Here is a 49,738-nt window from a genome sequence, read left to right as displayed (position 1 = left end):
TGGAAGCGCAGTGATGTGTTAAGCTAACTCATACTAATTGCCCGAGAGGCTTAACCATACAACGCCCAAGGTGTTTGTGTGTGGTGTGAAAAGAATTCGATTTATCAGTTTGCTTGTTAAAGACCTAAAAACAGTTTTTGCCTGGTGGCAATAGCGCTGTGGAACCACCTGACTCCATTCCGAACTCAGAAGTGAAACGCAGCCGCGACGATGGTAGTGTGGCAGATGCCATGCGAGAGTAGTTCACCGCCAGGCTCCCAAATACAGAACCCCGCTCAGTGAGCGGGGTTTTTTATTTTCGGCCCTAAACCACCTACTTCAGTAGGTGGTTATCATCCAAAAGGCTTTGCCTGAAACTCTGTTTGTATTTTTCTTATGAGCTATACCAAGCTGGGATTAGGCATCAAGTTCTTTGGCACAGACTAAATAAAAAAGTAACGGACGCTGCAGTTGCTCAGTTACTCGACAAAGGGCCCCTTTTAGGGGCTTAACACAAAGCCACCTTCTTCAGAAGGTGGATTCTTTACTTTCGGCCCTAAACCACCTACTTCAGTAGGTGGTTATCATCCAAAAGGCTTTGCCTGAAACTCTGTTTGTATTTTTCTTATGAGCTATACCAAGCTGGGATTAGGCATCAAGTTCTTTGGCACAGACTAAATAAAAAAGTAACGGACGCTGCAGTTGCTCAGTTACTCGACAAAGGGCCCCTTTTAGGGGCTTAACACAAAGCCACCTTCTTCAGAAGGTGGATTCTTTACTTGCGCTGCACAGGCGGTCGCCAGGGTGAAACAGGAAAAACGGGACGCAAACAGTTTTGCGTCACGCCTGTTTCACGCCTTGAGCTCTGCGAAAGGCCGGACAAGACGGCCTGCTGTCGCCTCACCGCCCGGAATAAGCACCCGAATTCAGAGCTAATCCGCTGTTAAAGTAGTTCACCGCCTCCGAATTCAGAGCTAATCTGCTTGAATTGCAAACAATACCCGCTCAACTCTCAGCCAAAACCCAAAGACGGCCGCCCATAAGGGACGGCCCCTACAGGCGATTGTGCCAATCTCCATCCCCAAAACACCCCCATTAGCCGCATCCCTCTGGCAATAGTCATCAAACCCAACTTAGTATCTGCTCAACCCATAATCAGAATAACGAGGTCCAGGTGCATTTATTTATTAAAACTGCGGTTTTTGCAGCGATTTCAGGTATCAGTCTGAGCGCAATAGCAGCACAGCAACCGCTGCAATATGAAGATGTATTTCAGTTAGAGTTTGTGTCAGACCCTCAGATCAGCAGCGATGGTGATCAGGTCGTATTTGTGCGTAACCGTTTCGATCAGGTGCTTGATAAACGTCTTGGATCGTTATGGCTCAGTGATACGAAAACCGGTCAGTTGCGGCCTTTAGTGTCAGAACAAGCAGATATCAGCTCGCCTTTATGGTCAGAAGATGGCAAAAAACTGGCTTTTATTTCATCGGCTTCGGGTAAACAACAGATCCATATCCGCTGGATGGACAATGGCCAAAGCGGCCAAATCAGCCATTTACCTGCAACTCCTTCAGGTTTGAGCTGGTCACCAGACGGTAAGTGGCTGGCTTTTTCGATGTTTACGCCGAAAAAAGCAGCGAATCCGGTCACTTTACCGGGTAAGCCTGAACAAAACGACTGGGCTAAAGCGCCTGTTTATATAGACACCATGCAATACAGAGCTGATGGCCGGGGTTATTTACCTGCAGGCTATCGACATATTTATCTGATGGCTGCTGATGGTGGTACTCCCATACAGCTAACCAGCGGTGATTTTGATCATGGCGGCGACATCAGCTGGCAAAAAGACAGTAAAGCGTTTTACTTTTCTGCCAATCGTCAATCGGACAAAAGAGCTCAGGCTCAAAATAGTGAAGTGTACAAGTTAACTATCGCTGATAAAAACCTGACTCAAGTCACTGACCGTTTTGGCCCCGATCACTCGCCGGCTTTATCTTCTGACGGCAAATGGCTGGCTTATCTGGGCTATGATGATAAAAAGCTGGCTCATCAGGCCAATCAGCTTTATGTCAAAAACCTGCAATCTGGCGAGATTAAAGCTCTTACTGCAGATTTAGACCGGGCCATTGATGGCTTTAGTTGGGGCGGCGACAGTGATGCGCTTTATATTCAATACGACGATCAGGCGCAGGGAAAAATTGCCTTACAACCTCTGAGCGGCAAACGTAAAGTACTGGTGGAGCAGGTTGGTGGTGGCTCCTATAGCCGTCCTTATACTGGTGGCAGTTTTAGCGTGTCTGATGATGGCGACATTGCCTATACCCAAATGTCGACTCAGGCGCCAGCTGAACTTGGCTTATGGCAGAGTGGCAAAAAGAAACAGCTGACCGAACTGAACAAAGATTTGCAGCTATCCCGTGATATAGGTGAAGTAGAAGAGTTTTGGGTGACTTCTTCTGTCGATCAGCGCAAGTTGCACAGCTGGCTGATTTTGCCGCCGAACTTCGATAAAACCAAAAAGTACCCGCTCATACTGGAAATCCACGGTGGCCCACATACCGCTTATGGTCCTGTATTTGCGATGGAATTGCAGTTGATGGCTGCTCAGGGTTATGTAGTGTTGTATACCAACCCCCGTGGCAGCACTAGCTATGGTATGGAATTCGCCAATCTGATCCACCATAAGTTCCCGAGTGAAGATTACAACGATCTGATGGATGTGGTGGACGCTACAGTGGCGAAAGGTTTTATCAATCCTGAACAACTCTTTGTGACTGGCGGCAGTGGAGGTGGTTTATTAACCAGCTGGATAGTAGGTCATACCGACAGATTTAAAGCTGCGGTAGCTGTAAACCCTGTGATTAATTGGTTTAGTTTTGTACTGAATGCCGATATGTACAACTACTTCAGCCAGTACTGGTTCCCTGGCATGCCATGGGAGAAACCAGAGCATTACCTGAAGCACTCACCCATCAGTTATGTGGGCAATGTCAAAACCCCAACCATGCTGATGACGGGCGAAGCAGATCACCGCACCCCTATTTCTGAAACTGAACAGTTTTATCAGGCGCTGCAATTAAGGGGTATAGAAACCGCTATGGTAAGGATCCCAGGTGCTTCACATGGCATTCATATCAGACCAAGCAATATGATGGCCAAGCCTGCTTATATCACCTACTGGTTTAACAAACATAAAAAGTAGAGTTTTGTAGCTGTAATTAAAAAGGGCCGTCTTTAATAAAGCGGCCCTTGGTTTTTTAGGGGGTTACTCAGATATAAGCAAAAGCGTCTGCAAACATTTGTTCGCGTTTGGCACCTTGCTCTAGGAAAGCATCCCGCACAACACCCACCATAGGGAAAGGACCTGCAATATAAATATCGTAAGCATCCAGAGATACAAAATCGTCCAGCACCGCCTGATGCACTAAACCAGAACGGCCTTGCCAATTATCTGTTGGGCTTTGGACTACTGGCATCAACTTATAATCATGGTAAGTGGCTGCCCATTGCTGCAATTCTGGCATATGGTACAAAGCTTCCTCGTGACGTACCCCCCAATATAAAAACACTGGTCTTTTCACACCTGCAGCCGCTATCGCCTGCGCAATACTGTAGATATAAGAAAAGCCTGTGCCGCCAGCCAGCAACAAAATAGGGTTATGACTGTCTTCACGCCAGAATGCCTGACCTAAACCCACTTCTACAGTCACGTCATCGTTGCTTTGCAGATGAGCTAATGCCTGACCGGAATATTGGTCGGCTACTGCGCCGCCAATATGTAGTTCCAGTTGATCCTGTGCAGGGATAGAAGCAACAGAAAAAGGCCTTTTGTCTTGATCTGTTAAGCACAGCTGCAAATATTGGCCTGGTTTAAATTCAACTTTCTGTTGTGGTGTCAGCAGTATCTGGTGCACTCCTGAAGTTAAGGGCTGAATTTTATCGACGGTACAAATCACTTTGGTCATGAATAATCCTGCGGCTTAGCCACGAATAAAAGGGTGGTGTAAGGTCAGATCTGACTCGGCATAAGCCAGACAACAATAGGTAAAGTTCTGCGCTTTATCCAGATCGGACAAAGGTTCAGGTGGCAGATAAGACACAGAGCCAGAGCGCAGGCGGCAGACGCAGGAGGTACAAACCCCTTGTTTGCAACGAAACGGAAAGTCGATGCCATGGCGCAAAGCCGCTTCGAGAATAGTTTCGTTGCTGTCTACCTGAAAACTCAGACCGCTGGGTTGTATTGTCACCTGATGGCTCATTTTTGGCCTGGCACTTTTAGCGCAGGAACTGCTTGTTCTGCAGGCATTATGTCCAGTTCAGCCCAGATATCATCTACTTTGGCTTTAACTGCCGGATCCATCACTATAGGTTCTCCCCATTCACGGGTTGTTTCGCCTGGCCATTTATTGGTGGCGTCTAAGCCCATCTTTGAGCCTAAACCCGATACTGGCGAGGCAAAATCCAGATAATCGATGGGCGTGTTTTCTATCAAGGTCGTATCACGCGCTGGATCCATCCGGGTCGTAATAGCCCAAATCACATCCTGCCAGTCGCGGGCATTGATATCGTCATCACAGACAATCACAAATTTGGTGTACATAAACTGTCGCAGGAAAGACCAGACGCCCATCATCACGCGTTTAGCATGGCCAGGGTATTGTTTCTTCATGGTCACTACAGCCATACGGTAGGAACAACCTTCAGGCGGCAGGTAAAAGTCGACAATTTCCGGAAATTGTTTTTGCAAAATAGGCACAAAAACTTCGTTCAGCGCCACACCTAAAATCGCCGGCTCATCTGGTGGACGGCCTGTGTAAGTGCTGTGGTAAATCGGATTTTCTCTGTGCGTGATATGAGTCACAGTAAATACGGGAAAGGAATCTACTTCGTTGTAATAGCCGGTGTGATCGCCATAAGGACCTTCAAGCGCCATTTCGCCCGGCTCGATATAGCCTTCCAGTACATATTCAGCAGTGGCTGGTACTTGTAAATCATTACTGATACAGCGGGTGACTTCGGTATTATCACCGCGTAATAAGCCAGCAAAGGCGTATTCAGATAAGGTATCAGGCACCGGAGTCACAGCGCCTAAAATGGTGGCAGGGTCGGCTCCTAAAGCAACAGCGACCGGAAAACGCTGACCCGGATTGGCTTTTTGCCATTCTAAAAAGTCCAAAGCGCCACCACGATGCGATAACCAGCGCATAATGACTTTGTTTTTCCCCAGCACTTGCTGGCGGTAAATACCTAAATTCTGCCGCTCTTTATGCGGGCCTTTAGTGACGGTTAAACCCCAGGTGATTAAAGGTGCAGCATCTCCTGGCCAGCAGGTCATCACTGGAATTTTGGTTAAATCAACCTGATCGCCAGAAAGCACTACTTGCTGACAAGGAGCTCGTTTCACTTCTTTGGCTGGCATATTCAACACTTGTTTGAATACAGGGAGTTTGTTCCAGGCGTCTTTTAAACCTTTTGGCGGCTCAGGCTCTTTCAAGAAGGCCAGTAATTTACCAACTTCACGTAAAGCGGCGACATCAGTCTGGCCCATACCTAAAGCAACACGCTCTGGTGTACCAAATAAATTAGCCAGCACCGGAACATCAAAACCTTTTGGGTTTTCAAATAACAAAGCAGGGCCACCGGCACGTAAAGTCCGGTCAGCTATTTCGGTCATTTCCAGATAGGGGTCGATTTCCATCGAAATTCGTTTGAGCAATCCACGTTGCTCCAGCTGACTGATAAAGTCACGCAGGTCTTTATATTTCATAAGGCTCTGGCTCTGCTTAGTGTGGGGGCTATTATACATGGCTGGTATAGGCAAACCAGCCTGTGCTGCTTTGTGGTTCTGACCAATACGAAGCAAAGGACAGATAAGACCAATCTACTGTCGTCACATGTCATCTTCATCTGGACGCAGTTAACTTGCGTTTCGACGGCTTCGTCATCTAATGTGGGACATAACGCTCATGATGGAGTCAGTTTTATGAATTTTCCTGAACAAATTAAACAACAAAGCTGCATGGACTGTTTAAGTGGCCAGTCACTTGGTTTTGAAATTCGTATGGCATTTCAACCTATTATCGACTGGTCAGTGCAAGACATTATAGGCTATGAAGCTTTGGTTCGAGGCCCTGAAGGTCAGGGCGCTGGCTGGGTATTTGAGCAAATTAACGACAGCAATAAATACTATTTTGATCAGGCCTGCCGGGTAAAAGCCATTGAAACAGCCTCTAAGTTAGGTTTGAAAAAGCTGTTAAGTATTAATTTCTTACCTAATGCCGTTTATAACCCCGAAACCTGCATCCGCGCCACTATTGAAGCGGGCGATCTGTTTGGCTTTGATATCACTCAAATTATGTTTGAAGTGACAGAAGGTGAGCAGATTATCGATCAGGGCAAGCTGAAACGTATTTTCGAAAGTTATGCCAAGCGGGGTTTTATCACAGCAATAGATGATTTTGGCTCAGGCTATGCCGGCTTAGCCTGGTTAACCTCGCTACGGCCAGCGGTATTAAAGCTGGATATGGGCTTAATACGGGATATTGATCAGGACACAGTCAAACAAGCTGTGCTGAAAGGCATTTTAACCGTCTGCTGTGAGCTCGGTACCAAAGTGCTGGCCGAGGGCGTTGAGAGTAAAGCCGAACTGGATTATCTGGTCGACGCTGGTATCAATTGGTATCAGGGCTATTACTTTGCTAAACCTCAACTGGAAAAGCTGTTAACTCATTCAGAAATCAACGGCTGGCGCTAAGCTGAAAAAAACTGTAGATTATCAGACATCTGGATGTCTAAGGTGTTCTTCATGAAAAAAGCGACTCAATTGATCCATGCTGGTCGTGGCAAAGAATGGACAGGCTCGGCAGTAAACCCGCCTGTAGTGCGAGCCTCGACTATTGTTTTTGATACGATGGCTGAACTGAAACATGCCACAGCACATCGCGGTGACAGAGTGCCTTATTATGGCCGTCGTGGCACCGCCACTCATTTCGCACTGCAGGATGCTATTTGCGATCTGGAAGGGTCAGCTGGTTGTGCTTTATACCCTTGTGGTGCAGCTGCTATTAACGCCGCTTTATTGTGTTTTTTAAAGCAGGGTGATCATCTCTTAATGGTCGACACCGCCTATGAACCGACCCGCGCTATTTGCGACAAGTTACTGGCAGGTTTAGGCATAGAAACTACCTATTACGACCCTTTGATTGGTGCTGGTATCAGCGCCTTAGTAAAACCCAATACCAAAGTTATTTTTCTTGAATCTCCAGGTTCTCTGACCATGGAGCTACAGGACATTCCTGCCATAAGCACTATAGCGAAAGCGCATAACTTAGTATTGATGCTGGACAATACCTGGGGCACCCCTCTGTTGTTGGATGCCTATGGTCTGGGTGTAGATGTCTGTATTCAATCAGCGACCAAATACATAGTGGGGCACTCAGATGCGATGATAGGTATTGCCACTGCCAATGAACAGTATTGGCCACAGCTGCGGGAGCATAGCTACCTGATGGGCTATTGTGCCTCAGCCGATGATGCCTATTTAGCCAGCCGTGGTCTGCGAACTTTAAAAGTGCGTTTAGCTCAGCACGAAGCTAATGCGTTAAAAGTGGCGAAGTGGTTGCAGCAACGACCTGAAGTTGAAACTGTGCGTCATCCTGCTTTACCTGAAAACCCTGGGTACGCTATTTTCCAACGTGATTTTTCCGGTAGCAATGGTTTGTTTTCTTTTGTGCTAAAACAAGGGGATGCCAAAGCTGTAGCGGCTTTTATTGAAGGTATGGAACATTTTAAAATGGGTTTTTCCTGGGGCGGGTACGAGAGCCTGATTATTCCAAACTTAAATATTCAGAAACTCAGAACAGCCAGCAGTTGGCCTTACAGCGGGCCTTTAATTCGTTTGCATATTGGCTTGGAAGATACGGAAGATTTAATTGCCGACTTAGCCGCGGCCTTTGAGCGTTTTCATCAGGCGCTGTAACTACAGCACCTGATGTTACTTGGGTATATCCGTTACTGCCGTAAAAAAGACTCGATGCTTTCGCCTGTTACTTTGCCAATTTGGCTGAACAGATAAAAGATTGCCACCATTAGCACCACAGTAACAGGCAGCACAATGACCGGATAACTCATTGCCGTCATTTGTGCCAGCTCCTCATTGAACGATGGCGTGCCTGGTGCGCTGACCAGCAAATATTTAGCCAAAGCATAATTAAGTACTGACGACAAAGTAAAAGCTCCTGCCACCAGGTAAGCACAGTTCTGTAATTTAGCGGCGAAAAGTTGTTCCGCATTGTTCGCTTTTAAACTAGCGTCCAGCTTGGTTAAATCCATCAGTTCGTCATTTAACAGAATCTTTTTCACCAGCGGGTATTTACTACGTTGACTGATTAAGACGGCCAAAGCAATTAAGCCTGGTACAGCCGCTTCTTTAATGGCGATATAAGCCGGATCCAGCTGTAACAAGCTGATGCCACCTGTCAGTAATACACTGACTACACCCAACACGGATAAGAAGTTTACCTTTTTGCTTTGCTGTAATTCCCACAAACCAAAACCCAAGGGGAAAGCCAAAGCCACCACTAAAGCCCAAACAGGCCCGAGCTGATGTTCTTCACTGAGTTTACTTAAAATCAGCGTAGGGATAACGATGTTAAAAAGTAGGTTTACTAAAAACCCGGATGACTTTTTCTTTTCTGTCTGACTCATAAATGCTACCGATGCTGCCTGTTTTACTATAACCGCTGCTTACTGTGGCCCGAGTATATCTGATTTAACCGCTGTTACGCAGTATCACGCTGAACTGCGCTACAGGCTCGATAGAAAGGCTGGCGCAGCAGACTAAATTAGCAAAAGCTCTAAACTACTGATTTGCTGAACATTGTAAAAACTTAGCAAGAACTCTGGCACTAAAACGAACCATTCTCAATGGCATCTTATTGATTTTGTTGGTTTTTTATTGAGTTTGTTCGTTTTTAGACTACAATAAGCACAGTTTTTGAATTTGCAGGTATCAGCTATGAAAGGCCAACCACTAGTGCTCGCTAAGCTTAATGAGGTGCTGACCTCTGAGTTAACGTCCATTAACCAGTATTTTTTACATGCCCGTATTTATAAAAATTGGGGTTTGGCTCAGTTAAATTCGGTTTGTTATAAAAAATCGATCAAAGATATGAAACAGGCTGACGAGCTGATTGAGCGTATTTTATTCCTCGAAGGCCTGCCTAACCTGCAAGCTTTAGGCAAATTACGTATTGGTGAAGACACTGAAGAGATGCTGCAGTGTGATCTGGATTTCCAGTACGACCAGCTGCCTTTATTACGTGACGCTATCAAACTATGCGAACAGCATCAGGATTACGTCAGCCGTGAATTGCTGCAGGAGATTCTGGAACATGAAGAAGAGCATGTCGACTGGATTGACACGCAACAGCAACAAATTACGCTTGTGGGTCTGGAAAATTATCTGCAAAGCCAAATGGGTTCAGGAGACTAAGAATGAAAGGTAATACACAGGTTATTGCAGCCTTAAACGAGCTGCTGTCGAATGAACTCAGCGCCATGGATCAGTATTTTATTCATTCCCGCATGTATCACGACTGGGGATTACACAAATTATTTGAGCGCATCGATCACGAAGTGACAGATGAAAAAGCTCATGCTGCAGCGCTGATTGAACGTATTTTGTTTTTAGAAGGTACGCCGGATTTATCCAAACGTGATCCTTTGCAGGTAGGTACTGATGTACCTTCTATGTTGCAGAATGACTTAAATGTTGAGTATTCGGTAGGTGCTTTGCTGAAGAAAACCATAGCCCTGTGTGAATCGGCGCAGGACTACGTCACCCGCGATTTGCTGATGACTTTGCTGGACGACACCGAAAACGATCACGCCCATTGGCTGGAACAACAGCTGCGTCTGATCAAGCTGATTAGTTTACCCAACTATATTCAGTCGCAAATCTAAGGCTGTTGTCTGTCTGCCAAAAAGCACCTTCGGGTGCTTTTTCTATTTGAAGTCGTCAGAAATTGGAGCGGGTGGCGGGAATCGAACCCGTGTCTAAAGCTTGGGAAGCTTTCATTCTGCCATTGAACTACACCCGCATGCGGCTTAAAGTACAAAACCCTGTAGAGACAAGTCAATCAATACCTTAAGGATTATTAGCGTGACTCCAGAACAAATTCAGCAGGCTGCGGCCTGGCTGGCGGATTATCGCCGCCGTGGTGAGGCCGCGCCTTTATTGCCAGTAGAGCAGCGCCCTACGTCATTGGCTGAAGCTTTTGCTATTCAGCAATGGCTCTTTATTGAATTGGACTTGCCTGTTGTGGGGTGGAAAGTCGGACTACCAGGTCCGGATAAATGGGTATTGGCACCTATAGCTAACTTGCAGCAAGGTGAACTTTGCCTGTTTGAGCAACAATCAGAGCAGTACAGTATTGAGCCTGAACTGGCATTTTTGCTGTCGACCGATTTACCTGCCCGTCATGAAGCTTATAGTGAAGCTGAGATCAAAGCTGCCATTGCTGCCACTCATCTGGCGTTGGAGCTGATTATCCGGCCTTACCGGGCCGATGCTGGCGCAGAATTTTTAGATCAGTTAGCGGCAGGTTTATTTAATCAGGGTTTGTATATTGGCCCTGCTTTAGCTGACAATGGTTTCCCGGAAAAAGTTGAACTGGTACTGGACTATTCGGGCCAGCAACAGAAGTTTGATGCTCAGCACCCCAATCAGGATCCATTATTGCCTTTGTATTGGCTGGTGAACCATTTAAGTCAGCAGGGTATTGGTTTACAAAAAGGTCAATGGGTGATCACTGGCTCTTATGCAGGTGTACTGACTATTCCTGCAGAGCAACCTATTACTTTAACCTTTATGGGTTATCCTGCTTTATCCTTCAGAACCTGATTGCAGGTTTGTTAGCACAAAGAGAATGTATTGATGTTTCCTATTAAAGATCCCGTGCTGGTTTTTGCTTTGGTGGCGGCGCTGATGCTGCTGGCGCCTATTGTGATGGCGCGTTACCGTTTACCCGGCATGATAGGTTTATTATTTGCTGGTGCTGTGCTTGGCCCTAACGCACTGAATGTGCTGGCCCGTGATCAGTCTTTTGTGCTTTTTGGCACCGTGGGTTTGTTGTACATCATGTTTACCGCCGCTCTTGAAATTGATATGGCGAAGTTAAAAAAGTACAAAACCCATAGCATAGTCTTTGGTTTGTTAACTTTTGCTATTCCGCAAAGTGTAGGGGCAGGAGTCGGACTGTTGTTTGGCTTCGACTGGCCAGCCGCCATTTTGCTCGGCAGTATGTTTGCTTCTCATACTTTGTTGGCTTATCCCATTGCCAGCCGGCTTGGCGTATCAAGAAATCAGGCGGTAACAGCTGCAGTCGGCGGTACTATTTTAACAGACACTTTAGCTTTGCTGGTGCTGGCCGTAATAGCCGGCATGACCAGAGGCGAAATGAACGACATTTTTTGGTACAAACTAGGGGCGTCGTTGTCTCTGTATGTCGCGCTAATACTCTTTGGTTTGCCATGGCTCGCTCGTTGGTTTTTCCGCAATGTGGGCGGCGATGGGGTCGCTGAATTTGTGTTTGTACTGGCGATGGTGTTCTTGTGTGCCAGCTTGTCTCATCTTGCCGGCGCTGAGCCTATAGTAGGTGCCTTTTTAGCAGGCCTGGCCTTAAACCGTTTAATTCCTCACAACGGCACCCTGATGAACCGTATTCAGTTCACTGGTGAAGCTATTTTTATTCCTTTTTTCCTGCTTTCTGTGGGGATGTTGCTGGATTTAAGTGTGTTTTTTGGCGGCGTCAGGGCCTGGCTTATTGCCTTTGCCATGGTCATCACTGTTATTTCAACTAAATGGCTGGCGGCACAGGCCACCCGATTATTTTTAGGTTACAGCAACGATCAAGCAAAAGTCGTGTTTGGTTTAAGCGTCGCTCAGGCGGCTGCTACTCTGGCTGCAACTATAGTGGGCCACGAAATCGGCTTGTTTGATGAGACTGTTGTGAATGGCGCTATTCTGATGATTCTGGTGACTTGTTTCCTGGCTCCACTGATGGTGGACCGTTACGGCAGAAAAATGGCGATAGCCAATCAGCAAGACGATGGGGATGCAGACATACGGCAACAACGTATCATAGTTGCGTTAGCGGATCAGGCTCAGAGCGGAGAGCTGTTGGAACTGGCTCGTCTGTTGCGTGATCCACAGCATACACAACCTGTTTACCCTCTGACGGTAGTACCTGATACGGACAGTTCCAAAGAGCGGGTGAAGCGGGCAACTGCGATAGTGGATCAGGCGGTTAAGTCTCTTGCTGAATCCGAGGTACCGGCTGTACCTGTCACTCGTCTGGATTTAAATATCACGGATGGCATTCTGCGGTCCCGCAAGGAACTGAATGGCTCAGAGTTGATTGTTGGCTGGAGTGAACACACAACTGCTCCTGAGTATTTGTTTGGTTCTATGCTGGAAAAATTACTGGCTGACCGTCACTACACTTTATTAGTCAGTCGTACCCGGCATCCATGGCAAACCTGTAACCGTTTATTCTGGTGTTTACCCAATCATGCAGAATCTGAGCATGGATTTATTGAAGCAGTGGCTTTGGTGCGCCGTCTTTGTCAGCAATTGGGTGTTAGCCTTAGTCTGGTGATACAGGATGTGCAACGGGAAAAAATAGCGAAAAAACTGAAACAGCTCAAAGTGACAGATGAAATCGGGTATTTGGTGGTGCCTGCAGAGCAAAGCTTGCTTTTGGTGCTACAGGAGCATGGTGCATCTGATCAACTGATTGTCAGCTATGGCGTCAGGCAAGGTGGTCTGGCATGGCATTCGTCATTGCAGGAGCTGCCAACCAGCATAGCGACTGAGTTCCCTAACGCAAATTTACTGGTGATTTATCCGGCTGAACCTGAAGAGGATCACGAATAAAAAAGTGCTGGCGCTGGGGATCACCAGTGCCAGCGGCCGCTTTGTATCAAGCCATAAATCAAACCAAATAAACCTGCGCTATAACCAGCTGTCATGCCCAGTACACACCAGAGTGCATTTTTCCGCTTTACTCTGGCATGTTCTGCGGCATCCGGGTATTGCCGTTGCAGACGTGGGCCGATGATTTGCTGCAATTGCAGCTGGCTATAGATCAGTCCGGCTATCATCAGCACAAAAGCAGAGACTGGAGCCCAGGCGCCGCTGGTCAGTTCGTAAGCCGCTGTTAATAGCAGTCCTGATAACAGCACCCAAACAATGGTTTTGTTACGTAACGCTTTTAATGCAGCTTTTTCATCCTCACTATCGGCTTTTTTTAGGACGGCTCGCATGCCGAAGACCACTCCAGCCACAGCAGCCAAAGCGCCAATCATAGCTCCTCCCAGCAGCACTGCAATTTTGGCCAGCCAGCCACTTTGTTGTGCAGCAACAGAGACTGAAGTCGCTGCTGCTACAGGAGGTGCAACGCTGGTCAGTGCTGCGGCTATCACTGCACTGAATCCCAAACCTGGTGCTGTGCTTAGTACCAGTTGACCGTAACGTGCCAGTAAGCTGTCTTTTAATTGTTCACGCACTCTGGATAGTTTTTTCCGTACATTGGCATCGCTTAACCCCAATAAATCCGCCACTTGCTGACTGGATTGCTCCTCCCGGTAATAGAGTAAAACGATTTCGCGGCTGTCTTCCGGTAACTGACTGATAAAGTCCTGCATAATAATTTGCTGCTGCTCACGCTCAAGCAGCTCTTGCATTGAAGCCGTCGGGTCGGCGAAGTTTTCCAACAGGCTTTCCGCTTCGTCACCCACCACTTTTTGTTTTACTTTGTTATCCCGCAGGTAGTTATAACTGCGGTGCCTGGTCATTTGGCGGACCCAGGGTAAAAAGCTGGCGGGTTCGCGCAGCGTTGCTAACTGGTGCCAGATATAAATAAATACCTCTTGTGCTACTTCTTCGCTGGCATCTAAATCTTTCACTATCGCCAAAGCTATGCCGGTGACAGTATGGCGACACTGGCTGATCAGGCGTTCAAAGGCGCTGTGATCGCCCGCTGTGGCTGCAATCACGTCAGGTAATAATTTCTGTTCCACTGTAGTTAACATTTTTTATTATTCCTTTATAAAATCAGTGATGTGCGCCAACAGCCACTCCGGCTGATCCCACATAATAAAATGCCGCGCCTGCCAATTAAAGTCCAGCTTCGCTTGTGGAATAGTGTTAATTTGTTGTTGATACAAAGCCTGAACCGCAGGGCGCAGAGCGTCCGAAGGTAAAGCACCACCAGCCCCTAACAGCAACACTGGTTGTTGAATTTTATGCACTTCGCTGCGCAAGTCTGTAGTGAGTAGTTCAGCTATGACCGCACCTACTGTGGTTGGATCGGACTGCCCCGCCATTTCTGTGATTATTGTGGCATGTTCTGCACTGCTGACCTGAACTGCTATGCCTTGTTTGGTGCTTTCTGCCAACTGCTCCGCCGTCATTTGCTGATAATACTGCTGCATCATCTTAGCCTGCGGCAGCATTTGCGCCACGGTGGTGTTGCTGTCGCGGCTAAAAACCGGAGCCAGATAAGGCAAGCCATCCACGGCTATGATTTTGCCTGGCAGCCCTGGATAAGAGCTTGCAAGCTGAAAGGCCAAAAAAGCTCCCATGCTATGGCCAATCAATACTGGTTTCTGTAACTGATGCTGCTGAATATAAGCGGCCAGTTCCTGAGTGACTTGTGTTAGTTTCAGTGGGCTGGTCAAAGCCTTGGTTCCGGCAAAACCTGCGAGGTTGATTTGATGTAACTGGTGATCCGCTTTTAGCTCTGTAACCAGTTGCTGCCACACCCGCTGATCAGACATCAGACCCGGGATCAGAATAATGGCTTTGCCCTGGCCTGCTACCTGCACCTGAAAGCTTGGGGTTTGGGTTTCATCAGCTTTAAGGCTTTGACTTGTGGCTATAAATGCTGTGGAACACAGCAAAATAAGCAGGTACTTTTTAAACATAAAGGTCACTCCTGAAGTTTAGTGAAGCTGCGCATTTATGCAGCACTTCTACCAAGTACCTTGGGCTTTGTAGTTTGTGACAGATTTCTGCATAAATATTTCAGACTTCTAAACTTCTGGCTTTCTATTTTGTTGGTCGTTTTGTAATCTGTCAGGCTTGAGCACCAAACAAATACCCGTTAGGGTGGATAAGAACGCTGTAAAGAGAACGATAGCTACAAAGATAACGATAGAAAAAGTGCAGAACAAACTGCAGGCAGTGCAACGAGGAGAGTGGGTGATGTCGCAATATGCTGCCTTGAGGGCAAATGTCGGATTGTTGGGCACCCAACTGGGTGACACCATACGCAATCAATTAGGTGATGCAGTTTTAGAACGTATTGAACAAATTCGCGCTTTAGCCAAAGAAGCAAGGCAGGGCACAGAGCTGCAGGATCAGCAATTAAAACAAGTGCTGGCCAGTTTAACCGATCAGGAAATTCTGCCAGTGGCCCGTGCTTTTGCTCAGTTTTTAAATCTGGCCAACTTAGCAGAGCAGCACCATACCATTAGTAAAGCAGGCCGTGCTTCTATTGAAAAACCAGAACCAGTGGCTGAATTACTGCAACTGTTGCAGGATAAAGAGATCGGTAAAAACCGGATTGAACAGGCCGTTGCTGATCTGTCGATTGAGCTGGTGCTGACTGCACACCCAACAGAAGTCACCCGTCGCACTCTTATTCATAAACTAACGGAAATTGCTGCCTGTTTAGCGGAGCTGGAGCAGGATTTATTGCCTTTACAGCAGCAAAAAACAGAAAACCGGCTGTATCAGCTGATCACGCAGGCCTGGCATACCAACGAAATTCGAGAACAGCGACCGACACCAGTGGATGAAGCCAAGTCTGGTTTTGCTGTGATTGAAACTTCACTTTGGGACGCGGTGCCAGAATTTATCCGTGAACTTGATACGGCACTGATCCCTGTATTGGGGCATGGCTTGGCTTTAGATGCCATACCTATTCGTTTTTCATCCTGGATGGGTGGCGACAGAGACGGTAATCCTTTTGTTACGGCCAAAGTCACGCGTCAGGTTTTGCTGTTAAGTCGTTGGAAAGCGGCAGATTTATTCAGTCGTGATCTGGATGTATTGGCCAACGAACTGTCGATGGTTCAGGTCAATGATGCTTTGCGTGCTGTAGTTGGGGACGCATCAGAGCCTTACCGTAAGTTACTGAAAGACTTCCGCCATAAGTTGTTGCACACCAGAGACTGGCTGACCGAAGCCTTAAAGCACGACAGGTTACAACGGCCTGACGATCTGATTTGGCACAATGAGCAACTGCTGGAACCTCTGCTGCTTTGTTATCAGTCCTTGCTCGACTGCAAAATGCAGGTGGTGGCAGAAGGTTTACTAAAAGACACCATCCGCCGTGCTTATGCTTTTGGTTTAACCTTGCTGAAGCTGGATGTGCGGCAGGAATCGGGCCGTCACACTGCGGTGTTCAGCGAGTTTACCCGTTATCTGGGTATTGGTGATTATGCCGATTGGGATGAACCAGCCCGGCAGGCCTTTTTACTGAACGAGCTGAGCAGCAAAAGGCCTTTATTCCCGCGTAACTGGCAGCCCAGCGCTGAGGTCAAAGAAGTGCTGGATACCTGCGACATAGTGGCCCGGCATGGCGCTGAAGCTTTATCCACTTATGTGATTTCAATGGCGGGCAAACCCTCAGATGTGTTGGCCGTGCAGTTATTGCTAAAAGACGCTGGTATTAGCTTCCCTATGCCTGTCGCGCCTTTGTTTGAAACCCTGGCCGATTTAACCAACGCCCCAGAATGTATCAGCAAGCTGTTGGCCATTGATTGGTACAGAGGTTATATCAATGGCCGGCAGGAAGTCATGATCGGTTATTCGGACTCAGCCAAAGATGCCGGCGCTTTTGCAGCCGCTTGGGCACAGTACAGTGCCCAGGAAGCGTTAGTTGCTATTTGCCAGCAAGCCAAAGTGCAACTGACGCTATTCCATGGTCGTGGCGGTACTATAGGCCGTGGTGGTGGTCCTGCTCATGCCGCTATTTTATCTCAGCCGCCAGGGTCGCTTGCTGGTGGTTTGCGGGTGACAGAGCAAGGCGAGATGATCCGCTTTAAATTTGGTTTAACTGGCTTAGCAAAGCGTAGTCTTGCTTTGTATGCCAGTGCTGTACTGGAAGGGGTGTTATTGCCACCACCAGTGCCGGAGCAAAGTTGGCGTGAGCTGATGCAACAACTGGCAACCGTCTCCTGTGAAGCTTACCGTGCCGTCGTGCGGCATCACCCGGATTTTGTGCCTTATTTCCGCGCTGCTACGCCAGAGCTGGAGTTAGGGCAGCTACCGCTGGGCAGTCGTCCGCCAAAACGTAATCCAAATGGTGGTGTCGAGAGTTTACGTGCTATTCCATGGATTTTTGCCTGGTCGCAAAACCGTTTGATGTTACCGGCCTGGTTAGGCGCTGGCAGCGCTTTGGCCGTTGTCGTCGATCAAGGCAAAACAGAATTGCTCACGCAAATGCGGGCGAAATGGCCGTTTTTCGCCACGCGGTTGTCAATGCTGGAAATGGTGTATTTAAAAGCCGATGCAGAAATAGCTGCCTACTATGATGAAAAACTGGTGCCAGAAGCTTTGTTGCCTTTAGGTCAGCAATTACGTGATCAACTGGCCGCAGATACAGCCTTGCTGTTGAAGTTGATTCAAAGCGATACGCTGATGGCGAAAGAGGCCTGGATCCGTGAATCCATTATGCTACGAAATACCTATGTCGACCCGCTGCATATTTTGCAGGTGGAGTTGTTAAATCGGGTCAGGCATGAGCCTGAAACGGTTAACGACAGCATTAAACGGGCTTTGATGGTGACTATTGCCGGTATTGCAGCCGGGATGCGTAACTCGGGTTAAGATGCTGTTTTCAAATGCGTCGCAACAACGTTCCTGACAGTTGCGACATACCGTACATCCTGTACATAAAAAAGGGCATACAGTGTATGCCCTTTTTTTGTCTAAGACTAAAACTTAGAAAAAGCTTTTCTTAAACTCAACACCAATAATACGAGGTTCGTTAACAAAGCCTGTCAGGTTGTTGAAGTCGATAGCACCTTTTAAGTTGTCTTCGTCCGTGATATTACGGCCAAATAAAGCCACTTCGTAGTCGTTATCAAAGTTCAGATAACCAATACGTAAACCAGCTTCAAAATTACCGTTGGTACGATATTCCATAGATTCATACAGGAACAGGTTTGTTTCACCCTGACGAGCTACATCACCATAAAAATAAATCTCACCCGTGCTGACCGGAATATCATAACGGGCATTGACCGTTAAAATAGTTTCAGGAGCTTGTGGGAATGGATTGCCGTCAATAAAGACTAAACCAGCACCGTTAGACGGGTCTGTTGGTGTACAGGCACCTGAACCACATGGAGCAACCAGTAAGTTTTGATCCTTCAGTTCAGTGTTGTTGTAGCTGAAACCACCGCCAAAGACCAGGCTTTTGGTTGCACGCCACTCAGCGTCTACTTCAAAACCATAACCTACACCTTTATCGGCATTGATCAACTGGTTACCCTGAGTTTCGCCACCAATAGCGGATAACTGAATATCGTCAATGGTGTAATAAAACAGAGCGCCGTTCAGACGCAATGAGTCATCCAGTAAATCAGACTTAGCACCTACTTCAAATGACGTAATAGTTTCTGAGTCGGCCACTGAAGGTGCTTTTTCAAAGGCAACATCACGCCCTTGAATAGACTGGGCGCGGAAACCGCTGGCAACACGACCAAAAACGCTGGTGGAGTCTGTCAGGCGATAGTTGCTGCTTAATTCCCAACTGACCTGACCATCATCCACTTTGATTGGATCGTAATCCTGGATGGCGGCTTCGCCTATGGTTAAAGCGAAGCTATCCACATTTTGTTGGCCTACCCAGAAGGTTTTTTCGTCGTGAGTGTAACGAATACCACCTGTGATATCCCAACGGTCATTGAGGTTATAAGTCGTTTGACCAAATACGGCCCAGCTTTTGTTGCCGTGGTATACAGTGGTCGCGCCAAAGAAGCCGTCAACGCTGGTGACGCCAAAAGAGGAGTCAAAGTAAAACGCGCCAACCTGCCATTCTAAAGCTTCATTGGTATCGCTGGCTAAACGGATTTCCTGAGTAAACTGTTCTAAGTCATTTAACTGATCTTCAGTCACAGCATCAAAAGGAATAAAACCTGGGCCAGTTTCTTCAGCGACACCATCAAAATTGGTATCAATGAAATAACCACCATCGATATCGCCTTTACCTTTGCCATCCGCTTTTTCCATCGCTGAAATCATGGTTAAGGTCATGTCTTTTAAAGCAAATTCAAAAGTTAACGAGGTACCGAAGTTATCGTATTCCTGATAGTTGCCATCGCCTTTATCATAATAAACGGTGTCACGATCATAATTTTCGTTCAGCTCGTTGCTACCCGGAGTCAGGACGTTGGCTCTAAATAAAGAGGAGGTGCCATCCAGTTTGCGGCCATGTACGTTTAATAAAGCTGAGAAATCGTCAGTGTCGTATAAAAACTGCAGGCGACCTGCTTTTTCGTCATGACCACCGGTAAAATCTTTTTCACCGGTAAAACCGTTGTCAACATAGTCGTCACGGTTTTGGTTCATCAAGGAGATACGGGCTGATAATTCGTCAGTTAAACCACCACCAGCTGCGCCTTCCACGTTAATAGTGCCGAAGCTGCCTACCGTTGCTTTGGTATAAGCTTCAAAGTCCTGAGTTGGTTTTACAGAGGTAAATTTCACTATACCTGCTGTGGTGTTGCGGCCAAATAAAGTACCTTGTGGACCACGGATCACTTCAGCCTGCGCTACGTCAAATAGCGGGAAGCTTTTAAGGATTACGTTTTCCATCACCACGTCATCCATAATCACAGAAACTGGCTGAGAAGCGGCCAGGTCAAAATCTGTGTTTCCTAAACCACGAATATAAAAACGTGGTGCAGCACGGCCGTTTGATGATTCAGCGTATAAACCTGGAATTTTTCCAGATAAAGCCTGGATATCCTCGCCACCTGCAAACAAAGCGTCGAATTTTTCACCGCTTAAGGTTGCAATAGAGATAGGAACTTCCTGGGTGCTTTGCACGCGTTTTTGCGCAGTCACCATAATGCGTTCCAATTTTGTCTCTTCAGCAGCCTGATCTTTGTCACTTTCCTGCGCGAATAAAGCAGGAGAAAGACCCATGGCTGCAGCGAGCAGACTGGCCTGAATACTCAATGCCAGAACAGACTTTTTGCATGTTTTCATCAATGTGTTACCTTATTTTTAGGCTGTTATATACTCTGGTGCGTCCTGCGGGTCTGTTATCAGAGCGAACCCTACAAACTCTGGAGTGACCACAGTGTTTGCCCTGATAACCTGCGGCTACTATAGCATTTTGCAGCTACTTTTGCCGATATGGCTGATAAAAGAGCCAAAAACCTTCAGGTTGGCAGGGGGTTAATTGCGCAATATCTATTTAAGCAAAATCAGGTTTACATGGTGCTAACTTGTTTCTGTTTTGTCTTTAATCTGTACAAGTGCGGTATAAATGGAGCAACGGCCCTGATGGGAAGAGTAGTAGCTGATCAGCAACCTGTTTTGCTGCAATACCATACCGGCGTAACTGCAATCTCCGCCTGAAGGTAAAACCAGTATCTCGGTCAGCTTGCCGCTGTGTTGATCTAATGAAACCAGGCTGGTGCGTACTTTGTGATCATAAAGCCGCACTACCGCAAGCAGTTGTCCTGATGGCGTAAATATAGCCTGTGGGCCTCCTATACGGCAGCCAATATCCAGCCAGTTCCAGTGGTGATAGGGAGCATGAGCGTAACCTAGTTGGCCATGGTCTGGATCTTTGCGCAATAAACACCAGGCTGTGTCTTTGTGATCAAATAACAAGGCGGCTTCATTGGCATAGCCTTCCGAATATATTCTGGGGCCCGCAACGTCGAACTGGCCTGTATCCTCTTGTTGATACAAACGAATATGCCGGTCGGCACCACATTTATAGGCGACGGCATACGCCTGATCGCGTAGCCAGCTTAAACGCCATAACCAATAATCAGTTTCACCTACAGCCTGAGGTTCCGACCAGGTTTTGCCATCAGTTGAAGACCAAAGATAAGATTGATAAGCCTGCTTTGTTTTGTCATGAAAAGCAGCAGCGGCCAGTAACTGTAGTTTTCCGCCTGGCGTTACACTTAATTTGCCATCCCTTAAATCGGCAGCAGGGTTGTGCAGTACAGCCACAGTACGCCATTTTTTGCCCTGCACTGAACTCATGATCCGCAGTACACCATCTTTGGAGTGATGTGTGGACGCCTGACGGAACACCAGATAATAGCGCTGGCTGAAGTAACATAAGTCTGTAAAAGCATTATGTTTTCCTGCTTTCCATGCGCGCTGAACCCAGATCAGTTCTATGGCGGTTCTGCTTGATTCTGTAGTGTGACTGGACATAGAGTTGTGCCAATTTGTGTTTTTGTTGTTAATTATTTGTGTGTTTTTATGCTTGAACTACACTTGGTCTTACTTTAGTAACAGCTTTTTTAATTGTGTCGGGTCTATGCCTGTCGGCACAAAGTGAAAAGTCTTTTTGCAGTGTACAAAACTGCACGGAGTTTCACTATGACGACAGAACAGAGTTTATTTAGATCCAAAGCTCTGCAGGCACAACAGCAACGCCTGGAAGGGCAGGTGAGTATTGTTCAGCCTGTCAGCAGCTCGGTGTTGTGTTTTTGTTTAGTTTTTATCTTGCTCAGTTTATTGCTGCTGTTGCACCAGGCAAGTTTTTCCCGCAAAGAAACCGTGGTGGGTTATCTGAAACCGTCCAGTGGTGTGGTTCGTATTCAAAGTCAGCGTTCAGCTGTGTTGAAACAACTTTATATTCAGGACGGCACTTTGGTGCAGGCAGGTCAAAAACTGGCTTTACTGAGTACAGACGAGTATCTGGCAGCCGGAGAAAGTCTGACCGAACACCTGCAAAGCAGTCTTGCACTTCAGCTGGCATTAAATGCGCAGAAGCGGCTTGAACTGATTCAAAGTTTTGAGCAGCAGCGTCAACAATTGGCAGCGCAAATCAGTAATGTCAAACGGCAACTGGCAGAAAACCAGCGCCAGCAGCAATTGCTGTCTCAGCGCATTGGTTTACAGACTCAACGTTTACTGTCCCAGCAGGACCTTGCGCTCAAAGGCCATCTGCCAAAGTTACAACTGGAGCAACAGCAGGATCAGCACCTGATGTTGCAGCAACAACTGGCTGAGGTACAAACTTTGGCTCAATCCATTCTTCAGCAACAGATCCAGTGGGAAAATCAACTTCAGGCTTTGCCTGTTGAACAGCAGCGCCAGCTTCAGCAATTACAAGCTGAGCGGCTGAGTTTGGAGCAGCAGAAAACTGAATTGCTGGCTCGCAAAGAAGTGGTATTAACAGCTCCGGTTGCGGGCAGAGTCACAAATTTAGTGGTGAGCGCTGGCCAGTATCTGCAAGGCAGCCAAGTGTTAATGCAAGTGCTGCCGGAATCGGATTTTTTATACGCTCAATTATTAGTTCCAACCCGGGCTTTTGGTTTTATTCAACCCGGCCAGACCACCTGGTTGCGTTTTGATGCTTTTCCTTACCAGCGTTTTGGTTTGTATCAGGGGGAAATCAGCCAGCTTTCAAAAGCCGTGCTGATGGCGCAAGACCCCGATAGTCCGGTACAAATCCAGGAACCGGTTTATCAGGTGCAGGTGCGGCTGGATCAACAATTTATTGAAGCTTATGGCGAACAAATGCCGTTGCAGGCCGGCATGTTATTAAGTGCTGACATAGTACTGGAACAGCGTTCGGTGTTGAGCTGGTTGCTGGAACCTTTGTTCAGCTTAAAAGGGCGTTTTCAAATTTAAACCAGAGTTTGTAGGGAGCTTATGATGGAGAAGCGGATGATAAAAAAACAGGCCTGTACTGGCGAATACTCAGGCCCTTTGTTAGAGCATTCAGATGCAGATCATCTATCAATCTGAGGCGGCCGAGTGTGGATTGGCCTGTCTGGCTATGGTGGCCGGTGCTTATGGCTATAAAACCGATATGGCCAGTTTGCGTCAACGTTATCCTTTGTCGCTTAAAGGCTTAACTTTGCAGCATCTGATGCAGCTGGCTGACAATCTGGGACTGGCGGGACGTGCTTTACGACTGGAGCCTGAAGAGCTGGCTCAGTTGAAGTTGCCCTGCATTTTGCATTGGCAGATGAGCCACTTTGTCGTGCTGGTGAAAGTGAAAGGGCAAAAAATTCAGATCCATGACCCTGCTTGTGGCAAACGTGAGTTGTGCTTTGCTGACGTCGATCAATGCTTTACCGGCATTGCTCTTGAACTGAGTCCGACCACTGAGTTTAAAAAGCAAGATCAACGACAAAAGTTAAGTGTGCGGCAGTTTTGGTCTTCGGCTTCAGGGTTGTGGTCGGCATTATTCAGAATACTGTTGATGTCGCTGGTGCTGCAGTTTTTCTTACTGGTGGCCCCTTATTACCTGCAACTGGTGGTGGATGAAGTGCTGGTAAGCCGGGATTTGGATTTATTGCATGTGCTGGCGATAGGATTTGCCTTGTTGCTGCTGTTGCAAATTCTGACCAATATTCTGCGTAGCTGGCTGGTGCTGCATTTAGGGTCGGTATTAAATCTGCAATTGGCCACGAATTTATTCCGGCATTTACTGCATTTGCCAATGAGTTTTTTTGAGAAGCGCCATATGGGCGATATTGTGTCGCGTTTTGGTTCTTTGCAGCAGTTACGGGAATTGCTGACGAATAGCCTGATTGAGGCGCTGATTGATGGCCTTATGGCTTGTACTGTGCTGGTCTTGTTGTTTGTTTATCATCCGGTGTTGGCCGCCGTGGTGCTGGTGGCTGTGCTGCTTTATGCGCTGCTGAGGTTTGTTTTTTATTCGCCACTAAAACAATGTACGGAGCAAAGCATAGTGACTCAGGCGAAAGAACAGTCCGGCTTTATGGAGAGTGTCCGCGCCATACAGTGTTTGCAGTTGTTCTCCAAACAAAGCCAAAGGTTGAGCCTGTGGCAAAATCAGTACTCAGATGCTGTGGATCAGCAATTCCGGCTGGGGCGCTGGCACTTATCATTGCAGGCTGTGCATCAATTGTTATTTGGTATTGAGCATATACTCGTGATTTATCTGGCAGCTCTGGCAGTGATCGACAATGCTTTTAGTGTCGGAATGTTGTTTGCATTTGCCAGTTACAAAAGCCAGTTTACCCAAAGAGCTGCTGCTTTTATTGACCACTGGGTCGAATTCCGCATGCTTGAGCTACACCTGCAACGTCTGGCGGATATTGCGCTGACAGACACCGAGGATTTAGGAGAGAGCCAGCCTTATTTACAGTTGCAAGGTCATATTGAATTACGCGACCTGAGTTTTCAGCAGGCGGCGCAGGACCCCTGGCTGTTTCATCAACTGAGTTTTCAGTTATCTCCGGGCGAAAGCGTTGCCATTGTCGGGCCGTCCGGCTGCGGCAAAACCAGTCTGTTAAAAGTTATTCTGGGGTTGGCCGTTGCACAGCAAGGCAAAGTGCTGGTGGATGGTATGGAGCTGAGCAGCTTTGGTTTGCAGCATTACCGCAGCCAGATTGCCGCAGTGATGCAAAATGATCAGTTGTTATCAGGTTCTGTGATGGACAATATCAGCTTTTTTAGCCCTAAACCTGATGTGCAGCATCTGATGCATTGTGCAGAACTTGCTGCTATCCATCAGGATATTATTGCCATGCCTATGGGCTACAACACTTTGATTGGTGATATGGGATCGGCGTTATCCGGTGGGCAAAAACAACGTTTACTGATCGCCAGAGCCTTATACCACAAGCCCAGAGTATTGCTGCTGGATGAAGCAACCAGTCATTTGGATCTTGCGTTAGAGGCCAGGGTTAATCAGGCTATTCGGCAGTTGCAGGTTGCGCGCATTATCGTTGCACACAGGCCCGACAGCATTTTAACTGCAGATCGGATTTTGTTGCTGCAGCAAGGGCAACTGACGGATATCACAAGAGAATTCCGTCAATTACATAACTCACCTCAGCCACTAAGTCATGCTCCGGTGCTTTAGATTTTGGGTTGCCAGAGTTCAAATCTATTGCCTTCAGGATCCATAGCCCAGCCAAATTTGCCATAGTCGCCGTCTTCTATTTGTTCATCGACCCATACATTGGCTGCCTTGAGTTGCGTTAACATCGCCTCTAAATCAGTCACCCTGTAATTGATCATGCTTTGCTGGTTCACTGAACCAAAGTAAGCAGTGTCTGCAGCAAAAGTTGACCAGACGGTTTCATCAGCAGCTTTTGCGATAAAACTGCCATAAGGTGCATCAGGGCAAAGCGGAATACCTAAATGCTGCTGATACCAAAGTGCCAGTGCCTGCGGGTCTTTGGCCCGGATAAAGACTCCTCCTATACCTGTTACTTTTTGCATAGATCACCTCGGTTATTGAGCAATGTTGGATAATAAATCTTGTAACGTCATCTGCTGGCGCTCCGTAATTAACTTCTGACCTAAAGCCAGTATCTGCTGCTGAGCTTGTTGTTTAAATGCTTCGTCTTTTAGTTGTTTTAATTCTTCTGCCGGTGCCCAGCCGATAGCGCGACGTATTAGCTCACAGCCTGCATAACCTAAAGTGTCCTGCCACAATTGCTGCAAATACCATTGTTGGTAAGACGCATTCTGAAAGCTTTGATCTGTGGTTTGCTTTTGCATCAGGGTGCTGAATACTGCGGAGAACTCTTGCCAGAATAACTCGATTTGACTTAACAAATAGTGGCATAAAGCAGTTTCTCTGGCGGGCTCCGGAGTCAGTAAGTTCAAAATCAAACTGGCCAAAAAAGTTCCGGTATCAAAACCTATGGGGCCGTAGCAGCCAAATTCGGCACTTATTATTTTATGCTGCTGATGATTCACTAACACATTGCCACAATGCAAATCGCCATGCAGCAAGGCCTGAGGTTTTGCCAGAAAACCGGCTTTCAGCTGAGCCACTTCTGCCTGCAGAGTTTCGTTGAACCATAACTCCTGCACTTGTGGTCGTTGCGCAAAACTCAGGCTGTTGCGTTCGTGGTTACAGTAGGGGTCAGTAAAGACCAAATCTTCAATCACTAAACTGAGTTCCGGATTGCTAAATTGCAGTTGCCGGGCTTTTTTCACTGGGCCTGTTAAGACAAAGTCACTGCTGTAAAAACAGGTATTGGCCAGATAACGACCCAGATGCAGGCCTGTATCCTGTGGTAACACTCCGGTCGCTATGGCTGTGCGTAAACTAATGCAATCTGATAAGTCTTCCAGCAACAAAGCGAAAAGCTGTGCATCGTAAAACAAGACTTCGACCAGATAATCCGGGCAGATTTTGGCATGGTGTTTTAAGACATCAGCTTCAATTTGTGCTCTGTTTAAGCTGACAGGCCAGTGCTGAGTGAAAGTTGAAGGCTCAGGCAAGGCTTGTTTCACTATCAGGCTGGTGCCCCTGTTGTTTTTTACTCTGAACACCTGATTCATACCATCGTTTTTCAGGAGCTCAGTGGTTAACTGGCTGTGGTCGCCAAATAAATCGCTGTGCTTGTCTGCAAATAACGCAGCTTCTTTTGGGGTTAAAGCTTGATAAGGCATCAGATAACAAATCCATAAAAAAGCAAAAGGCCATCATCGCAAACCGTTTGGGGCTGCACAATGGCCTATTGAAACTACTAAGCGGCGGTTTAGGTTAACTGGTATTAAGGTTGTACCGCAATGAAGCGAGCCATAGCTGCTGTACGGGCTTTATAAAACGCCAAACCTGAGTCATTCAGACTGTAGTTGTCAATCCCCTGAATGATGCTAAGGAATTGATCTTCTACAGTACCATTCAGGCAGGCTTTTTGGGTGGTGGCCATAGGTTTAAAGCTTAAGCGTAAGCCTTCGGCTTCATAAGCACCGGTAAATTGGTTGCAGCCAGCAAAACCACTGACTCTGTTATCAGCGCCAAACTCCAGATAAGGGGTCATGTCAGGCTCTGTTGCTGATACAGCTTGTCCCATTAACTCAGTGAGCTTCCAGCGAACCCCTGTCAGTTTGAGGTCTGCTTGCTGAGCTTGTTTTGTCAGTTTGTAGTGGTCTGCTAAATCACCAGTGATCAGCTGCCCGGACATATCCAGTTGGAACAGCTGGTTTTCTCCCACTTTGTACCAAGCCGGCGCATCTTGCTGATCCAGCAGTTGGATAGCCGAGCCTTTAGCGTCCCATTCAAATTTGCCCTGTTGTTGGATAGCTCCGCCTTCTTTGCCCAGATAAGTGGTACTAAGCAGGTAACTGTTGTCCATATTCAGTGTTAACAGGGTATCTATACCTTCACAGTCTGCACAAGGCAGCAGTCCTCGGTAAGTCCCGGCCCAATCCAGAGAGTTTTGGCTGTTGTGCTGATCAACCACAGTTTCAGCCTTTGCCGTTTCTGTGGGTATTGTTGCGGATGGCTCCGTTGGTGTTGGTCCGCAAGCTGCCAATACTAACCAGGCGGTCAGACACAAGATCAGGGGTTTAGACATAAAAATCTCCTTGTTAATACAGAGCATTGAATTTCGCTGCAGTTTACAGGCGCGGGGCTTTACCAAAACTGAATTGGTTGGGAAAAAACAACCTCAACCTATATTCACAACCGTTGGTCACAGCAAGCTAGTGCACATTTTTGCCACAGTTACACTTCCATGGAATAGCAATAGTGCCCATCAAGAGTAGAGCAACAGAATGAACTTAACCCGAGCCAGTTTAAAAAATCCTGCTGCTGTTGTAGTGGTCAGTCTGATTATGGTGTTATTTGGTTTACTTGCAGTGGCTAAATTACCTATTCAGCTTTTACCTTCCATCGAGCAACCGCAAATTTTTATTCAGAATGGCTGGCGCGCTGCTGCTCCTGAAGAAATGGAATCCACTATCATTGAGCCGCAAGAAGCTGCGCTGCGCAATGTACCGGGCGTGATAGAAAGCAGCAGCTTTATTGGAGCCGGTTTTGGTTTTATTACGCTGACCTTTGACGTTGGCCAGGATATGCAGCAAGCCATGCTGAACGTGATCAATGCGTTAAATCAGGCTCCTCCGCGTCCAAGGGAAGCCGCTGAACCTGTGGTTTCGCTAAACAGTGGTGCTGGTCCTGTCGCCAGTTTATTGATCCGCAAGTTAGATGAAAACGCAGACGCTGACTTTACGGCCTTACAGCCAGTGATTGATGATGTGGTGTACCCACGGTTAAAAGCTATAGCTGGTGTATCTCAAGTCGATTTGGCCAGCCGCCGCGCCAAAGAGCTGCATATCGTATTTGACCCTTATCGTCTGGCTGCTTTGGGTTTGTCTGTTGATCAATTAAGTTCACGTATTGGCCGTGCCAGTAATGTGTCCGGCGGTTTTGCCGAAGTAGGGCGACGTGAATTCACTGTACGTTTTGTCGGCCAGTACGATCCTGCTCAGTACGAGCAAATGGTGGTGGCTTATCAGAATGACAGGCCTGTATATTTGCATGAAGTCGCACAAGTAAAAATTGATTACGCTGAGCGGGCAGGCTTTACCAAACGTAACGGTTACCCGGCGTTTTACATCAGCTTGCAGCGCGCCGCAGGCTCCAACACTGTCGAAATCCTTGATGCGCTGAATCAGGACATTGCCGATTTAAATCAAAATGAGCTGCAGAACAAAGGCATTGAAATAGTGCTGAGTTATGACGCCTCGGTGCATATCAAAAGGGCGATAGAGCTGGTCAATGGCAATCTGGTGCTGGGCATAGCGCTGGCTTTGGTTATTTTGTATCTGTTTCTGCGTGGCTGGCAGGCAACCTTACTGATTGGTTTAACAATTCCAGTCTCTCTGATGATTTCCATCATGGTGCTGGATTTATTTGGCCGCTCACTGAATGTAGTCTCTTTGGCGGGGTTGGCTTTTGCGGTAGGTATGGTGCTGGATGCAGCCATCATAGTGCAGGAAAATATCATGCGTCTGTTTCAGCAGGGCATGGCACTGGAACAGGCGGTAAAAAAGGGTACCGCTCAGGTGAGTGCGGCGCTCTGGGCTTCAACGGCAACCACAGTTGCTATTTTTGTGCCTGTGTTATTTATGCAGGGTGTTGAAGGCCAGCTGTTTTACGATCTGGCGTTAACTTTAGCTGTGGCGGTCACGGCATCTTTGCTGGTGGCTTTAACTCTGTTACCTGTCGCTTCATTATTCTGGTTAAAACCAGAGGCCAGTTCAGTTTCTTTAGCTTTTTTCTGGCACACACTTGCCAGAAGAGTCTGTCGTTTGACTCAAAACTACAAGCTGGCTTTAGGCTGGGTGGCCCTGCTTGTGCCAGGTTCTATGTTATTGATTACATTGTTACTGCCTAAAGCCGATTTCCTGCCACAGGCTTCTATTGATACGGTGTTTTCAGGTTTTTCACTACCTCCTGGTGCGAATATACAGATACTGGAGCAGGAGATTGGTGATCTGCTGGTCACTCGGTTACGGCCTTATTATCAGGATAAAAAATACCCGGCGATCAAAGGGTATAACCTGTCGATCAACAGGGGCTTTAACTCACTCTTTATCTACGCTGAGGACCCGGACAGCATAGAGGATATGATCAAATTATTGCGGGAAGAGATTCTGGTGGGCTTACCCGACACCAAGACCTTTAGTGTGCAAGGCTCATTATTTAACTTCGGTTTTGGTAGTGGCCGCGAATTAAACTTAGATTTCCAGGGCCCTGATGTGCCGCAGCTCATGCAACAAGCGGCTGCTGCAATGCCAACCATTGAAAAATTATTACCCGGCGCTACAGTGCGGCCAGTACCTGATTTAGCCTTGGCCCAGCCTGAACTCCGCTTAACTCCGGATGAAAACCGCATAGCTCAAAGTGGAGTGGATCGTTTTACTGTTGCGAATATGGTGCGTGCAGTCACAGATGGTATTTACATAGGTGAATACTTTGATGGTAACGAGCGGATGGACATTATCCTCAAAGGTCAGGGCTGGCAAACTCCTGAGCAATTAACTGCCACACCTTTATATACCCCTGGTGCTGGTGGTCAAACCTTAGGCCAGCTCAGTGAGCTGAACTACACCACTGGCCCCACATCTTTGCAGCGGGTCAACGGCCTGCGCACCATCAGTTTGCAGGTGACACCTCCCGCCACTATGCCACTGGATGAGGCAATGCAAATTTTACAACGAGAACTGATGACCCCATTGCGGGATGAAATGCCAGAACAAATTTCAGTGCAGTTTCGAGGTAATGCCGATCGTTTGTCTCATGCCATGACAGAGATGGGAGAAAACTTTGCTGTGGCAGTATTTATTCTGTTTTTGTTGATGGCTGCGTTATTCCGTTCTGCCAAAGACAGTTTACTGGTGGTTCTGACCATGCCAATGGCCATTTTGGGTGGTGTGGTGGCATTGCGAGTGCTGAATCTGCTGACTTTTCAGTCGCTGGACTTACTGACCATGATAGGTTTCGTCATTTTGCTTGGGCTGGTGGTCAATAACGCCATTTTGTTAGTGGATCAGTGCCGGCAGCAGCAGCGGGAAGGTGTAGATTTAGACGCTGCTTTGTTCAAGGGCATTTTGACCAGAGCCAGACCGATTTTTATGAGCACCCTGACCAGCATTTTTGGCATGTTGCCGCTGGTGCTGGTACCCGGCATTGGTTCCGAAATTTACCGGGGTTTAGCTGCTGTGATAGTCGGCGGCATGACCTTTAGTATGTTGTTTAGTCTGGTATTGATCCCAGCTTTATTGCGTGTGGCTTCTGCCCGTCAGACAAAACGGGCTACTTTTCCTTTGGAGATTTCTGATGCAACTTCATAAATGGGTCGCTACCGCGGCTTTGTTCTGTAGCCCTTACCTTATCGCACAAACGTCACCGGAGAAGGTGGTCAGTGTGGCGCAAGTACAGCAGCAGGTGATGTTGCCACACACCATGGTGACGGCTCAGGTGCAAAGCCGTTATCAGGCTGATGTGACAGCTGGTGTAGAAGGGCGTTTATTATGGTTGGCGGAACCTGGCAGCCAGATTAAACAAGATGAAGTCATAGCCCGTTTGGATACCACGCCCTTGCAGTTGCGGGTTGATGAAATGAATGCCCGAATCAGCAGGGCGGATATTCAATGGCGGCGTTTGCAAAAAGATACTGCCCGGCTGTTAGAGCTGAGTAAAAACAACAGTGTGGCTTTAACTCAGCTGGATCAAATCAGTGCTGATCGCGATAGCGCTGAAGCTGAACTTAAATTGCTGCGGGCTCAACTGGCGCAGTTGCAGGACCAGATCGACCGCAGCTCAGTCAAAGCACCTTTTGCTGGTGTAGTGGCGCAACGTTTTCATCAGCATGGTGAGGATATCAGTAGAACCGATGCGTTGGTGCGGCTGGTAAATTTGAGTGATTTGGAAGTGGTGGTGTTTGCACCGCTGAAATATGCCGCTTTCTTGCAGCAAAATCAGTTGCTGCAGGTATTTCACAGCGGAGGTGAAAGCCAGTTGCCTGTACGGAATTTGATCCCAGTCTCAGATATGCGTTCACAAACCTTTGAAGCCCGAATTAAGGTGCCAGATCAGCTGTTGGCGAACTTTCAGGTTGGCCAGTTGGTGTCTGTTGCCGTGCCTACTGCAATAGCCCGCCAGCAGTTGTTGGTGCCACGGGACGCTGTGGTGGTAAAAAGCGAAGGTCAGTTTGTGTTTGTGGTGGATAGCGAACAAAAAGCACAACAAAAGGCTGTGCAATTAGGGCAGGGCATGGGCAAGCTAATAGCTGTAGATGCAGAACTGTCGGCTGGTGAACACATCGTGATCCGAGGTGGCGACACCTTAACTCAGGGCGATCAAGTTAAGGTGCTGAATGACCGGGAATTTCCGGTAAAAACCTAAGGCTATTTGCCGGACGCCGGAGCTTGCCATGCCGCAGTGCCCCACAGTGGCACGCTGGTCAGCGAATGTTTGTAGCTACCGGTCGTTTCTTTGGTGGAGTACGACAAGTACAACAAAGTCTGACTGCTGCTATCCAGAATACGGCGAATTTTTAAGTGCTTAAATAAAATGCTTTTGGACGTGCTGAAAATCACTTCGCCGTTTTTAGAACGATCGATGTCTTTTAGCATAGCTGCGGTGATTTCACCGGTTTGACGACAGGCGATGGACATGTCGGACGGGTCGGCAAAATCCAGATTGGCTTCAACATGGCTGATATGACAAGTGACACCAGGAATTTTCGGGTCGTCGAAAGTCTGAATTTTAATGTCTTTGGTGGTGAATAAACCTAAGCTGACATCCGCTACTTCTTTATCAGAGCAGGCCGCAAGCCCAAGCACTGTAAATACCAAAAGCCATTTTTTCATAGTTCAGTCATCCTTTTAATGTATGAATACCCAAAGCTCACATAGACATAAAGCTTACATATACCCACAAGAAAAACGGAGCCTTGCGACTCCGTTGATTTTGCTTAGTGTCCGGCGTGGCCGTCTAAACCATGCACATGGCCATGGGCCAATTCTTCGTCTGTCGCATCGCGGACTAAAATCACTTCCACATCAAACGTCAGGTCAATGCCTGACAGTGGGTGATTACCATCTACGACCACTTCGTCTTCTGTCACGTCTAACACAATGACAGATTGCTCACGGCCGTCCGGGCCTGCAGCGCGAAAACGCATGCCAACCTGTACATCCATGCCTTCGAATAAATTACGTGGTACCGCCTGAGTTAATTCATCATGGCGATCACCATAGGCGTCTGCTGCTGGTACTTCGGCTTTGAATTTGTCGCCCACAGTTTTACCTAATAAAGCCTGCTCTAAACCGTGAATTAAAGCGCCTGTACCAAAAATAAATACCAGCGGTTCTCCGCCAGCCGAACTATCGAGTTCGTTGCCTGCTTTGTCAGCCACAGTGTAATGAATGGCGACTACTTTTTCTGCTTGTATGCTCATGCAAACCTCAGTTACGCGAGTGAATAGGGCAAAGGTGATATAACTACAACCGATGCATCCGGAGTTGCTAATCGCAGTGGATCAGCTGGGTTAATATCGTTCGGTAACACCGCCAACACCCAAAGTTGCCCCTGAATATTCACCGCATTAATGACCTGGCCAACCCGACGCCAGTTTTCCGACCATTGTACTTCAATATCTGTGCCGCTGGCCGGGGTTTCCTCACTTTGACTGGTGAGGATATAAGCAGCTCTTTTATTTTTACCCAGATATTTCATTCGGGCCACAGTTTCCTGGCCTATATAACAACCTTTGGTAAAACTAATGGCGTCGATACTTTGTAAATTCAGCATCTGTGGCACGTATTCGCCAATCACAGCCTGCTCTAAATAGGACAGCCCTTGCTGAATATGCTGAGCTAACCACAAGGTTGGAGCAGCCAAATGGGCAGATTGTTCCGCTAATAATTGTCTGGCGTGGACAAAATCCAGCACTAACAGGTAATGCTCGTCCGCCAAACGCAGCAGTTTACCACCGGCAACTGAACTTAACTGACCCACAGCAGCAGGTTGGGCGTAACCCAGTTTTTCCAGTAAAGCGGCGGTACCTGAGCCGCTAATGCCTAAAATAGCCAGACTGTCATGGCCCGCTTCAAAACTGACTTTAGAAAATACACCAAACTTTTTCAGTTGGGTGGCTGAAGCCTGTAATTCGTCACGAAAGCCGATGTACCATAGGTTTTCGCCATTGGCACATAAATGAAACTGGCCCCACATTTTACCTTTGGCATCACAATGAGCGCCACGCAGAAAGTTGTCAGCAGTCAGGGTATTCAGATCTGCAGTCACTTGTCCTTGCAGGTATTTATGGCTATCTGGTCCGGCAATAATCAGACTTTCAAAGCCCGGCAACGGACTGATAAAGGCACCTTGCACTGAAGTAGATAAAGAAGCGAGTTGATCGGCACTGATCCAGGATGCTTGCATAAGGGTAAGTCTCTTAGAATACTAAGGTGATCATTGGGGGATTTGGCCAAAAGCTCAACCCCTGTAAGGTTTTTTTGTTAGAATCCGGTCAATACCAACAAAAGGAAAGCTGTAAATGAAAGAATTAATGGGTAAACCCCGCCTGCGTTGGGCTTGCCGTCGTGGCATGCTGGAACTTGACGTTTTACTGGCTCCTTTTGTCGAAGAAGGTTACGACGCTTTAACAGATGCACAAAAATATACTTTTGAAGCCCTGTTAGCTTGTGATGACCCGGATTTGTTCGCCTGGTTTATGGGCCATGGCAAATCCACCGATCCAGAGCTGCAGGCTATGGTGAATATCATTGTTAACAGAGTACGGGTATAACCTTAGCTTTGTGCCATCCCGCATGCGCCGGATTCTGTATCTGGCGCAATGCTTATTGATCCTGCTTATTTTCCTGCTGCAACCTTTTTATGCCCTCTGGTGGCTGCTGCTTTGGCCCTGGCTGTTTTTTTGCTTTTATCAGCTGTTACGGCAATGGCAACACCCCATCAAAGCGCGACTGTTGCTTTTAAGTGAAAAAGGCGAGCTGAAATGGTGGCAGGACGAACTGCCAGCAGGCCAGTTGTCGGCAGAGTCTTTGGTGTCGCAATTGGGTATTTGGTTGCGCTGGCGTGATACAGAGCAACAAACCCAACAGTTATGGCTGTACAGAGATAATTTATCTGAAGAGCATTTTCGCAGTCTGGCGAGGGTATGCCAGACCGCAAAATGGCAGCAGCAAGCCGACTCAGTGAACCGGCGTTAAGGCTTCAAAATGGTTGGCGTGGGTTCTGCTAATTGATCCGGGTAGTCCAGATTGTAATGCAGGCCACGGCTTTCTTTGCGCTCCATAGCGCTGCGGATAATCAGCTCAGCCACCATAGTCAAATTACGCAGCTCCAATAGGTTATTACTGACCCGGAAGTTACGGTAATAATCCTGAATTTCACGTTGCAATAGCTCTACTCTGTGCAAGGCGCGTTCTAAGCGTTTTTCAGTGCGGACTATGCCGACGTAATCCCACATAAAGAGCCGCAACTCGTGCCAGTTGTGAGTAATCACTACCTCTTCATCCGAGTCAATGACGCGGCTTTCATCCCAGCAAGGCAGTTCAGTGACTAAGCGGGCTGACTCGAGCTGCTGCTTAATATGCCGTGCTGCCGATTGAGCAAAAACCACGCACTCCAATAAGGAGTTACTGGCCATGCGGTTAGCGCCATGTAGCCCTGTATAGGCCACTTCACCAATAGCATACAGATTAGAAATATCGGTCTGGCCATTCAGATTCGTCATCACACCACCGCAGGTGTAATGCGCTGCTGGTACCACAGGAATGGGTTGTTTGGTAATGTCGATACCCACACTTAAACACTTGGCATAAATGGTTGGGAAGTGTTCAATAATAAAGTCTTTCGGCTTGTGGCTGATATCCAGATAGACACAATGAGCGCCGAGCTTTTTCATTTCATAGTCGATAGCGCGGGCGACAATGTCGCGCGGTGCTAATTCGGCGCGTTCGTCGAAATCCGGCATAAAACGGCTGCCGTCAGGCCGTCTTAAATACGCACCTTCACCACGCATGGCTTCAGTGATCAGGTAATTCTGTGCTTCAGGGTGATATAAGCTGGTCGGGTGGAATTGATTAAATTCCATATTGGCTACGCTGCAACCGGCACGCCAGGCCATAGCTATGCCATCGCCGCTGGCGACATCAGGATTACTGGTGTACAGATACACTTTACTGGCTCCGCCTGTGGCAAGCGCAATACATTTAGCGCCTATCACTTCTACATGTTCTTCGTCACGGTTCCAGACATAAGCGCCATGGCATTTTTGTTCTGCTAAGCCCAACTTGCTGGACGTGATTAAATCAATCGCATTGTAGTTTTCCAGCAACTGAATATTCGGATGACCTTTGACTTGCTCAACCAGCGTGATTTGCACAGCACGGCCTGTTGCATCTGCTGCGTGCAAAATACGTCTGTGGCTATGACCACCTTCTCGGGTCAGGTGGTATTTCAGTACGCCATCTTCATCTTTGTACTGATCAAAAGGCACGCCCTGACCAATTAACCATTCCATGGCTTCTTTGGCATGCTCAGCCGTAAACTGCACTGCGGCTGCTTCACATAAGCCGGCGCCAGCTATTAAGGTGTCATCCACATGGGAGGCGATACTGTCGTTTTCATCAAATACGGCAGCTATGCCACCTTGAGCATATAAGGTAGAACCTTCACGCAAAGGGCCTTTACTCAGCACTATCACTTTGGCACTGTCTGCCAGATGCAAAGCCAGCGATAAACCCGCAGCGCCGCTGCCGATAATTAATACGTCACAAAGATGTTTTTTTTGTTGTTGCATGCGATACACTTATTCAGTCAAAAACACATAAATGTCTGTAATTTGGGTCTTTATACGCTACTTTCCGGCGGCTGGCCGTATCAGAAACGGCAAATTGTAACTTTTTTTACTTATTCCAAGAACTATTCATATAGCTTCCAGTCATAAGGGTACGCTTGACGAGCGCCAGTTGCAAAAAGAAAGTAGTATTTAGCATTAGGGGAAAGGCTCGGATGAGCGAGCAAGAATTGGATTGGCAGATTGTCCAGCGGGTACAACAAGGGGATAAAGCAGCCTTTAATGTGTTGGTAAAAAAATACCAGCATCGTATTGCGAACTTAATCTCACGTTATGTCTCTAACCATGGCGATGTGGCGGATGTAGCTCAGGAAGCCTTTATTAAAGCTTACCGTGCTATTCCCGGCTTTCGTGGTGAGAGTGCATTTTACACCTGGTTGTACCGGATAGCTGTGAACAGCGCTAAAAATTACCTGGTAGCGACAGGACGCAAGCCACCATCTACAGACGTAGATGCGGATGATGCCGAGTTTTATGACGGTAGCGATGCGTTAAAAGAGCAGGATTCTCCGGAAAAACTTTTGTTATCCGATGAAATCCGTAATGTTGTGTTCGATACCATTGAAAAGTTGCCAGACGAATTACGCACAGCTATTACGTTGCGTGAATTGGATGGTTTAAGTTACGAAGAGATTGCGGAAGTGATGGGCTGTCCAATAGGAACAGTCAGAAGTCGGATTTTCCGTGCACGTGAAGCTATTGATGCGCAGTTAAAACCGCTCATTAGTTGAACCTCTACTAAACAGGAATCGGTATGTTGTCAGAAAAATCAGATTGGCTCTCGGCTGCTAGTGATAACCAAGCAATTAGCCCGGAACAATTAGACAGTTTACTGCAGGACGCTGAATTACAGCAGAGCTTCGCGCGTTATCATTTGATTGGCGCCGCCATTCGTAATGAATTGCCAGCTCAACTGGATACGCAGTTTGCAGATAACTTTGCCAGCCTGTTAGATCAGGAACCTGCTTATCAGTTAGAAACTAGCCCACTAGTGCACAGACAAGATACGCCAGTGTCGTTCTGGAAAAAACTGGGTGAAGCCGCCAACACGGGTTGGTTTAAAACTGGTTTTCAAGGCACTGTAGCCGCCAGCGTGGCATTAGTTGCTGTGCTAGGTGTGCAACAGTTCCAGGGTTCAGGCCAGGACGCAGATCTGAATTCACCTTTACCTGTGTTACAAACTCAGCCTGTCGCTGGTTTTGCCACACCTGTTAGTTTGAGTCAGACGTCAGTAAATTCCCGTTTTGAACAGGAACAACGTCAGGCCATGCTGGAACAGCAACAACGTTTGCAGCAACTGCTGCAGGCACATCGTCAGCAAATCAGAGTCATGGACACTGCACAGCAGAAAACTCCAGAAACTCCAGCTGAGAAACTAAGACAAGAGCAATAAATATGGGTTGGAAAGGCTTAAGTAGTGCCTTGATCATCTTGTGTTACTCCAGCCTGAGCTTCGCCGAAGTCTCGGGGTGGGAGTGGTTTGAGCGTAGTCAGAGTTCGGTTCGTCAATTTAATTTTGAAGCTTCCTTTGTTGTCATCAAACCCAATCAGGTAGACAGCTACCGCTGGGTGCATGGCGTACACAATGATTCAGAGATAGAGCAACTGATGCCACTGGAACAAAGTGGCGTTGAAATTTTGCGTCGTGGTGAGATGGTGTATTACATTGCACCTGAAAAAGCGCCACTGGCAACCAGCAGCAGTACGATCAAAGAACTCCCTGCTCTGTTGTATCGTGATATCGAATCGATCAAAACCTTATACGATGCAGTGCCTGGCGGAGTGACTCAATTATCTGGTCGTTCTGCTCAGTTATTGCGTTTAACGCCTTTGCAAAGTGGCAGGCCGGGCTATTGGTTGTGGTTAGACAGCCAGACAGGTTTTCCGCTGAAAATAGACACTTTAACGGTTCAGAATGAAGTGCTGGAGCGGTGGGTAGTTACTCATATTTTGCCCCACGCCACTTTGCCTGAAATACTGAATGTGGCTGCCAATGCGGAATTACCAGCTGTTGCTGAAACAATGCCCAATGTAGCTTTGCCGCAAAGCCCGCTGGAATTATCCTGGTTACCTGATGGTTATCAGGAAGTTTCTGTCACAGCAGCTATGGTGCCGCAACAGGTTCTGGAGCAATGGTTGTTATATGACGGTTTGCATCAGGTGTCTGTATTTGTGCAACCCAGTGCCAGTTTGCCCGCTCAGGCCTTCCGCGATGGAGCGACCACTATATTTGTCATGCCAAAAAACCAGTTTGATGTCACTGTGATAGGCCCTGTGTCTATCGAGACGGCCCGACAAATAGCCGAATCGGTGCGCTAAATGCTGGAAGAAATTGCTACTGTGATGAAAAGCCAGAGCGATGGTGTCTGGCTGAAAACTCAAAGTATCAGTAGCTGCAACGCCTGCCAGTCGAATAACGACTGTGGCACTGGTGTTGTGGCTAAAGCTTTAACCCCACGTGAAAATCTGTTTTTTGTCAAAAGTCAGTTGCAGTTACTGGAAGGGCAAAAAGTCAAAATAGCCGTCAGCGAACAACATCTGTTGTCTGCTGCAGCTTTGCTGTATTTATTCCCCTTGTTTTGTCTGATTGCAGTGGCTGCTTTATTAAGCCGGCTGCAATTGGCAGAGACTGCTATAGTGCTGGGCTCTTTATCTGCATTAGCTGCTGGTTTTGCTGTGGCGCGCTTCATCAGTGGTCCATCGGCACAGCAAGAGCAAATAGAGATCCTTGCGGTATTGCCGGAACTGGCGGTACAACATGTCCGCATTACCGATTAATCCTCTGCTGAAATCCGCTGTAACATCTGAACACATAGCAACCAATGCCGAGATCGAGTACAATTCGCGGCAAATTTATCTGAATCAACTTTGGTGTTCGCCCGGTTTGTGACCATAAGGGTCAGAGTGGGGCCACCTGATAGCAGCTTTAGCGGAAAAAATGCCAAAAATTACTCATATTCGTAACTTTTCAGTCATAGCCCACATAGACCACGGCAAATCGACGCTGTCGGATCGTCTGATCCAGTTTTGTGGTGGTTTAACCGATCGTGAAATGCAGGCGCAGGTTTTAGATTCAATGGATCTGGAACGTGAGCGTGGTATCACCATTAAAGCGCAAAGCGTAACTTTGCATTACAAAGCCAAAGACGGTGAAACCTACCAGCTAAACTTTATCGACACGCCGGGCCACGTTGACTTTACTTATGAAGTCAGCCGTTCTTTAGCGGCCTGTGAAGGTGCTTTATTGGTGGTTGATGCGGGTCAGGGTGTTGAGGCTCAAACCGTTGCCAACTGCTATACAGCGCTGGAAATGAACCTCGAAGTCTTACCAATTCTGAATAAAATCGACTTACCTCAAGCCGATCCGGACCGCGTTGCCGAAGAAATTGAAGACATTATTGGTATCGAAGCCATAGGCGCTGTGCAGTGTTCTGCCAAAACCGGTTTAGGTATTGAAGATGTACTGGAGACTATAGTCGCCAATATTCCATGCCCTGAAGGTAATCCGGATGGCCCAACTCAGGCGCTGATTATCGATTCCTGGTTTGACCCTTACCAGGGCGTAGTGTCACTGGTTCGTGTAAAACACGGCAAAATTCAGTTAAAAGACAAAATCAAAGTGATGTCGACCGGCATGGTCTACGAAGTGGACAAAGTGGGGGTATTTACCCCTAAAGCCAACAACACAGGTATTTTAAATACAGGTGAAGTAGGTTTTGTCATCTGTGGTATTAAAGAAATTAAAGGCGCGCCAGTGGGCGATACTTTAACTTTATCGAAAAACTCAGCCACTGAGCCTTTACCTGGTTTTAAACGTATTAAGCCACAGGTGTATGCAGGTGTATTCCCTGTTTCTTCAGACGACTACGAAGACTTCCGTGATGCGCTGGAAAAACTCAGCTTAAACGACTCGTCACTGTTTTATGAACCAGAAAGCTCAGGCGCTTTAGGTTTTGGTTTCCGTATTGGTTTCCTCGGTATGTTACATATGGAAATCATTCAGGAACGTTTAGAGCGTGAATACGATCTGGACTTAATCACCACAGCGCCGACCGTAGTGTACGAAGTGATCACCAAAAATGGTGAAACAGTGATGGTCGATAACCCAAGTGCATTACCGCCTGTGGGTAATATTGATGAAATTCGTGAGCCTATAGTTGAAGCTCATATTCTGGTGCCACAAGAATATTTAGGTAACGTCATTAACCTTTGTATTGAAAAACGTGGTGTGCAGATGAATATGACCTACCACGGTCGTCAGGTGGCAGTGGTCTATGAACTGCCAATGGCTGAAGTGGTGATGGACTTCTTCGACCGCTTAAAATCCACCAGCCGCGGTTATGCGTCGCTGGATTATGCTTTTAAACGCTTCCAGACCTCTGAAATGTCACGGGTTGATATTCTGATCAACGGTGAGCGGGTTGATGCTTTGGCTATTATCAGCCATAAAGACTTTGCTCAGGGCCGTGGTCGTGAGCTGGCTGAAAAGCTGAAAGAGCTGATCCCTCGCCAGATGTTTGATATTGCTATTCAGGCTGCTATAGGTGCACACGTGATTGCCCGTACTACGGTAAAACAATTACGTAAAAACGTATTAGCTAAATGTTATGGCGGCGATATCAGCCGGAAGAAAAAGCTGTTGCAGAAACAGAAAGACGGTAAAAAACGTATGAAGCAGGTAGGTAATGTGGAAGTTCCACAGGAAGCCTTCCTTGCCATTCTGAAAGTCGGTAAATAACAACAAGGGTAGTTATGGCAGGTTATTTTGCAATTTTCCTCGTAGTATTGACCTTAGTCAGTGGTTTGATCTGGCTGATTGATATACTGGTATTTGCGCCAAAACGTAAAGTTAAAGTTGCGACCGCTCAGGCGGCTGCAGCGGGTGGCCTGCCATTAAGCGCTATTGAAGAGCTGGAAAAACCTTCTTATCTGGCAGAAACCGCCAAAGAAATTTTCCCGCTGATTCTGGCCATTACCATTATCCGGTCGTTTTTATACGAGCCGTTTCAGATCCCATCAGGGTCGATGATGCCCACCTTATTGGTCGGTGACTTTATTCTGGTGGAGAAGTTTTCGTACGACGTCAAAGATCCAGTCTGGCGTAAGCCGCTGATCACCACAGGTCGTCCAGAACGGGGTGACGTGATTGTATTTAAATACCCGGAACAACCTACTATTGATTTTATCAAGCGTACTGTGGGTTTACCTGGTGATCGCATTATCTACAAAAACAAGCAGCTGTTTATCCAGCCTGCTTGTGCTGCAGCCGACAAAAGTACCTGCCCTGGTTTAGAAGCAGTGCCTTTGACCTTGCAGGCTGAAGGCGAGTTTATGGATGGCGAATTGCCCACCAAACGTTACTCCGAGCAATTTGGCGAGCATAAACACGACATACTGCAGCATCCGTTTAAAGCCGAAGATTTAATGCAGTATTACAAACAGCCAGGTACTGCCATCGAAGAATTTATTGTGCCTGAAGGCCACTATTTTGCGATGGGCGATAACCGCGATAACAGCCGTGACAGCCGTGCCTGGGGTTTTGTGCCTGAAGAAAATCTGGTGGGTAAAGCGGTATTTATCTGGATGAGTTTTGAATTTAGTGAAGACCCGGATAACTGGTTGCCTTCATGGGTGCCGGTTGGCGTGCGTTTTGAACGTTTAGGCAAAATTAATTAATGCAAAAACCTGTCAGCGGCCTGATGAAAAAGCTGGGTTACCAGTTTCAGCAGGTCGCGTTACTCGAACAAGCCCTGACTCACCGTAGTTGTAAAGGTGAGCACAATGAGCGGCTGGAATTTTTAGGTGATGCTCTGCTTAGCATGGTGATTGCCGAAGCTCTGTATATTCATTTCCCGAAAGCCCGCGAAGGCGACTTAACCCGTATGCGTTCTTCTTTGGTCAAAGGTATTACTTTGGCTGAAATAGCCAAAGAGCTGGAACTGGCTGAATACCTGCGGCTTGGCCCTGGCGAGATGAAAAGTGGTGGCTTACGCCGTGAATCTATCCAGGCTGATGCTGTCGAAGCCATTTTGGGTGCTATCTTTTTAGATTCTGGTATCGAAGCCTGCAAAGAGCGGATATTAAACTGGTTTGGCAGCCGTTTAACCGATATTCAGCCAGGTGTACAAAAAGACAGTAAAACTCAGTTACAGGAATACCTGCAGGGTCGTCGTTTACCTTTACCTTTGTATGAAGTGATAGATACACAAGGTGATGACCACGATCAGGTGTTCACTGTGCGTTGTACTGTGCAGGGCAGAGCTCCTGTTATCGCGTCTGGTAATTCCAGACGCAAAGCTGAACAGGATTCAGCACGGATTTTATTGGAACAAGTTAAAAATGACCTCTGAGACTTTTGCCGGACTGGTTGCCATAGTTGGCCGTCCGAACGTGGGTAAGTCCACATTATTAAACCAGCTGGTGGGTCAGAAGGTTAGTATTACGTCGCGTAAACCCCAGACCACCCGTCACCGCATTGTAGGTATAGACACGCAGGATAATTACCAGACTGTCTATGTCGACACGCCAGGTTTGCATATCGAAGAAAAGCGCGCCATTAACCGCCTGATGAACAAAGCCGCCGCCAGCACTATTCTGGATGTAGAGCTGATTATTTTTGTGGTGGAAGGTACGCGTTGGACGGACGACGACCAGATGGTATTAAACCGTTTGATCGCGGCAAAAAAACCAGTGTTGTTGGTGGTGAATAAAGTCGACTTATACAAAGACAAAGAAGAGTTATTGCCGCATTTGCAATGGCTTGGTAGTCAGCTTGAGTTTCAGCAGATCATCCCTTTGTCAGCGGAAAAAGGCACTAACGTGCAGACGTTGCGCGAGTTGGTACAAAAGCAATTACCTCCGTGCGAATTCTTCTTCCCGGAAGAATATGTCACTGACCGCAGCAGCCGCTTTATGGCATCTGAAATAGTGCGTGAAAAGCTGATGCGCTTTTTAGGTGACGAATTGCCTTATGCTGTGACTGTTGAAATTGAACGCTTTAAATGGGAAGAAAAACATTACCATATCGCTGCTTTAGTATTAGTCGAACGTGATACACAAAAGCAGATGGTGATAGGTAAAAAAGGCGAACGCATTAAAACCATCGCCACTGAAGCCCGTAAAGATATGGAAACCTTATTTGAACAACCGGTATTTTTGCAGGTCTGGGTCAAAGTGAAATCAGGTTGGGCTGATGACGAGCGCGCTTTGCGCAGCTTAGGTTACGGCGAAGACTAAAATGGACAATCGCAGCTGGCCAGCTTTTATTCTGCACAGCCGCGCTTTTAAGGAACAGCAGTTGTTATTGCAGCTGCTGGTGCCTGAACTGGGCCGGGTCAGTGCTGTTATCCGCAAATCCAGCAGTAAAAAACAACAACGTTTGTCATTGCAGCCTTTTCAGTTATTGCAACTGGAACTGCTGGGTCGTTCTGAATTAAAAACGGTCAGTAAAGCGGAAGAAGCAGGCCCGGCCTTTTTGCTGCAAGGTGAAAAGCTGTTTGGTGCCATGTACTTAAATGAGCTGATTTGCCGGTTATGGCCGGAAAACGTTGGTTCCGACGCTTTATTTGAGTTGTACCAGCAGACTTTGCAGCAACTGTTAACCGACGAGCTGGAGCCTTGTTTACGTCAGTTTGAATTCTCCCTGCTGACCGAGTTAGGCCAGCCGGTTGACTGGGATTACGATTCAGAAGGTGAAGCTTTGCAGGATGGCGCTTTGTATCAGTGGTGGCCGGAGCAAGGCTGGCAAATTTCCGGCAAAGGCTGGAAAGGTGAAAATCTTAAAGCTATAGGCCAGCAGCAATGGCAGCAAGACGACGTATTAAAAACCGCCAAACAGTTAAGCCGTTTATTGTTAGCGCCTTTACTTGGCAGTAAACCTTTAACCAGCAGAGCATTATTTCAACCGATCAGGAAGTAGCTATGAGCGCCATTTATTTAGGTATCAATATCGATCACGTTGCCACTTTACGTCAGGCCCGTGGCACTTATTACCCTGAACCTGTGCATGCTGCCTTATTGGCTGAGCAATTTGGCGCTGATGGTATCACTGTGCATTTACGTGAAGACCGCCGCCATATTCAGGACCGCGATTTATTTGTGTTGCGCCAAACCATCGCTACTCGTTTAAATTTTGAAATGGCTGTGACTGAAGAAATGTTAGGTATTGCCGCTCAGTTAAAACCTGAATTCTGCTGTTTAGTGCCGGAAAAACGCCAGGAACTGACCACAGAAGGCGGTTTGGAAGTAGCAGGCCAGTTCGATAAAATTCAGGATGCAGTATTACGCCTACAGCAGGACAATATTTTAGTCTCGTTGTTTATCGACGCCGATGAAAAACAAATAGCAGCAGCGGCTAAAGCTGGTGCACCTTATATTGAAATTCATACAGGCCAATATGCTGAAGCGACGGATCCGAAAAAGCAAAAGGCAGAATTGGCGCGCATCACAGAAGCCGCGGCTTATGCCGCTTCCTTGGGTTTAACAGTCAATGCTGGTCACGGCCTGCATTACCATAACGTGCAGCCTATAGCAGCTATTCCAGAGATGTACGAGCTGAATATTGGTCATGCTATTGTTGCCCGCGCCATCTTTTCTGGTTTAGGCCCTGCTGTGGCTGAAATGAAACGTCTGATGGTGGAGGCGCGCCGTTAATGGCTATTGTTGGTTTAGGCACCGACATCATCGAAATTGCGCGTATAGAGCAAAGCCTGACGCGCTCGCCCCGTTTAGTACAAAGGGTACTCACTGAATCTGAGCAGCACATCTTAGCTGCTCATGGCCAGCCAGCCCGTTATTTCGCCAAACGTTTTGCCGCCAAAGAAGCCGCAGCTAAAGCGCTTGGCACCGGCATAGGCCGTGGTATCTCCTTCCAACATTTTATTGTCAGCAACGACCCTTCAGGTCGCCCTCAACTTGAACTCACAGGCCCGGCCAAAGAGCTGGCCGATTCAATGCAAGTGCGTTCGGTCTGGCTCTCCATCAGCGACGAACAGGCTTATGCTTGTGCGACAGTTATTTTAGAATCCTGATTAATCCCCTTAGTACTTGAAGCTGCAGCTTTGCGGGCGGGGATAAAGCTGCGCTTCTACCAGACATAATAAAACTGGTCAAAAGTACAAACTCAGCGTTAGTATCGAAACGGGCACATTATTGTTGCCTGAACGGGCTATGTTATTTATGCCCCGTAATGAGCTTATTTATTAAGGAAATTCAAATGTCTACAGTGATCAGCTTATTGGAAAAAATGGGCCAAGACGCCAATTTACGTTATGCCGATAAAACTACAGTGACAGCAGAGTTAGACCCGGCTTTAGCCGCTGCTATTCTGGCTGGCTCTCAGGAGCAACTGGCTGCAGTTTTAGGCGCCCGCACTAATGTAGTTTGTGGTGTTTACGCTGCTGAAGAAACTGACGAGCAGGAAGAAATTACATCATTGGCCAAAGTTGGCTAATCTGGTATCAAAGCTGCCTGAGGGCAGCTTTTTCGCAACTGTGATTGTGGCAGCAGGAGAAATCAATGCAAAAAGGTAGTTTGGTTTGTGTAGGCACTGGTATGACTTTGGGCTCTCATATCAGTCCTTTATCCCGCAGTTATATAGAACAAGCTGATGTGGTTTTTGTATTGGTGGCTGATGGCACTACTGAGCTCTGGATCCAGGGCATGAATGCCGATGTGCGAAGCCTGCAGCCTTATTATTCTGAAGGCCAGTCCCGTATGATCACCTATAAACAAATGGTCGCTGCTATGCTGGCTGAAGTACATGCAGGCAAAAAAGTTTGTGGTGCTTTTTATGGCCATCCCGGCGTGTTTGCCTGGGTGCCGCATCAGGCCATTAAAGAAGCTACAGCTGAAGGCTATAGGGCCCATATGGAGCCGGGTATTTCTGCTGAAGACTGTTTATATGCCGATTTAGGCTTAGACCCCGGCACTTATGGTTGCCAGCATTATGAAGCCAGCAATCTGATGTTTTATCAGCGCACTATAGACACTGCCGCTTATCTGATTTTATGGCAGATTGGCGTAGCTGGTGATAAGTCGTTGGCTAAATTCACCACAGGCAGCGCTTATCGTGACGTATTAGTGGAGCTGCTAAGCCAATGGTACCCGCTGGAGCATCAGGTGATTTTATACGAAGCCGTCACTTTACCTATTCAACAACCTCGTATCGAACGTTTGGCGTTGTCTGAATTACCTAAAGCCCAAATGGATTTAAAAACCACTTTAGTGATACCTCCGGCTACTGTAGCCAAAGCCAATCAGGTTATTCTGGATAAGTTAAAAGCTGTGGTGGCGCAAGAAGGTCAGGTATGACAGCTGACTGGGCTAAAGCTGCTGTTGCAGATCACTTTGTGATCCAAACAGCCCGTTTGTTAATCCGGCCTTTTATGCCACAAGACCAGCAGTTGTATCTGGATTTATACACCAGCGCTGAAGTGATGGCCTTTATTGGTCCGCCCCTTGATACAGAAAAAGCCAAAAATAGCTTTCAAATTGCGCTACGTCTCAATGCAAAAAAACCTTTTAAGCGTTTGTTTCTGGCGATATGCCGTGATGGCCACCCTATAGGTTTATGTGCGGTCAATCAGTGGCAATCTGAGGCGGCCACGGCTGAAGTGGGCTTGATGTTATTACCTCACTGGCAAGGTCTGGGGTATGGCACAGAGGCTAAATTGGCGTTCAGTCAACGAGTGCACCAAGTGTTCACTGGCGTGAAGATATGGACTCAGACTAACCCGGACAACAGGGCCGCAGTCCGCTCGAACATTGCTGCTGGTTATAGTGCTGACCCCGCTCAGTATGACAGATACTGGTATACACCAGACTGAGTCAAAGTATCTTTATAGCTATTTTCAGCAGGAAGACCTGCTTCCCTTGTGCTTTTAATTTTATCGTTTTACAGTGGATTCGGTTGTTGAGCCTGTCTGCGACATACTGCAGATCTTTCTCGTAAAGTCAGGGAGTTACTATGTCAGTTGTTATTCAGTTATTAGAAAAAATGGGTCAAAGCTCAGAGTTACGTTACGCTAATGCAGAGCAATTAGCAGAGTTAATGGCGGACACCGATCCTATGCTTGTAGCAGCGGTAATCAGTGGAGACCAGCAAGCCTTAGAGCAAATGTTAGGAGCCCGTACTAATGTTGTTTGTGGTGTGCATCCAGCAGATCAACCAGATGGTGATGAACCGGCAGAGCCGGAGCAAGAGCCAGAAACAGAGAAAATCAGCTTTTTGAAAGTTGGATAAATGTTGTTTTTAACAATCAACCCCAGGTTTATCAGAGGTGTGCGGCTTTTTCTGCTGCCGCTTCTGTTTGCTTGTTTTTCTACACCTGTCCTCGCCACAGTGTGGGTTGATAAACTGTTGTATTTAGACAGAATTAAAAGCAGTGATTTTCAAGAGTTTTCCGTAAAGCTGAATGAGCTGACGGCTGACGAAAATCAACTGTCAGGCTTTGAGCAAGAGTATTTAACGCTGCTGAAAGCATACAGTGCAGTGTATGAGGGCAATACTCAGCAAGCTCTGAGCATTTTGATGCCACTGATTGAACAGGCAGATACAGTTATTTCGTTCAGAGCAAAAGCTCTGGCCATCAATAGTTTGGTGTTGGTGCGTCGCTATCTTGATGCCTTTGTGTACCTTGAACAACTCATCATCCAGCTGGATATGGTCTCTCAGCCGGAAGCCCGTGAGCAGGGGATGAGGGTGATCGCTCTGATGTACAACCTGATAGGCAAATATGATTTGTCATTAAGTTATATCGATCAGCTAATTAATGAAAAGCCCAGTTCAAATGCGGTATGCGCCGCGCATCAGTTGAGAGCTGAAGCGCTGTATCTGTCTGGTCGTACAGATGATTTTCAGTTGAAATCTGCGGAAGGTCTGACCTACTGCACAGAACGCAATGAACCTTTATGGGCAAATATCATCGTGGCCCTTATCGCCAGACACAAGATAGACCTGAACGATTATCAAGGTGCGATCAGCTTGCTGCTGTCTCATAATAACCAGGTTGAATCTACCCGCTATTATTCATTAATACTGAAATTTGATAGTGTGCTTGCGCAAGCTTACTACGGTCTTGGTCAGGTTGATTTAGCAAAAGAACATGCGATAAAAGTTACTGATGCTTTAAAACAAGACAGATCCAGCTTAGTCGCGGCGGAAACATTTGCGGTATTACATCAAATTGCCAAAACTGAAAAAGACTATCAGCAAGCCTTGGAATATCACGAACAATATACCGCAGCTTTCACTGCTTATATGGATGATAAGTCAGCACAACAAATGGCTTATCACACAGCTCACTCAGAAATTCTGGCTCAAAATCAAAAAATTGCGTTGCTGGATAAAGACAATCAGTTGCTGCAGTACGAACAAACAGCACTGAAACATCAGGCTACCTTTAACAAACTGTTGATTGTTGCTTTAGTGGCGCTGGTGCTGGGCCTTGCCTTTATGGCTTACCGCAGTTTTGTCGCCCGTCAGCGCTTTAAAGCTTTGGCTGAATACGATGATTTAACGGCAATCAGCAACAGATATCACTTTTCAGCTTCAGCCAAAGAAGCGTTGGCTTTATGCGAAAAGGGCCAATTACCTGCCGCCCTTATAGTGTTTGATTTGGACCATTTTAAGCAAATTAACGACCAGTATGGTCATGCGGCAGGCGACTGGGCTTTACGTCAGACTGTGGATACCTGTCGCAATTTTATGCGCAATAACGACGTATTTGGCCGTATTGGCGGGGAAGAATTTGCCATTTTATTACCGGGCTGCCAAAGCGATAAAGCGCACTTGCTGGCCGATATTTGTCGGGATGCGATCAGCAATATAGATACCGCCGTTTCGGGTTATGAGTTTCAGTTAAGCGCCAGTTTTGGTGTCACTTCAGCGCAAATATCCGGTTATCATTTTACCAAGCTGATTGAAGATGCCGACACCGCCATGTACCAGGCGAAACAGCAAGGGCGTAACAAAGTCCAGTTCTTCCAAGGTTAATACTATCAATACCTTAGTTGGTGATTTTTGCCAGGCTTATTGAATCTTTGAGTTACTCCGATGTCAGAAACCTCAGCCTGACATTGGAGTGCTGTTGTGAAGATATGGATATTTTCTATTGTCGTTCATGCTTTATTGCTGTGGGCGCTCTCCTTTGTGGTGATCCCAACGCCTGAAAAGCCCTCAGCTTCAACTGTTATTCAAAGTTACAGTTACACTGCAATTCGGGCGAAACCAGCGCCAGCCATTGTTGCTGAACAGCAAGTGATCATTAAAAACAAAACACCACAATCTGTGCTTCCAGCTAAAAAAAATACGGCCGTTAGCAAGGCCAAAACTTCTGAAACCACAGCAGTGACTCCGGCT

General features: G+C 47.2%; 46 protein-coding genes, 1 tRNA gene and 1 rRNA gene (1 of these 48 running past the window's edge). 32 read left to right on the top strand and 16 right to left on the bottom strand.

Going from position 1 to position 49,738, the window contains the following annotated elements:
* Positions 1-140: 140 nt before the first annotated feature.
* Together rrf and P3C17_RS18440 are read left to right on the top strand one after the other, a co-directional pair.
* Positions 141-255: ribosomal RNA gene (gene rrf, locus P3C17_RS18445) — 5S ribosomal RNA — on the top strand.
* Between the two features lie 898 nt (positions 256-1,153).
* Complete coding sequence (locus tag P3C17_RS18440; protein ID WP_300930789.1) at positions 1,154-3,181, top strand: S9 family peptidase; 2,028 nt, start codon at positions 1,154-1,156, stop codon at positions 3,179-3,181.
* 67 nt (positions 3,182-3,248) lie between these two features.
* Here the strand turns inward: P3C17_RS18440 and fre are convergent, their stop codons facing one another.
* From fre to ubiD, 3 genes are read right to left on the bottom strand one after another with little or no spacing between them, the layout of a single operon-like run.
* Entirely contained in the window at positions 3,249-3,944 is a 696-nt protein-coding gene (gene fre, locus P3C17_RS18435) for an NAD(P)H-flavin reductase (RefSeq protein WP_300930788.1), read from the bottom strand.
* Between the two features lie 15 nt (positions 3,945-3,959).
* A complete protein-coding gene (locus P3C17_RS18430) occupies positions 3,960-4,226 on the bottom strand; it encodes a 2Fe-2S iron-sulfur cluster-binding protein (RefSeq protein WP_300930787.1) in 267 nt (88 codons plus the stop codon).
* A gap of 8 nt (positions 4,227-4,234) precedes the next feature.
* Positions 4,235-5,746 (bottom strand): 4-hydroxy-3-polyprenylbenzoate decarboxylase, encoded by a 1,512-nt coding sequence (gene ubiD / locus P3C17_RS18425; protein WP_300930786.1) that lies wholly within the window; start codon positions 5,744-5,746, stop codon positions 4,235-4,237.
* A gap of 216 nt (positions 5,747-5,962) precedes the next feature.
* Here ubiD and P3C17_RS18420 point away from each other — a divergent pair, with 216 nt between their 5' ends.
* Both P3C17_RS18420 and P3C17_RS18415 read left to right on the top strand, forming a co-directional pair.
* The gene (locus tag P3C17_RS18420; protein WP_300930785.1) at positions 5,963-6,733 is read left to right on the top strand and encodes an EAL domain-containing protein; all 771 of its coding nucleotides are present in this window, start codon (positions 5,963-5,965) and stop codon (positions 6,731-6,733) included.
* A 51-nt stretch (positions 6,734-6,784) separates the two neighbouring features.
* Positions 6,785-7,957 (top strand): cystathionine beta-lyase, encoded by a 1,173-nt coding sequence (locus tag P3C17_RS18415; RefSeq protein ID WP_300930784.1) that lies wholly within the window; start codon positions 6,785-6,787, stop codon positions 7,955-7,957.
* A gap of 32 nt (positions 7,958-7,989) precedes the next feature.
* Here the strand turns inward: P3C17_RS18415 and P3C17_RS18410 are convergent, their stop codons facing one another.
* Positions 7,990-8,685 carry a VC0807 family protein gene (locus tag P3C17_RS18410; protein ID WP_300930783.1) on the bottom strand — a complete coding sequence of 232 codons (696 nt, stop codon included), beginning with the start codon at positions 8,683-8,685 and terminating at the stop codon, positions 7,990-7,992.
* 310 nt (positions 8,686-8,995) lie between these two features.
* On the opposite strand from P3C17_RS18410, the gene bfr (P3C17_RS18405) reads away from it, so the two are divergent.
* Together bfr (P3C17_RS18405) and bfr (P3C17_RS18400) are read left to right on the top strand one after the other, a co-directional pair.
* Complete coding sequence (bfr, locus tag P3C17_RS18405; protein WP_300930782.1) at positions 8,996-9,472, top strand: bacterioferritin; 477 nt, start codon at positions 8,996-8,998, stop codon at positions 9,470-9,472.
* Positions 9,473-9,474: 2 nt separating this feature from the next.
* A complete protein-coding gene (bfr, locus tag P3C17_RS18400) occupies positions 9,475-9,942 on the top strand; it encodes a bacterioferritin (RefSeq protein WP_300930781.1) in 468 nt (155 codons plus the stop codon).
* Between the two features lie 63 nt (positions 9,943-10,005).
* Here the strand turns inward: bfr (P3C17_RS18400) and P3C17_RS18395 are convergent.
* Positions 10,006-10,079, bottom strand: a tRNA-Gly gene (locus P3C17_RS18395).
* A 62-nt stretch (positions 10,080-10,141) separates the two neighbouring features.
* Between P3C17_RS18395 and P3C17_RS18390 the strand changes: the two genes are divergently transcribed.
* The gene (locus P3C17_RS18390; RefSeq protein ID WP_300930780.1) at positions 10,142-10,882 is read left to right on the top strand and encodes a fumarylacetoacetate hydrolase family protein; all 741 of its coding nucleotides are present in this window, start codon (positions 10,142-10,144) and stop codon (positions 10,880-10,882) included.
* A gap of 33 nt (positions 10,883-10,915) precedes the next feature.
* On the top strand, positions 10,916-12,916 hold the full coding sequence (locus tag P3C17_RS18385) for a cation:proton antiporter (protein ID WP_300930779.1): 2,001 nt from the start codon (positions 10,916-10,918) through the stop codon (positions 12,914-12,916).
* A gap of 20 nt (positions 12,917-12,936) precedes the next feature.
* Here P3C17_RS18385 and P3C17_RS18380 read toward each other — a convergent pair whose 3' ends face one another.
* Positions 12,937-14,073 (bottom strand): sigma-70 family RNA polymerase sigma factor, encoded by a 1,137-nt coding sequence (locus tag P3C17_RS18380; protein WP_300930778.1) that lies wholly within the window; start codon positions 14,071-14,073, stop codon positions 12,937-12,939.
* A gap of 6 nt (positions 14,074-14,079) precedes the next feature.
* A complete protein-coding gene (locus tag P3C17_RS18375) occupies positions 14,080-14,967 on the bottom strand; it encodes an alpha/beta hydrolase (RefSeq protein ID WP_300930777.1) in 888 nt (295 codons plus the stop codon).
* A 280-nt stretch (positions 14,968-15,247) separates the two neighbouring features.
* On the opposite strand from P3C17_RS18375, the gene ppc reads away from it, so the two are divergent.
* Complete coding sequence (ppc, locus tag P3C17_RS18370) at positions 15,248-17,878, top strand: phosphoenolpyruvate carboxylase (protein ID WP_346015677.1); 2,631 nt, start codon at positions 15,248-15,250, stop codon at positions 17,876-17,878.
* A gap of 114 nt (positions 17,879-17,992) precedes the next feature.
* On the opposite strand, the gene P3C17_RS18365 is transcribed toward ppc, so the two are convergent.
* Both P3C17_RS18365 and P3C17_RS18360 read right to left on the bottom strand, forming a co-directional pair.
* Positions 17,993-20,266 carry a TonB-dependent receptor gene (locus P3C17_RS18365; protein ID WP_300930775.1) on the bottom strand — a complete coding sequence of 758 codons (2,274 nt, stop codon included), beginning with the start codon at positions 20,264-20,266 and terminating at the stop codon, positions 17,993-17,995.
* Positions 20,267-20,503: 237 nt separating this feature from the next.
* Positions 20,504-21,460 (bottom strand): sialidase family protein, encoded by a 957-nt coding sequence (locus P3C17_RS18360; RefSeq protein WP_300930774.1) that lies wholly within the window; start codon positions 21,458-21,460, stop codon positions 20,504-20,506.
* A 168-nt stretch (positions 21,461-21,628) separates the two neighbouring features.
* On the opposite strand from P3C17_RS18360, the gene P3C17_RS18355 reads away from it, so the two are divergent.
* Both P3C17_RS18355 and P3C17_RS18350 read left to right on the top strand, forming a co-directional pair.
* Positions 21,629-22,888 (top strand): HlyD family efflux transporter periplasmic adaptor subunit, encoded by a 1,260-nt coding sequence (locus P3C17_RS18355; protein WP_300930773.1) that lies wholly within the window; start codon positions 21,629-21,631, stop codon positions 22,886-22,888.
* 94 nt (positions 22,889-22,982) lie between these two features.
* Positions 22,983-25,097 (top strand): peptidase domain-containing ABC transporter, encoded by a 2,115-nt coding sequence (locus P3C17_RS18350; RefSeq protein WP_300930772.1) that lies wholly within the window; start codon positions 22,983-22,985, stop codon positions 25,095-25,097.
* Here the strand turns inward: P3C17_RS18350 and P3C17_RS18345 are convergent.
* The 3 genes from P3C17_RS18345 to P3C17_RS18335 all read right to left on the bottom strand — a co-directional run bounded on the left by P3C17_RS18345 (position 25,094) and on the right by P3C17_RS18335 (position 27,555).
* Positions 25,094-25,459 (bottom strand): VOC family protein, encoded by a 366-nt coding sequence (locus P3C17_RS18345; protein ID WP_300930771.1) that lies wholly within the window; start codon positions 25,457-25,459, stop codon positions 25,094-25,096. The genes P3C17_RS18350 and P3C17_RS18345 overlap by 4 nt on opposite strands.
* 12 nt (positions 25,460-25,471) lie before the next feature.
* Complete coding sequence (gene mtnK / locus P3C17_RS18340) at positions 25,472-26,644, bottom strand: S-methyl-5-thioribose kinase (protein ID WP_300930770.1); 1,173 nt, start codon at positions 26,642-26,644, stop codon at positions 25,472-25,474.
* 104 nt (positions 26,645-26,748) lie between these two features.
* Positions 26,749-27,555, bottom strand: coding sequence for a copper resistance protein NlpE N-terminal domain-containing protein (locus tag P3C17_RS18335; RefSeq protein WP_300930769.1), 807 nt, complete (start codon positions 27,553-27,555; stop codon positions 26,749-26,751).
* A gap of 199 nt (positions 27,556-27,754) precedes the next feature.
* Between P3C17_RS18335 and P3C17_RS18330 the strand changes: the two genes are divergently transcribed.
* Positions 27,755-30,838, top strand: a complete 3,084-nt coding sequence (locus tag P3C17_RS18330; RefSeq protein WP_300930768.1) for an efflux RND transporter permease subunit — start codon at positions 27,755-27,757, stop codon at positions 30,836-30,838.
* The gene (locus P3C17_RS18325) at positions 30,825-31,892 is read left to right on the top strand and encodes an efflux RND transporter periplasmic adaptor subunit (protein WP_300930767.1); all 1,068 of its coding nucleotides are present in this window, start codon (positions 30,825-30,827) and stop codon (positions 31,890-31,892) included. The genes P3C17_RS18330 and P3C17_RS18325 overlap by 14 nt, the downstream gene beginning before the upstream one ends.
* Positions 31,893-31,894: 2 nt before the next feature.
* Here P3C17_RS18325 and P3C17_RS18320 read toward each other — a convergent pair whose 3' ends face one another.
* The 3 genes from P3C17_RS18320 to ygfZ form a co-directional block, all read right to left on the bottom strand.
* Positions 31,895-32,359 (bottom strand): CreA family protein, encoded by a 465-nt coding sequence (locus tag P3C17_RS18320; protein WP_300930766.1) that lies wholly within the window; start codon positions 32,357-32,359, stop codon positions 31,895-31,897.
* A gap of 104 nt (positions 32,360-32,463) precedes the next feature.
* On the bottom strand, positions 32,464-32,949 hold the full coding sequence (locus P3C17_RS18315; protein WP_300930765.1) for a peptidylprolyl isomerase: 486 nt from the start codon (positions 32,947-32,949) through the stop codon (positions 32,464-32,466).
* Positions 32,950-32,960: 11 nt separating this feature from the next.
* Positions 32,961-33,935, bottom strand: a complete 975-nt coding sequence (ygfZ, locus tag P3C17_RS18310; protein ID WP_300930764.1) for a tRNA-modifying protein YgfZ — start codon at positions 33,933-33,935, stop codon at positions 32,961-32,963.
* A 115-nt stretch (positions 33,936-34,050) separates the two neighbouring features.
* On the opposite strand from ygfZ, the gene P3C17_RS18305 reads away from it, so the two are divergent.
* Positions 34,051-34,302 (top strand): succinate dehydrogenase assembly factor 2, encoded by a 252-nt coding sequence (locus P3C17_RS18305; RefSeq protein ID WP_127019106.1) that lies wholly within the window; start codon positions 34,051-34,053, stop codon positions 34,300-34,302.
* A gap of 10 nt (positions 34,303-34,312) precedes the next feature.
* The gene (locus P3C17_RS18300; RefSeq protein WP_346015678.1) at positions 34,313-34,726 is read left to right on the top strand and encodes a protein YgfX; all 414 of its coding nucleotides are present in this window, start codon (positions 34,313-34,315) and stop codon (positions 34,724-34,726) included.
* Here the strand turns inward: P3C17_RS18300 and nadB are convergent.
* Positions 34,723-36,321, bottom strand: coding sequence for an L-aspartate oxidase (nadB, locus tag P3C17_RS18295; protein WP_300930762.1), 1,599 nt, complete (start codon positions 36,319-36,321; stop codon positions 34,723-34,725). The genes P3C17_RS18300 and nadB overlap by 4 nt on opposite strands.
* A gap of 212 nt (positions 36,322-36,533) precedes the next feature.
* Between nadB and rpoE the strand changes: the two genes are divergently transcribed.
* The 17 genes from rpoE to P3C17_RS18210 all read left to right on the top strand — a co-directional run.
* Entirely contained in the window at positions 36,534-37,109 is a 576-nt protein-coding gene (gene rpoE, locus P3C17_RS18290; RefSeq protein ID WP_008898022.1) for an RNA polymerase sigma factor RpoE, read from the top strand.
* 23 nt (positions 37,110-37,132) lie between these two features.
* Positions 37,133-37,771: a sigma-E factor negative regulatory protein gene (locus tag P3C17_RS18285; RefSeq protein ID WP_300930761.1), complete on the top strand. Its 639-nt coding sequence runs from the start codon at positions 37,133-37,135 to the stop codon at positions 37,769-37,771.
* A 2-nt stretch (positions 37,772-37,773) separates the two neighbouring features.
* Positions 37,774-38,697, top strand: a complete 924-nt coding sequence (locus P3C17_RS18280) for a MucB/RseB C-terminal domain-containing protein (protein ID WP_300930760.1) — start codon at positions 37,774-37,776, stop codon at positions 38,695-38,697.
* Positions 38,698-39,156, top strand: a complete 459-nt coding sequence (locus P3C17_RS18275; protein ID WP_300930759.1) for a SoxR reducing system RseC family protein — start codon at positions 38,698-38,700, stop codon at positions 39,154-39,156. It abuts the gene before it with no gap.
* Between the two features lie 160 nt (positions 39,157-39,316).
* A complete protein-coding gene (lepA, locus tag P3C17_RS18270; RefSeq protein ID WP_008898018.1) occupies positions 39,317-41,116 on the top strand; it encodes a translation elongation factor 4 in 1,800 nt (599 codons plus the stop codon).
* A gap of 14 nt (positions 41,117-41,130) precedes the next feature.
* On the top strand, positions 41,131-42,054 hold the full coding sequence (lepB, locus tag P3C17_RS18265) for a signal peptidase I (RefSeq protein ID WP_300930758.1): 924 nt from the start codon (positions 41,131-41,133) through the stop codon (positions 42,052-42,054).
* Positions 42,054-42,728: a ribonuclease III gene (rnc, locus tag P3C17_RS18260; RefSeq protein WP_300930757.1), complete on the top strand. Its 675-nt coding sequence runs from the start codon at positions 42,054-42,056 to the stop codon at positions 42,726-42,728. Before lepB ends, rnc begins: the two co-directional genes overlap by 1 nt.
* A complete protein-coding gene (gene era / locus P3C17_RS18255; protein WP_300930756.1) occupies positions 42,718-43,614 on the top strand; it encodes a GTPase Era in 897 nt (298 codons plus the stop codon). The genes rnc and era overlap by 11 nt, the downstream gene beginning before the upstream one ends.
* Position 43,615: 1 nt before the next feature.
* A complete protein-coding gene (gene recO, locus P3C17_RS18250; RefSeq protein ID WP_300930755.1) occupies positions 43,616-44,296 on the top strand; it encodes a DNA repair protein RecO in 681 nt (226 codons plus the stop codon).
* Positions 44,297-44,298: 2 nt separating this feature from the next.
* A complete protein-coding gene (gene pdxJ / locus P3C17_RS18245; protein WP_300930754.1) occupies positions 44,299-45,030 on the top strand; it encodes a pyridoxine 5'-phosphate synthase in 732 nt (243 codons plus the stop codon).
* Complete coding sequence (acpS, locus tag P3C17_RS18240; RefSeq protein ID WP_300930753.1) at positions 45,030-45,407, top strand: holo-ACP synthase; 378 nt, start codon at positions 45,030-45,032, stop codon at positions 45,405-45,407. The genes pdxJ and acpS overlap by 1 nt, the downstream gene beginning before the upstream one ends.
* Positions 45,408-45,592: 185 nt before the next feature.
* Entirely contained in the window at positions 45,593-45,829 is a 237-nt protein-coding gene (locus P3C17_RS18235; RefSeq protein ID WP_008898011.1) for a hypothetical protein, read from the top strand.
* Positions 45,830-45,894: 65 nt separating this feature from the next.
* On the top strand, positions 45,895-46,689 hold the full coding sequence (locus tag P3C17_RS18230; protein WP_300930752.1) for an SAM-dependent methyltransferase: 795 nt from the start codon (positions 45,895-45,897) through the stop codon (positions 46,687-46,689).
* The gene (locus tag P3C17_RS18225) at positions 46,686-47,204 is read left to right on the top strand and encodes a GNAT family N-acetyltransferase (protein WP_300930751.1); all 519 of its coding nucleotides are present in this window, start codon (positions 46,686-46,688) and stop codon (positions 47,202-47,204) included. Before P3C17_RS18230 ends, P3C17_RS18225 begins: the two co-directional genes overlap by 4 nt.
* 140 nt (positions 47,205-47,344) lie before the next feature.
* Positions 47,345-47,620 (top strand): hypothetical protein, encoded by a 276-nt coding sequence (locus P3C17_RS18220; protein WP_300930750.1) that lies wholly within the window; start codon positions 47,345-47,347, stop codon positions 47,618-47,620.
* A 99-nt stretch (positions 47,621-47,719) separates the two neighbouring features.
* Positions 47,720-49,372, top strand: coding sequence for a GGDEF domain-containing protein (locus P3C17_RS18215; protein ID WP_300930749.1), 1,653 nt, complete (start codon positions 47,720-47,722; stop codon positions 49,370-49,372).
* Positions 49,373-49,468: 96 nt separating this feature from the next.
* Positions 49,469-49,738, top strand: the start of a protein-coding gene (locus tag P3C17_RS18210; RefSeq protein ID WP_300930748.1) for a hypothetical protein. 402 nt of this gene lie beyond the right edge of the window; the window shows 270 of its 672 coding nt (coding positions 1-270); its start codon is at positions 49,469-49,471; its stop codon lies beyond the right edge, outside the window.

Origin of the sequence: Rheinheimera sp. 1928-s (assembly GCF_029269265.1) — a bacterium.
Taxonomy (GTDB): Bacteria; Pseudomonadota; Gammaproteobacteria; order Enterobacterales; family Alteromonadaceae; genus Pararheinheimera.
Note: the sequence above shows the minus strand (reverse complement) of the source record. Positions and strands in the feature narration are given on the sequence as shown.

What these genes read in the sequence shown, in the direction of transcription:
- P3C17_RS18345 (WP_300930771.1), bottom strand. Translation starts at nt 25,459, where the DNA reads ATGCAAAAAGTAACAGGTATAGGAGGAGTCTTTATCCGGGCCAAAGAC.
- P3C17_RS18275 (WP_300930759.1), top strand. Translation starts at nt 38,698, where the DNA reads ATGCTGGAAGAAATTGCTACTGTGATGAAAAGCCAGAGCGATGGTGTC.
- bfr (WP_300930782.1), top strand. Translation starts at nt 8,996, where the DNA reads ATGAAAGGCCAACCACTAGTGCTCGCTAAGCTTAATGAGGTGCTGACC.
- recO (WP_300930755.1), top strand. Translation starts at nt 43,616, where the DNA reads ATGGACAATCGCAGCTGGCCAGCTTTTATTCTGCACAGCCGCGCTTTT.
- P3C17_RS18355 (WP_300930773.1), top strand. Translation starts at nt 21,629, where the DNA reads ATGACGACAGAACAGAGTTTATTTAGATCCAAAGCTCTGCAGGCACAA.
- nadB (WP_300930762.1), bottom strand. Translation starts at nt 36,321, where the DNA reads ATGCAACAACAAAAAAAACATCTTTGTGACGTATTAATTATCGGCAGC.
- P3C17_RS18230 (WP_300930752.1), top strand. Translation starts at nt 45,895, where the DNA reads ATGCAAAAAGGTAGTTTGGTTTGTGTAGGCACTGGTATGACTTTGGGC.
- era (WP_300930756.1), top strand. Translation starts at nt 42,718, where the DNA reads ATGACCTCTGAGACTTTTGCCGGACTGGTTGCCATAGTTGGCCGTCCG.
- P3C17_RS18280 (WP_300930760.1), top strand. Translation starts at nt 37,774, where the DNA reads ATGGGTTGGAAAGGCTTAAGTAGTGCCTTGATCATCTTGTGTTACTCC.
- P3C17_RS18375 (WP_300930777.1), bottom strand. Translation starts at nt 14,967, where the DNA reads ATGTTTAAAAAGTACCTGCTTATTTTGCTGTGTTCCACAGCATTTATA.
- P3C17_RS18350 (WP_300930772.1), top strand. Translation starts at nt 22,983, where the DNA reads ATGCAGATCATCTATCAATCTGAGGCGGCCGAGTGTGGATTGGCCTGT.
- P3C17_RS18235 (WP_008898011.1), top strand. Translation starts at nt 45,593, where the DNA reads ATGTCTACAGTGATCAGCTTATTGGAAAAAATGGGCCAAGACGCCAAT.
- P3C17_RS18325 (WP_300930767.1), top strand. Translation starts at nt 30,825, where the DNA reads ATGCAACTTCATAAATGGGTCGCTACCGCGGCTTTGTTCTGTAGCCCT.
- P3C17_RS18315 (WP_300930765.1), bottom strand. Translation starts at nt 32,949, where the DNA reads ATGAGCATACAAGCAGAAAAAGTAGTCGCCATTCATTACACTGTGGCT.
- bfr (WP_300930781.1), top strand. Translation starts at nt 9,475, where the DNA reads ATGAAAGGTAATACACAGGTTATTGCAGCCTTAAACGAGCTGCTGTCG.
- P3C17_RS18410 (WP_300930783.1), bottom strand. Translation starts at nt 8,685, where the DNA reads ATGAGTCAGACAGAAAAGAAAAAGTCATCCGGGTTTTTAGTAAACCTA.
- P3C17_RS18305 (WP_127019106.1), top strand. Translation starts at nt 34,051, where the DNA reads ATGAAAGAATTAATGGGTAAACCCCGCCTGCGTTGGGCTTGCCGTCGT.
- mtnK (WP_300930770.1), bottom strand. Translation starts at nt 26,644, where the DNA reads ATGCCTTATCAAGCTTTAACCCCAAAAGAAGCTGCGTTATTTGCAGAC.
- P3C17_RS18385 (WP_300930779.1), top strand. Translation starts at nt 10,916, where the DNA reads ATGTTTCCTATTAAAGATCCCGTGCTGGTTTTTGCTTTGGTGGCGGCG.
- acpS (WP_300930753.1), top strand. Translation starts at nt 45,030, where the DNA reads ATGGCTATTGTTGGTTTAGGCACCGACATCATCGAAATTGCGCGTATA.
- lepA (WP_008898018.1), top strand. Translation starts at nt 39,317, where the DNA reads ATGCCAAAAATTACTCATATTCGTAACTTTTCAGTCATAGCCCACATA.
- pdxJ (WP_300930754.1), top strand. Translation starts at nt 44,299, where the DNA reads ATGAGCGCCATTTATTTAGGTATCAATATCGATCACGTTGCCACTTTA.
- lepB (WP_300930758.1), top strand. Translation starts at nt 41,131, where the DNA reads ATGGCAGGTTATTTTGCAATTTTCCTCGTAGTATTGACCTTAGTCAGT.
- P3C17_RS18285 (WP_300930761.1), top strand. Translation starts at nt 37,133, where the DNA reads ATGTTGTCAGAAAAATCAGATTGGCTCTCGGCTGCTAGTGATAACCAA.
- ubiD (WP_300930786.1), bottom strand. Translation starts at nt 5,746, where the DNA reads ATGAAATATAAAGACCTGCGTGACTTTATCAGTCAGCTGGAGCAACGT.
- P3C17_RS18220 (WP_300930750.1), top strand. Translation starts at nt 47,345, where the DNA reads ATGTCAGTTGTTATTCAGTTATTAGAAAAAATGGGTCAAAGCTCAGAG.
- P3C17_RS18420 (WP_300930785.1), top strand. Translation starts at nt 5,963, where the DNA reads ATGAATTTTCCTGAACAAATTAAACAACAAAGCTGCATGGACTGTTTA.
- P3C17_RS18330 (WP_300930768.1), top strand. Translation starts at nt 27,755, where the DNA reads ATGAACTTAACCCGAGCCAGTTTAAAAAATCCTGCTGCTGTTGTAGTG.
- P3C17_RS18360 (WP_300930774.1), bottom strand. Translation starts at nt 21,460, where the DNA reads ATGTCCAGTCACACTACAGAATCAAGCAGAACCGCCATAGAACTGATC.
- rpoE (WP_008898022.1), top strand. Translation starts at nt 36,534, where the DNA reads ATGAGCGAGCAAGAATTGGATTGGCAGATTGTCCAGCGGGTACAACAA.
- P3C17_RS18320 (WP_300930766.1), bottom strand. Translation starts at nt 32,359, where the DNA reads ATGAAAAAATGGCTTTTGGTATTTACAGTGCTTGGGCTTGCGGCCTGC.
- rnc (WP_300930757.1), top strand. Translation starts at nt 42,054, where the DNA reads ATGCAAAAACCTGTCAGCGGCCTGATGAAAAAGCTGGGTTACCAGTTT.
- P3C17_RS18225 (WP_300930751.1), top strand. Translation starts at nt 46,686, where the DNA reads ATGACAGCTGACTGGGCTAAAGCTGCTGTTGCAGATCACTTTGTGATC.
- P3C17_RS18415 (WP_300930784.1), top strand. Translation starts at nt 6,785, where the DNA reads ATGAAAAAAGCGACTCAATTGATCCATGCTGGTCGTGGCAAAGAATGG.
- ppc (WP_346015677.1), top strand. Translation starts at nt 15,248, where the DNA reads ATGTCGCAATATGCTGCCTTGAGGGCAAATGTCGGATTGTTGGGCACC.
- P3C17_RS18335 (WP_300930769.1), bottom strand. Translation starts at nt 27,555, where the DNA reads ATGTCTAAACCCCTGATCTTGTGTCTGACCGCCTGGTTAGTATTGGCA.
- fre (WP_300930788.1), bottom strand. Translation starts at nt 3,944, where the DNA reads ATGACCAAAGTGATTTGTACCGTCGATAAAATTCAGCCCTTAACTTCA.
- P3C17_RS18380 (WP_300930778.1), bottom strand. Translation starts at nt 14,073, where the DNA reads ATGTTAACTACAGTGGAACAGAAATTATTACCTGACGTGATTGCAGCC.
- P3C17_RS18365 (WP_300930775.1), bottom strand. Translation starts at nt 20,266, where the DNA reads ATGAAAACATGCAAAAAGTCTGTTCTGGCATTGAGTATTCAGGCCAGT.
- ygfZ (WP_300930764.1), bottom strand. Translation starts at nt 33,935, where the DNA reads ATGCAAGCATCCTGGATCAGTGCCGATCAACTCGCTTCTTTATCTACT.